Genomic DNA, 57406 nt, shown 5'->3' on the forward strand with positions numbered 1-57406 from the left:
GCCCGACGCCAAGGCCGGCTTCAGCTGGCTGATGACCACCATCGGTCGACACCGTCCCGGGCTTGCGCCGTGCTACACCCTTCGCGGCGAGCGGGTCGAAGAGGAACGCTGTATCGATGTGCCGGGCTACCGCAACAGCCAACCAGTGCGCGTGGGTAATGCGGCCTCTGGGCAGTTGCAGACCTGCGCCTACGGCGACGTATTGGAAATGGCCAGCCGGATGATCAAAGCCGGCCACATCCTCGACCCCACAACTGCCCGGCTCTTGTTCGAACTGGCTGACGAATGCGCCGACAACTGGATGCGCAAGGACAGCGGCTTCTGGGAACTGGGCGAGGCGCAGCACTACACGATGTCCAAGGTGGAATGCTGGATGGCGCTCCGCCGAGCCTGCGAACTCGCCGAGGCTGGCCACATCACCACTGCCCGTCTGCCGCGCTGGCAGCGCGAGAAAGAGCGCATCCTGGACTGGATCGACGAGCACTGCTGGGATAAAGCAAAGCAGAGCTACGTGATGCATGCCGGCAGCGACCGGCTGGACGCGAGCCTGATGCTCGCTTCGCGCTTCGGCTTGGGCGAACTGCGCCGGGAGCGTTTCATCGCTACTCGGGAGGCCATTCGGCGCGAACTGTCGGATGAAAGCGGCGATCTGCTGTGGCGCTACAGCGGCATGCAGGACTGCGAAGGCACGTTCATCAGTTGCGCGTTTTGGATGGTGGAAGCCTACGGCCTGCTGGGGGAGGCAGAAGAAGCGGATCGCTTGTTCGGATCGTTGCTGGCCCGCGTCCAGAACGACGTGGGCCTTATGCCAGAGATGTGGGATCCCCAAGCCGATGAAGGGCTGGGCAATACGCCGCAGGGCCTGAGTCACTTAGCCTTGGTGCACGCCGCTTATGCGATAGCTGGCGACTAAGGCGGACGGCGGACACATGCTGCCGTGTCCATCGGGCTCTGGTCATCGAAACCCGGTAACAGCCCACGGACGTCTTGGTCTTGACCTCGACGCCCGCCATCACATTCCGGAGCTGCCCTTGGACGTCGCGTTCTTGTCCCCGTCGGACGGCGCGTCTGGTTCTTCTTTCCCTGCGTGAGCATGCCCGCCGATCGGGTCCTCGATCTGGATGACCTTCCCCTTTTGCCACGCATCCGCCCCTGCATCGATGGGGGGCGCGGCGATATCGGCACGACGCTTCCGCTTGTCCTCACTACTGACCCCGAGCCGGGCGTCACGGGCAGCGACCATGGCTGGGTCCGCTTGGCCGTCTGCGGTGAACCCCATCATCAGCTGCGGCATGCCTCGGGGCAGGTCCTTGTCCAGGTCTGTGTGCCATGTCTTGCCATACGTGTGGATGAGCTTCTCCATCAGCGCATGCTCGGCCACCTCGGGAATCCCCGGCGCAATGAGCTGACCCGATTTCACCTCTTGAACATGGCTGTGCCACAGCGCTTTTTCCTGCTCAGGAAGGCCTGCAAACAGCTTCTCACTGATGATGTATTCCACCCCCATCAGCTTGGCGTCTTTCACATTGCCGTCGTAGATCGTGCACTGGATGACATCCTCGTTGAGGATGGAGCAATAGTGATGGGCTTCCATCTGGACCTTCATCTGGCCGTTGTAGAAATGGAACCCGTCCAGATAGGCGTTGATGGCGTCGACCGGAGGCCGGTCCTGCAGCACGGCCGCCCCGGTCTCCAGCACTTTGGTCTTCGCACTTTCTTCGGCCCCGGGCGCTTGGACGCTGGACTCTGTGTTCCCACCGCCGCACGCAGACAGAACAAGCGCGACGGCGGCGCAAACGATGGATCGACGCATGGTGATTCCTCCTGAAAAGCAACGGCAGCTGGTAAGTGGGATCAGTCGTCCTGTGCCCACCGTGCCAAGTTCTGTTGGATTGATTCGATACCTTCCCAAGGATCCTTGCGCCTGCGTTTGAGCTTGGCGGGAACGTCTTTCATGGTGAAGCTATCGGCCCGGGTGAGCTTCGACAGCTCGCTCCACGCGATGGGCATTGCCACCGGCGCGCCGGGCCTGCCTCGCAGGGAATAGGACGCCACGGCGGTAGCCCCTCGGCCGTTGCGCAGGTAGTCGACGAAGATGCGTTTGTTGCGCAGGCTTTTGGTCGACGTTGCCAAGAATCGCTCCGGCTCGGACTGTGCCAAAGCGTCTGCGAATCCATGGGCAAACCGCTTGGTCAGATCCCAATCGCATCCCGGATTCAACGGCACCACCACGTGCAAGCCTTTGCCTCCGGAAACGCGCAGGAAGGACTCCAGCTCCAACTGCTGAAGGAGCTTCCGAATGTCGGTTGCAGCATTCTTGACCTCGGAGAACGGCACGTCTGGGCCCGGGTCAAGATCGAACACCACACGGTCGGCGCGGTCGGGCGAATCGGCGTGGCTGCCCCAAGGGTGGAACTCCAAGGCGTTGAACTGCACAAGCTCCAAGAGACTGGCGGCGTCTTCGACCACCAGGTAGTAGGCATTGACCCCACTGTCTTCCTTGAGCTTCACCGAACTGACCAACTCCAAACCCGCAGTGTGGTGTTTCTGGAAGAAGCACGGCCGGCCGGTGCCAGCTGGGCAGCGGATGATCGACAGTGGTCGCCCAACGATCTCAGGCAGCAGATGGTCCATAACCGCGCTGTAGTAGTCCCACACATCCTGCTTGGTGGCGTTGATGTCGGGGAAGATGACCTTGGACGGGCTTGAGAGCTTTGGGGGAACCCGCTCTCCAGCATCCGCCCTGCCCTTGCCGCCGGAATCGTTGCTCCGATCTGAGTCCTTCAGATCGGCCACGTCTTTGTCGGGCCGCACCGCTTTCAGCGACGCTTGGCGCAGCAATTGTTGCCCGCCAATGCCTCGGTAAAAGACCTCGACGACAAACCGGGGCGCAAACCAGGTGGCGGCCCGCAAGTCGGTCTCTGTCGTTGGGACATGTGCGGTGGGCTTCTTCCCGCCGGCGGTGCCGATCAGCGCCGTCAGCTCCCCGATCAGGGTGTCCGAAAACCCCGAGCCGACGCGCCCCACGTAAAGCCACCCATGCTCGGGGTCGGGCTTGGCCAGTAGCAACGATCCGAAACCAGTGCGGCTTCCTTTGGGTGCCGTGTAGCCGACCACAGCAAATTCGTCGCTGGCCAACTGCTTGGTCTTCCTCCAATCCTCGCCTCGGCCGCCGTGGTAGCCGCGATCGGCGCGCTTGGAGATGATGCCCTCGAAATGCTGCTCGCCCGCCAAACGGTAGGCCGCCTCCCCGTCGCCGGCGATGTGCGAGCTCAAGGCCAAATGGGGCGGGGCTCCCTTCAGGACGTCCTCCAACAGCGCCTTTCTTTCCAGCAGCGGCGCATCCGCGATGTCCACGCCGTTGATATGCAGAAGGTCAAAGAGCGCATACGACAGTGCCCCCTGACGTTCACCAGATAGGGTCGCTTGAAGCAGGTTGAAGTCTTCCTTCGTCCCGCGCCCTGCAATCAGCTCCCCGTCCAGCGCCGCGGACTTCAACCCCAAGGCAGCAATGGCGTCACGGATCTCCGGGATCTTGCTGGTCCATTCCAGCGCGTTGCGCGACCACAAGCGAACCTCGCCTTCCGCCACCGTGGCCAGGATCCGGTAGCCGTCCCATTTGATCTCATGAACCCACTGATCGCCCTTGGGTGGCGATTCGCCCAGCTTGGCCAACTGGGGTTCGAACGGGCCTTGGGGGGCCTCGGCCCTTTTACCACCAGTCAGCGCCAACGCCCTCTTGGCCCAATCCACGCGTCGAGCGGGTTTTGCGAGGGGGATCGCCTTGAGTCGCTTCTTGTCGGGCTTCCCACTGCCGGCCCGTTTGAGGTCTGCGGCAGGTGGCGCGGCGACATCCCCCAACAAATCATCGGCCTCGACCTGGCTGGCGTAGGCATCGTCCTCCTTGAAGAGAAGCCACTGCGGCTGGCGCGCCGGCTTGCCCGAGCGGACCAGGTGCCACCCGCCTTTAAGCTTGGATCCGAACAGCTCGAAGCGCAGGTGCCCTTTGGCGAGTTGAGCCTCGGGATCCCCTTCGGTGGCCCAGACCCCGTGGTCAAACTGGGCGACGTGTCCCCCGCCATATTCGCCCTTGGGGATTTCGCCTTCGAAGCTGGCGTAGTCGACGGGATGATCTTCCACCTCAACCGCCATCCGCTTGACCTTCGGGTCGTAGCTTGGCCCTTTGGGCACGGCCCAACTCTTCAGCGCGTCGCCGACCTGGAGCCGGAAGTCGTAATGGCGACGGCTGGCATGATGCAATTGAACGACAAAGATGGCTCGCTGCCCGGCAGGAAGCACCTTGCCGGGTTCGGGCTCTTTGGTCTTGCTGAACGTGCGCTTGCGGCGGTATTCGGTGAGGGACATGCCCCGCGCCCGTCACTTGCCCAGGTGCTTGCGAACAGCCGCCGAGGTGGGGCCTACGGCCTTGACCGCCTCCTTCAGCTGGGCAGCGCTGACCCCCAATGCCTTGGTCCAGTACTGGACCTCATAATCTTCATTGACATTGATTCGGTCGCGATCTGGGGAAGCGGTCTTGTTCTTGTCGTCACTCATGGGATCTACTCCGGGACAGGTAGCCTGTTTCTAATCCGGCCACCGTAGGATTGCCGTGAACTGGATTGCACGTCCCTTCACGCAGCTTTGAAGCCCCGCTGGGCCACCCAGACCACGGGCTTTTCATCTGTTTGAAGTCGTCGCGGGTGTGTAGCAGCCCTTCACAGATTTGCGCACCGACCTAACGAGAGGGCGCTTAGCGTCAGCGCTCCACCCACCACCCACCCGGAGAATCGACATGGCGATCAAGACCGCTGAAGACCTGTTCGTCCACGAACTGTCGGACATTTACAGCGCGGAAAAGCAGCTGACCAAGGCGCTGCCGCGCCTCGCGCGCGCCGCCTCCAATCCGGACCTGGCCGCCGCCTTCGAAACCCACCTGGAAGAGACCCAGGGTCAGATAGAACGCATCGACCAGGTTGTCGAGCTGCTGGGCATCCGCCTCAAGCGCATCAAGTGCGCCGCCATGGAGGGGTTGGTTGAGGAGGGTAAGGAAGCCATCGACAGCATCGAGGAAGGCCCGGTGCGGGATGCCGCTCTTATTGGCGGTGCCCAGAAGGTCGAGCACTACGAAATCGCTTCCTACGGCACCATCGCGGCCCTTGCCAAGCAGTTGGGTTACAAGGACGCGCTCCCGCTCCTGCTGGAAACCCTGGAAGAAGAAAAGGCAACCGACGAGAAGTTGACCATCCTGGCCAAGTCCGGTGGCAACGCCAAGGCCGCGAAGGCCGCTTGAGGCGGATGCCTATGAGCGGAGACGACTGGAAGAGACGTTCTGCGGAGGGGCTGAACCGAGGAGCGGCGTAGATCGCCGCTCCTTCACTGCAATTCGCTAGTGGAAAGACTACTGTCAAAACGTTCGTTCAACTGTAGGCCGTGTTGGCATGTGGAAGAGAAACGGTTTATCGATCGTGCTTCTGGCTTTACTCCTGGTCTTCCTGGGAGGCCAGATATGGACTGGCTTTTTGACCCACAACGAGGAACTTGCTCAAACGCACCGCGCTGCACTGAGCCTGTTTGACTACCTGCATAGCGGCCATTTCGTCAGCGCAACCTTCGAGAACTGGGAAAGCGAGTTCCTTCAGATGGGCATGTATGTCCTGCTGACCGTCAGCCTCCGCCAGAAGGGTTCAGCCGAATCGCGCCCACTGGATGACGCGCAGGAACAAGAGCGGATTGAGCCGGGTCCAACGCCTTGGGCCGTCCGGAGAGGCGGGATCTGGAAAATGCTCTACGGTCACTCCTTGGCGATCGCGTTCACGACATTGTTTCTGTTGAGCTTCTCGCTGCATCTTGCGGGCAGCTGGCGTGCGGAGGTCGAGGAGCAGCTTGCGAAAGGACTGCCCGCCCCCACCTGCTGGCAACACCTGTGGAGCAGCGGCTTCTGGTTCGAATCCTTCCAGAACTGGCAGAGTGAGTTCCTGGCCGTGTTTGCCCTCGTGATTCTGACTATATTTCTTCGTCAGAAGGACTCGCCCCAATCCAAACCACTGGCGGCGCCTCACAGCCAAACGGGCGATTGAGGGGCAAGAGCAGCTATGAATAATTCCGGCCCAGCGCTCCTGATCATTGACATGTTCACCTTGTTCGACTTCCCGGATGCCGGCCAGGTGAAGCCGAAGGCGCTGGAAGCCGCTCGGCACATCTCGACGCTCGCCCAGCGCTTCCGGGCGCTCGGCCATCCGGTCATCTACGCCAACGACAACTTCGCCAACTGGCAGATGGATTTCAAGGGGTTGGTGAGGCTCTGCTTGGGCACCGAGGGTGAGTCCTCGGCGATCGCGAAGATCCTGGAACCGGAGCACGGTGACTATTTCGTGCTCAAACCCAAGCACTCCGCATTTCTCGCCACCCCGCTGGCCGTGCTGCTTGCCAAGCTTGGTGTAAGGGAGCTCGTCGTTGCTGGAATGACGGCGGAGTCGTGTATCACTGCCACATGTTTCGATGGCAACGCCAGGGAATATGACATGATCGTGGTGCAGGACGCGGTCGCCGGCATCGGCTCTCGAAAGACCACGGCACTCCGATTGCTGGAAGGGTCCAAGGCAGCAACCGTTCTCAAGCTTGCGAGCTACCTGCGCCGACTGGGGACTGGATGAATCATTCCCGCAAGCGTCGCACCTGGTCCTTCAGGCACCGCTGATTACGCGGGCAGCCAGGTCGGGTTTGATGGGGTTGGAAGGCGTGTTGTAGCCATCTCCGTCTCCGGGGAATCACCACTGCCGGGTACCCGCCTTTCGTGGACTGCGGCAAGCAGGCGGCTGACTTGGCGGACAGCGCCTCCGATACCTGGTTCCAGTCCCAGGACGTAGACAAAGCAACCGTCGAACTTGGCAGACGCAGACTCAAGCCCTTCCGTGTTGGCCATTTCGCGCTTGAGCGCCTCAAGCCAACGCTTGGGCGGCTCAGACGCCAGCTCCACCACCACCGCAGCTTCGCCGAAGTCCAGCTGCATCACCTCGAGCCTCAGGACCTTCGGAATCGACAAAATGTGTGATGACTTGCCCACTCCCGTTCTCCTCAAGAGCAATGGGCGCAAAGTATCCTCAGCGCGTGCCAAGGCTGCGTCAAAATTCGAGGCCAGTTGCCACCTACCTGTAAGTCCCCTCATGACACCAGCCCTGCAGCAGACACAGCGTGCTGGCAGGCGGGCTCTCTGGTCCACATTCAACGAAATTCGGCGCTACGACCCAGCTAGCGCGATCTGCATCGCTGCCAGCCGCCGGATGTGGACGAGACTTGCTCCCATCCGTCAGGAAGCTTCCGCATCCCCTGCCCGCCTACGCAGGCGCGCCCTGATCGCGCTGCCTCATCAGATCCCAGTGCAGGTAGAGAAATGACATCGTCGGACGGTCCGGGGCGACCTGCACGCCGGGCTTCATCCTGCAGGGTTCGAGCTTCGATCAGGTCGCAGTAGGGAGCTGCACCACAAGTAAGTGGCTACGACCGACCACGTCGATGCAGCCGGGTCGTAGTCCATGACGACCGGAATAAGGTCCGATCGCCAGACCGGCGGCTTGGCAGCCCCATCCACCTGCCCCATTCGCACAGTGGTCTCGCTGGGTATCCAGCCGGTTGCACGCATTGCCATATCGCGCGTGATACGCCCTTTCGCGGTGCGTTTGACCACGATCAGCCGGCCGTCGGACAACCGTACTTCCTCTTTCCATGACTCACTCATGGGACTGCAGCAGACCAGCGTTCCCCGCCATGGCAGCTGATCGGAGCTTGGCGTGAGCTTGCCGTCGGTCTGCCGGTTGTAGCCGCGAGAATACTGGTCGAGAAGCCTGGCGATATCAACCTGGATACATAGGCATCTTGCATAGGGCAGCTTGCGCAAGTAACCCATTGCGGCGACGATACCCGCAGCCGCCTTTCTGCGGCCTGCCTGACGGGGGGACGGACATGGAACTGTTGACGCTGGAACACTTCGCCGGGTGCGTGAACGAGACATTCGCTGCCGAATACGACGGCATGGCGATGGAATTCGTGCTGGTGGAGGCCCGTCCCCTGCCCGCCTCCCATCCGGGTGCAACGCGTGCACCGTTCTCGCTGCTGTTCCGCAATACCGCACCGATTGTATTCCCGCAGAAGATCTACCCCCTGCGCCACGGTCGCGTGGGTGAAGTCGGCATCTTCCTGGTCCCCATCGCGCAGGAGCGCGCCGGTTTCCTCTACCAGGCCGTCTTCAACTAGGCTGCCACCGCAGCGGCAGGTAAACCCCATCTTCCGAGGCACCACTTCCTACGAAGCCCAGCCGCGCATACAGGCGTCGGGCTCCGATGTTGTGCACCATCACATGCAGCGCAAGCCCGCGTCCGCGTGCGGCCGATGACTGCTGCTGGCGCTCGATCAGCGCGGCACCGATGCCTTGCCCCCGCCACGCTGGGAACAGGCTGATGTCGACCAAGCGGTCGTCCGCGCCGGTCTCATCCAGGTAAAAGCGCCCCACCGTTTCCCCTTCGCACTCGACGGCCAGGTAATGCGCCTGAGGGTAGTGGGCCAGGTAGTGCTGGTGCTGCGCGACGAACTGCTGCGCAAGAAACTGCTGTTTGGCATCGGCGGGCCATGGCACCGCCTGCAGTTCCTGCTCACGCGTGCTGGCGTACAGCGCCGGCAACCACGTCAGGTCGTGGTCACCCAGCGGACGACAGCGCCAGCGCAAGCCCGAGGTGGCCGCCAGCGCGGTCGAGCGCGGCGGTGGAAACGATGCCAAGGGCGGCAAGCCCATCACGGGAAGACGGGATAGTCGCCAGTCAGTGCGATGCAGAAGTTCACCGCTAGGTAGGGCTGCTGGTTGGCATGCGGCTGGGCAGCGCCTGACGTGGGCTTGAGCATGGTCGGCGACATCGGCGTGGTCGGCGGGCTGGTGCTGAAGGGCTTCACCGCATTGGACCCCGGCTGCGAGAGACCGCCGCCTGCCACAGGCGCGCTGCTGCGCTTGGCAGGGTCACTTTGCTGGAAGGCGGTGAGCACGTGTTGATGCGACGGCATCTGCTGTTCGGTCAGGGTAACCGCGGTGACCCCGAAGGTATCGCCGGCCCTGCGCGGGGTCAGGCCCGGCCCGGCGCCTTGGGCACAGGCCGCACGCGTCACCAGGTTGGGAAGCTGGAACGTGCTGCTGCCGTTGCCGCCGTAAGTGATGCCCAGCAACGAGTACAGAACACTGTTCTGCGTCACGGGCAGCGTGGCGCCATTGCAGAACGCCCAGCCGTAGGGGTTGTAGTCGAAGCCGAACATCTGGATCTCACCGACAAAGGGTGTGGTCATGGTCGTCTCTCTGTGCGGGGGCGTGGGTCAGGACTGCGTAGGGAAGATGCCGGCGGACGCAATGCAGTACTGCACGGTCAGCGTGGGCATGCAGTTTTCGTGCGGCTGGTTGCCGCCGGCGTTCGACACGGCAGTGGGTTCCATCTGCACGGCGGTCGCGTTAGCCACGTCACTGACGTAGAAGGTTTCACCGCTGACTACACCCGGCAGTGCCGTTGCACCGGGGGTGTCCAGGGAGGCGGCGACGCTGCTGGCAACCAGCCCGTGGGTGTGGCTGGGCATCTGCGGGAGGGTCAGCGTGACCGTCTCGCTGCCGCTGCGCTGGCCAAGCGGGCGCAACGTCAGTCCGGGGCCCTGGCCCTGGTGAAGGGGCACGGCGCCGCGCAGGTCGGGGATGCCAAAGGTGGTCACCCCGTCGCCGCCGTACGTGGTGCCGAGCAGGGTGTACAGGACATCGTTTTCGGCAATGGAAAGCAGCGAACCGTCGCAGGCAAACCATCCCGTGGGTACCCGCGAAAACCCGAACATGCGAATCTCGCCGACGTAGGGAACACTCATGTGGTTGTACTCCTTGTGTGGGGCCGGGGCTCAGCTGCGGGACGGGTAGATGCCGCTGAGGGCAACGCAGAAGTTCAGCGCGGTGTACGGCTGCATGTTCGGATGTGGCGAATTGGCGCCTGCGGGAGCCACAGAAGTGGGTGCCTGCATGACTTCCGCACCGCCCTGCGCTGCATAGAACTTCACCCCGCCATTGGTTCCGGCAAAGGTGCGGCTGCTCGGATTGCGATTGTCGCCGGCGGTGGCCACGCCGCTGACCTGGTGGCCATGCGGGGGCAGCTGATTGCTCAGCAGCGTCACCGTTTCGGTACCGGCACTCTGCCCCGGCTGCACCGGCGGTGGCTGCCAATTCGGGTCTGCGGACGGCCCGGAGCCAACCGGGGCGCGACCGCGCAGATCCGGCAGTGCGAAGTTCTGGCTGCCATTACCGCCGTAACGGGTGCCGAGCAACGAAAAAAGCGCCTGGTTCTGCTGGATCGGCAGGATCTGCCCATTGCATTGCGCCCAATCCTTGGGCGCGAAGTTGAAACCGGTCATCATGATCTGACCGACGAAAAATTCGCTCATCTGATCCCCCTTGGATGCTGAGCGGCGGCGCCGGAGTGACGCGCACTTACTCTGAACGCCATTCAGGCTGTTCACAAGCCCCATAGGACGGGCACTTCCTTCGGCCCTCGGACTCTGTTCCAATTGCGGCCAGGGGGGAGGCGTGGATGCCTGCCGCTGGCAACGTCAAGGAACGACGGGAGCGAGAAACGCTCTCGGGGCAGCCAGCAAAGGACGCGCACCTCGATGTTGTTCTGCATCCAGGTGAAATCTTTCCAAGGGGGAAAGGTCATGGCGTACCTTAATGACCGCGCGCGCTTCGCGCGTTTGTTCGCGATCTCGATGTTTCTATCCTTCGCCGCACTGTGCTGGCCCGGTGCCGCGCGGGCGGCGCACACCTCACCGGTGTGCGCGGAAAAGTTCGCCACCGTAGCCAACGGCGGCACCGTCACGATAGAGATCACAGACTGCTCGCAGGGGGCGGAGAACTTCGGCTATGGCCAGGTCGATGGCCCTGCGTTCCCCCAGAACGGCACGGCGAACCTTCGCGTCGACGGCAGCCGCTGGTTCGTCGACTACGGCCATGACGGCAGCAACACCACCTCCGACGCCTTCGAGTTTACCGACGGCGAAGCGCAAGGTAATGGCGGCGCAGTGCGGGTCAACATCACCGTCACCCCTGCCAATTCCGCCATCGTGGTCGCGCCGGCTACGCTTCCCACGCTGCGCGCCGGTGCGGCATTCACGCAGACCCTGAGCGCCACCGGCGGCACGGATCCCTACACCTACAGCCTTGTGGGCGGCACCCTGCCCCTCGGCGTCTCGCTTGCCGGCGACACCCTCAGCGGCACGCCCACGCAGCGCGGCGCGTATTCCTTCAGCGTGCGCGCCACCGATGGCACGTCTGCATCGGTCGACAAGAGCTACAGCGGCACGGTACAGAATCCCAGCATTGCCATGGCGCCGGCCTCGGCCACCGCGATCCAGGGCGTGCCCTTCAACCAAGCGCTTTCTGCTACGGGCGGCGTTGCACCGCTTACCTACCAGCTGGAAACGGGCGCCCTGCCGATCGGCCTGGTGCTGGCCGGCAACGGGGTGATCAGTGGCAACGCGTCCTCGGCCCCGGGCAACTACCCGGTCACCATCCGCGTTACCGACAGCAGCACCGGTCCGGGTACGTATTTCGAGGTTGAGAATTTCACCCTCACTGTCAGTCCTCCGCCCAGCGTGTCCATTGCGGTGGCGCCGGCCAGCGTCTCTGAAGATGGCGGGACGAATCTGGTCTACACGGTAACCCGCAGCCTGAATCTGTCTTCGGCCACCGTCGTCAACCTCACCACCAGTGGCACGGCGGACAGCGCCATCGATTACACCGGCGCGGTCGCAACGGTGACCATTCCCGCCGGTGCGACCACCGCCACCGTGGTCATCAATCCCACTGCAGACAACGTGGTTGAGGCGAACGAGACTGTCATCCTCACGGTGGCCGGCGGCAGCGGCTACACCGTGGGCGCGCCCGCCAGCGCCACCGGCACGATCCTCAATGACGACGTGCCTGCGGCGTCCATTTCGGTAGCGCCTGCCACGGTGAACGAGGACAGCGGCACCCCGCTGGTCTATACCGTCACGCTGGATCAGCCTGCGTTGACGCCGCTCTCGATCAGCTTCGGTCTGTCGGGGACTGCCACTGCCGGAACCGACTATGCAGCGCCAACTGCGCCGCTGACGATCGCCGCCGGCGCCACCACCGGCACCATCACCATCACGCCTGTGGCGGACGCCAGCCCTGAAGCCAATGAAACGGTCCAGCTCACCCTGAGCGCCGGTTCCGGCTACACCCTCGCCGCGCCGAGCTCGGCGACGGGTACGATCATCGACGACGACGCACCCGCGCTGTCCATCAACGACGTCAGCATCAACGAGGGCAACACCGGCACCACCGCCATGACCTTCACGGTTTCGCTCAGCGGGCCGGCAGGCCCGGGTGGAGTCGCGTTCGACATTGCCACCGCCGATGGCACCGCCACCGCCGGCAGTGACTACACTGCCGCCTCGCTGAGTGGGCAGGTCATTCCTGCAGGGAGCAGCAGCGCCACCTTCACTGTGCTGGTGCTCGGCGATACGTTGAACGAGCCCAATGAAACCTTCTTCGTCAACGTGAGCAACGTCAGCGGTGCCACCGTCTCCGACGGCCAGGCGCTGGGCACCATTGTCAATGACGATGCCGTGCCGACGCTTTCGATCAACGATATCTCCTTGACCGAGGGCAATTCCGGTACGTCGTCCGCCACGCTCACGGTGGTGCTGTCCGCGGCCAGCGGCCAGGCAGTCACCGTCAATTACGCGACTTCGGACACCACCGCGGTATCGCCCACGGACTATGTGAGCAGCAGCGGTACCCTGTCGTTCGCGCCGGGCGTCCTCTCCCGCGACATCGTGGTCCAGGTCAACGGAGACACCACCCCGGAACCGAACGAGACCTTCGCCGTCACCTTGTCCGGTGCCAGCAGTGCCATCATCGGCAAGGCCTCCGGCACGGTCACCATCGTCAACGATGACCAGCCGGTGACCGTAGCACCCGCGACGCTGCCGTCCCCTGTCGTCGGTGTGGCATACAACCAGGCCATCACCGCCACGGGGGGTAGTGGCAGCTACACCTTTGCAGTGACAGCCGGTGCGCTGCCGCCTGGCCTTCTTCTGAGTGCGACGGGCGCGCTGATCGGCACGCCCACGGCCGGCGGCTCGTACGCTTTCACCATCACCGCCACCGATACCAGTGCCGCCCCTGGCCCGTACACGGGCAGCCAGGCCTACACGATGACGTTGGGGGCGCCTGTCCTCCAGCTGCCGGGCGGACCGCTGCCGGATGCAACGCGATCGGAGGCGTATACCGCCACGATCGACCCGGCCAGTGGTGGTACCGCGCCGTATACCTATGCGGTCACCGCCGGTGCCCTGCCCCAGGGATTGAGCATGAACGGTGCCGGCGCCATCACCGGCACCCCGGCCGCGTTGGGAACGTTCACCTTCACCGTCACTGCCACCGACAGCTCGGGCGGTTCCGGCCCGTACAGCGTCGGCTCAACCCGTTCGATCACCGTGGCCGACAGCCTGCCGGTGGCGGGCAATGTCAGCGCCACGTTCGCTTACGGGGCGCCCGCTGCTCCGGTAACGCTTGCGCTGTCCGGCGGCGCCGCCACCTCCGTTGAGGTGGGTAGCGCGCCTTCGCACGGCACCGCAACGGTGACCGGGGCGACGACGATCAGCTATCAGCCGGCTGCTGGATTTGCAGGCAGCGACAGCTTTACCTACCTCGCCCGAAACGGCAGCGGCGCCTCCGCACCGGCGACGGTCAGCATCACCGTGGGCATGCCCAGCATCACCGTGAGCACTGCGGGCGCGCTCTCGGCGGTGGCCGGATCGACCTACAGCCAGACCTTCAGCTGGGCCGGTGGTACGGCCCCGTACACCGGCTACCAGGTGACCCACCTGCCCGCTGGCGTTGCCATCGTTAGTAGCACGGCGGACAGTGTCACCATCAGCGGTTCGCCGACCCAGGCTGGCAGCTTCATGCTGGAGGTGACGGCCACCGACAGCAGCACCGGCGCCGGGCCCTTCACCAGCGGCCAGACGTTCACCCTCGCCGTGGCCAGTCCCACGCTGATGGTAACCCCGCCCACCCTGGCACCCGCCACTGCGGGCACGGCCTACCAGCAGGTGGTCACCACCGCCGGCGGCGTAGCCCCGTACAGCTATGCGTTGAGCGGTGCACTGCCCAGCGGCGTGGTCTTCGATGGCGGCACCGGCGTGCTGTCCGGCACGCCGACCCAGGCCGGCAGTTTTGCGCTGACGATTACCGCCACCGACAGCACCGGTGGCGCCGCGGGCAGCGTGGTGCAGAACTACACGCTGGAAGTGGCGCGCCCGGCCTTGAGCCTGACCCCGGTCGCCGGTGCCTTGCCCGCTACCACGGCAGGCAGCGCGTACCAGGTGGACTTCAGCGCTGGAAACGGCGTGGCGCCGTACACCTTTGCCAGCAGCGCAGGCAGCCTGCCTGCGGGCCTGGTACTGGATGCGGCGAGCGGCCGGCTGGCGGGCACGCCGACCGCGGCCGGCACCTACAGCTTCAGCGTCACCGCTACGGACAGCACCACCGGCACCGCGGGCACCCTCACCCAGGCCTACACGCTGACCGTGGCCGCACCGGTGCTCACGCTTACGCCGGAAACGCTGCCGGCTGGCCTGTTCGCCAATGGCTACCAGCAGCAGCTGTCCACCACGGGTGGCACCGCACCGTACCGTTATGCTGTCACGGGCGGCGCGCTGCCGGGCGGTCTGTCGCTGGCCAGTTCCGGTGCGCTTACGGGCACCCCGACCGCTTCAGGTGGGTTTGCCTTCACCATCACCTCCACGGATGCACTGGGCTTCACCGGCACACGGGATTACACGTTGCAGGTCACCCAGCGTCCTGATCCGACCCGTGACCCCGAAGTGCGTGGACTGCTGTCGGCCCAGGCCGATACCGCGCGCCGGTTTGCCACCTCGCAGATCGAGAACATCCAGCAACGCATGCAGCGCCTGCACGGGGCCGGCGGCAACAACGGCTTCAGCAACAACGTGAGCCTGGGCTACGGCGCGCAGCGGTGCGAGCCGGCGGTGGGCACCCTGCCCGGCACCGGCTGCGATGCACAGCGGCGCCAGCCGTTCGACCGCGAACCCGGCCTGGATGCGCCGGCCACCACTGCAAACGAGTCCCAGGCCCCGCTCGGGCTGTGGGTGGGCGGCAGCGTGCGCAGCGGACGCAGCAATGGGCGTGGCAGCGCGGGCGGTGACTTCAACACGGACGGCGTGACGCTGGGCAGCGACCTGCAGGTCGGGCGCGACCTCGCATTGGGCGTGGCATTGGGCTACGGCCGCGACCGCACCGACGTGGGCGAGAACGGCAGCCGCAGCGATGGCCAGGCGTACACGTTGGCTCTGTATGCCAGCTACACCCCCGGTGAGCATCTGTTCGTGGATGCCTTGGTGGGCCACCAGCTGCTGGACTACGACCTGCGGCGCTATGTCACCAGCGACGGCAGCTTCGTGCATGCCCTGCGCGACGGCAGCCAGTGGTTCGGATCGCTTTCGCTGGGTGCCGACGTGGTGCGCGGCAACTGGATGCTGACGCCGTACGCACGGCTGGATGCTTCGCAGGGCACCCTCGACCCGTATGCGGAAAGCGGTAGCGAGCTCTTCGCACTGCGCTACGGTGATCAGGATGTGGATACCAGCACCGGCAACGCGGGCTTCCGCATGGAATTCCGTAACACGGCGGTGTGGGGAGCGTGGACGCCGCAGCTGCGGGTGGAGTATCAGCACGACTTCAAGGGCAGCGGTGTGGCGACCATGCAATACGCCGATCTGGTGGGCGTACCGTTCTACCGCACCTCGCTGGACGGCTTCGACCGCAACCGCTGGATGTTCGGCGCCGGCTTGATGTTCGACTTCCGGCGCAACTGGGGCCTGCGGGTTGACTACCGTGGCCTGGTAGGCAGCGGCGAGGACCGCGACCACGGCGTGCAGATCAGCCTGGACAAGCAGTTGTAACGGTGCTCTTGGTGTCGCCGGGGGCGGCAAAGCACTTCCTTGGACGCCTCCCCGGTCCGGCCCGATTCGCTTGCGCTGGCCCGTGGAGAAGTCCCGGGCCACGCAGATGTCCACGTCGCCTCACAGGGGGTGCCGTCGATGGCGACCTACCGAGCTCTGATGTGGAAAACATGAGTCGACCGGCAGAATAGCCGGCAACCTGCGGACACTATGCACGCAACTGGCATCCAAATTGCCTGGCAATGCAGCTACATGGCGTTGAATTTCCACTCGTGTGCCGTGTAGTGCCAGCGGAGGCACTCTTCCGAAGGCCAGTGGCGACGGTCCTTGGGCATGAAGGCGCTTTTGCCATGGAGCGCCGTAGAGACCTGGCTGTCCGCGCTGGAGTACGCCCCATCCCTACCCTTCGGATCGACGTAATACACGGTGTAATCTGGCGCGACGGTAATGTAACCGCAATCGAACAGGCGATGGTGGGTTGCGCAAAGCAACAGACCGTTGTGAATAGCCATCCTCTGCGCGGCGCTGCAGGAGTTCCATTCGATCAGGTGGGCCGCCTGAAGGGCATCCTCGAAAGTCAGTCCACAGATTGCGCACCGACCCTGGTACGCGAGCAGCAGCGCCTTTCGGAAGATCGATTGCGCCGTACCGCGCACCTTTACTTGCGCATAGATGTCGGCAGCCTTTCCGGGGTCGGAATCCAGCTCCGCGGCCAGCACTCGTTGAGTTTCGCCTTGGGCTGCATACAGAAACGGATTCTCGTCCTCGTTCCATGCGTACTTACGGACCTTGCGCAGCCCTTCGGGCAGGTCTTCTACATCCCACGCGATGAACCCTGAGCTTGGCGCGCCATTCTGCGCATTTACGACCAGGATCGTTAGAGGCGGAAGCTTCTGGTCGAGGCAGTATGCCTGAATGACCCCCAGCACATAACGAACCGCGCGTGGGTGGACACCGATTTCCTTGGCCAACTCTCCGTAGGTGATCAGTCCATTGGAGTTCGATGCCACAGTTGCAAGTATCTTCCACGCCCGATATGCACGCTCTTCCTGATTAACCGCCATCCACTCCCCCTCGCAGAGCCTTGATGAGACCGTTCGTACATGGCAGCTAAAGAATGGCCAGTTATTCTTGCGGCCCTCGCTTTTGCATTCTTCTGACAGAGACGTCTTCCGGCCCACGCGCCAACAAACGCAGCACGACACATGCGATCTGCGCAACGTGGACGATCGTCTCCCCGATTGACAGGAGTCCGACACCTGCCCGGGGGACGAAATGCCGTTGGCGGGCACCGCATCATACAACGCTAGACGCCATTCAACGGCGTCTTCGACCAGATTGGGAGGTGCTGCTCACAACTCCATTCTTTGGCCGGCCGACAGGCCCAGACGGCCGCGTAGGTTCCCGGTCTGGAGCAAGCACCTTCGGCTGTGCACTTGCCCGAAATGACAGCAGAGCCGCCCGCCACAAGCTTTGTGTCGTGCACCATCAGCACCATTCCCTCCGGCGACTCCAGGAACGGCTCCGGGTCTGGTGAGCGAATGGTGTCGAATGCCACCTATGGATTCAGATGCAGGATCGACCGCTTCGTCTCGTTGCGCAGCTCCAAGACGTAGTCACCTGTAGCGTTATCGTACGAGCGAAGCGAAACCGTGACGCCGTCGGTGAGCGGCGGCATCGTGGTGCAGCCGGCCAGCAGACACACTGCCGCGAAGATCAGATACTCCTTCATGGCGCTCATCCTGCTAACGGGGACGCTCTGGATTGCTCTTGGTTGCCTTGGATTCGCCGTGGTCGCGAACGCCTGGCGCCCGGTCAGGCATCTTTGCGTCTTCAGCGCCCCGATACGCCAATGCTACAAATGCCAGGCCCGTGGCTGCAGATACGGCCAACGGTATCATGTAGATACTCGAGTCGGGCCAGTCGCTGAACCATATGTACAGCCCAGGTAGCATGGAGGTTGCGAACGCTGTCGCCGGCCCGGCGAGGCGGACTTTCAGGGCCAGCCAGAGTGCAGGAAGTCCATACACCAGAAGCAGCGGCACCATGACTATGTAACCGAGTAATGAGAATTGCACAGCACTGGCGATCAGCGCCAATGTCCGCGAAAGTGAGGCGTACTCGAACAGGTCGATCAGGACGATTGGAAGTGACCCCATGAGATATCCGGCGGGGACACCAACCAATGCCGCGACGAACAGGTTGCGATAAGGGCGATTCGGCGGACGGGATAACAGGTTCATCGGGCTTCCATGCGTCGATTGGGCGGATCCCCGCGGTCGACTATAGCCATCTGTGCCGGGGTCGGCCAGCGGTGGGGTTGTATCCCGATCAACCGCCCGGCTGGTGATCATTTCTTTGGGGCATGACCTTGAACGCAAGCAGCGAGTTTCTATAGTTGATTCATGCAACGTCCCCTATGGGCCGGGTTCGGGCCACTGCAGCCACGTGCCCGGTTCCATTATCTGCAAAGCGACATCCCGCTTGCTTGCGCCCTTGCGGGTCCGGGGCGACGCTTCCGCCGCCCCGCCTCGACGCTCACCTATCCAACCGGCCCCAGCTTCCAGCTGCCACCCGTCTTCTCAAACCGCACCATCGCCTTGGACAGCGCTTCTGGCGACGGGTCTTTCGCGAGGACAAACAGATCACGCCCGATGCCCAGGTACATCCGTGTTCCGGGCTCGACGCCCAGTCCACGCATCCATAGCCCCCGCGCCTTCAGACAGGGAATCGTCGGGCAGCCGGGATAGGTTTCGAGCCCGTCGTGATGAAGCGCATTGATCATTACGCTCTTCGGCGCGCGCCAGAAGCCCCTGAGAAGGGCGCGTTGCTCGGGGGTCAAGTTCGTCCAGTCGTCGTGCATGATGGTTCTCCTCTGTGTTCTCCCTCGCCGGGATGGCGAGGGAGTCGGGAGGTTCAGAACCGCGAACGAGCTAGAACGGTGCGACGTATTTCCGCGAGGGTGTTGTATTCGGCCACCCTCCCGACACAGGTCGTGCAACTTGCAATGCTCGCTACGGGTTCTGACACCCAAGGCACACCATGCGACAGACTTGAGAGTACTGGAACTCGATGTCGTCCGGTCGCGGTTAACGGCATCAATGGAACCGCGAAACGGCATGTGGCGGGCAAATCATTTCGTGCGATTCCGTGCGCAGTCACGCATTTACCAAGGCACCAGGTCGCACTTCCGGACTTGCTGGCGCTAGCAAATATGTTCGCCGAACAACCTCCAACCCTGTCGCTCCCAACCCACACCGCGCACCCACAGCAAGATCCCGCAAACGCCCTCCCGCGCCCTGCGCTACGCTGCCACCCAGTCACTGGCACGGAGCAGGCGTCATGGGAGCGGCACGCAAGGCCTTGTGGTACATCGAGAGCCACTTTGCCGAGAATCCGTCGCTGGGCCAGATCGCCGAGGCGGTCGAGCTCTCGCCGTTCCACCTCTCTCGCCTGTTCCAGGTCAGCACCGGCACCTCGATGGCGCGCTACCTCCGCGCGCGCCGCCTGACCGAGGCGGCTCGCACCCTGGCTGCTGGCAACGTACCCATCCTGGATGTCGCCCTGGCTGCCGGCTATGCCTCGCATGCCGCCTTCACCCATGCCTTTACGGAGCAGTTCAAGCAGGCGCCGGAGCAGGTGCGGCGGGAAGGTCTGCAGGGACTGGCGTTGGTAGAGGCCATCAAGCTCGACGCCCCACCCCTGCCCTGCGAGGTGGAGCCGGAATGCCGGCGGCTTGGCCCGCTACGCGTGGCCGGCATCCGCGCCCGTCATACCGCCGCCACCGTGGCGTCCATTCCCTCGCAGTGGCAGCAGCTGGCGTTGACCCGGGAGCTGGGCAAGGATGTCGCCTTCGGGGTCTGTTGCAACCGCGATGGCGAGGGCGCCTTCGACTACATCGCCGGCATGGAGATCGGTGCGAGCGCCGCCGTGCCGTCGGCCTGGCAGGCCGTTTCCATCCCGGCCGGGGACTATCTGGTGGCGTGGCATGCGGGCCACATCTCTACGATCCGCTCCACCTGGTTCTGGCTGTTGAACGACCACCTGCCCGGCTCCGGCCTGACCTTGGCAGACGCACCTGATTTCGAACGCTATGACGCCCGCTTCGACGACCGCACCGGACACGGTGGCGTTGAGATCTGGCTGCCGCTGTCCAACCCGGGTTGACCCAAGGAGATTCTTCCGTGCGAGTACTGCCACACGCCTTCGTCCTGTTGTCTTGTCTGTTCGCGCCAGTGGCATGGTCGGCTCAGCCCTCCCCTGCTGTTGGGGAAGCCCATGGCGTAGCGCACACAGCCAGTGCAGCGGTGCGCGATGCCGGCCACAGCGACCGCGTGCGCTATACGGTGTGGTACCCGGCCCAGCCAGGTGCGAAGGAGCAGCCACTCACGATTGGGCCGCCGGGCGCGCCGCTGTTCGAGGAGGGAGCTTCTGCCGTGGATGCCCCGGTTGCGCCGGGCCGCTGGCCGCTGCTGCTGGTGTCGCACGGCAATGGCGGCAGTGCCCGCATGATGGGCTGGTTTGGTACTGCCTTGGCGCGCGCGGGGTATGTGGTGGTGGCGGTGGACCATCCCGGGAACAACGGCGTGGACCCGATGACGGACGCGGGCAGCATTCTGATGTGGAACCGGGCAGACGACCTTGCGGCCGCGCTGGCTGCGGTGCAGGCCGATCCCGTGCTGTCTCCGCATGTGGATGCGGACCGGTTGGGCCTGGTGGGGTATTCGGCTGGTGGGTTCACGGCGCTGGTGGCTGCCGGTGCGCGTCCTGAGATGGGCAGGCTGGTCGCCTTCTGCAAGGCGTCGCCGAAGGATGGGGTCTGCATGCCGCAGGCCGAGAATCCGGAGATGGCCTTTGAACGGCGGATGGCAGCGGTTACTACGCCGGAACTGGCACCCTGGGTCGCCAAGTCAGCGGAGGATCGCAGCATTCCCAACGTTCGCGCGGTATTCCTGATGGCGCCGGCGATTGTCCAGGCGTTCGAGCCGGGTGAGCTGGGGCGGTTGGAGGTCCCGGTGTCGGTGGTTGTGGGTGAGGCCGATGGCATCGCCTCGCCCGCTACCAACAGCAAGGTCATTGCTGGTGCGAATGGCGAGGCGCGCCTGCAGGTGTTGCCTTCTGTGCGCCACTACGACTTCCTGGCCGATTGCACGGCGCTGGGCCGTGAGCGGGTGGGCAAGCTGTGCGAGGTCGGAGCTGACAAGGGCTCTACGCATCAGGCGGCTATCCGGCAGGCCAAGGAGCTGTTCGATTCCGCGCTTCGGTAGGCGCAGAAATGCCAAGGCACCGTTACGTGACACCTCTCGGTTGAGCTCGTGCTTGTTCGGGGTCATGCGTTAGCGGGTGTTGATGGGTTCCGGGCGGTCGTCTGGCGACCGACCCTACCCGGCCGCGCTGCGGTTGGCCTTAGCCGCAAGGCTAGCTCCGAGCTTTCGTTGCCTTGGGCCGGCGGGCCTGCCCGCTGGCGATGCCGCGGCATGCGTCAGCCAGCGCGCAGTGCGGCCCTCTTGCTCAGAAGCCGCGCGAGAAACCCACGAACACGGAGGCGCTGCCGTTCGTGTCCCGCTCGATGAGCGGGCTGTCGGTGATCTTGTCCGGCAGCAGCTTGTATTGGGCAAAGCCCAGCAGCATCCACTTCTCACCCAGGGGCCGGAAGTAGCCAACGCCTACGTGTGGGATGGTCACCGCGCCGGGTTTGTAATCCACCACGCCGCGCGCCACTTCTTCCTTCAGGGTGCCGTAGTAATAGTTGGCCATGTTTTTGGACTGCCACGTGACCCCGACGTTGGGAGTGATACGGCCCATTCCCACGTCGAACCCATAGCCGTACTGCAGTGAGAATTCCTGGCCGCCACTGGTGTCGGTGGCGTCGGCGAGCAGTTCAACTTCCAGTTCGCTGTTGCCGTTGCTCCATTTGAACTTCGTCCCCAGGTCCAGACCCATGTCACGGTCTTCAAGCAGGCGGTAATCCACGCCGTTTCCTGCCAGCTCGGAGCGCCCGAGGTCCTTTACATCGAACCCGTCCATGCGCCCTTTGGCGACCGCGGCCAGCTCGAAGGAGTCGCCTTTTGCAACCACCCAGCCGGCGCTCAGCCCTTCCAGGTAGAACCGCTCGCCGTGGTAGGTGACCAGTGGAATGGGCAGTACCTTGGTGCCTTCGCCGGCGTAGGGGCTCTCGCTCACCATGGCCGCGATCCCCAGCCCCCATCGCGGCGGACCCTGCTCACCCGGATCACCGCCAGGCCCCTCCTGCGCCAAGGCAGTGGACGACAAACCGCAAGCCAGCAAAGGCCAAATGAACTTGAACATAAGACGACAGACCTCATCGGGAAGGAGACCCGCGCGGTGCGGGTCGGTTCCAGGTGAGGATGAAGTGGCGATGTCGGCGGAATGTCGTGGGTGGGCTGTTACGGAACGTCCACTACGCTGGCTGAGACATCCAGCGTTGCGCGGGTGCCGTGGGTGCCGGAGTCGATGTCGAGCGTCCAGCGGAAGCGGTCGCAGATGCGGCCGATCAGGAACAGTCCCAGCCCCTGCCCGCGCGCGGGCACGGACTGACGCAGGCTGTCGCGGTAGCGCCGCGCTGCCTCTACCGGGTTGAAGCCACTGCCTGAATCGGTGACGGTCACCCTGCCCTGCGCCAAGGTGATCTCCACCAAGCCCACCTCGGTATTCTCGACTGCGTTGCGGACCAGGTTGCTCACCGCAATGCGGACCATCGCCTCCGGTGCGGCGATGAACGTGGGTTCCAGCGCGCCGCAGTGCAGCCTTGCGTCCTTGCCGCGCAGCAGGTGTTCGTGGTCGCGTGCCACGTGGGGCAGGAAGTCATGCAGGGCGGTAACATCCGTGACCTCGTCATCCGGTGGCGCTTCGCGTGCCAGGTACAGCAGCGCCACCATTGTTTCGGAAAGGTCTTCCACGGCGTGTTCGATCCGCGCCAGCGCCGGCTGCGAGGCATCCGGCAGCGGCAATTGGCGCAGCACGTCCGCGGCGCCGGCAATCACGGCGATGGGCGTGCGGAATTCGTGACTGGCCTGGTCCAGCAGGCTGCGCTCGCGCTGGATGAACTGCGCTACCCGGTCCAGGTGCGCGTTGCTGGCCTGCGCGATGACCTGGATTTCTTCGCGCTGGTAGTCGGTCGGCAGGCGCGCGTCGGTGTCGCTGGGGTCGATGGCCTGCATGCGCGCGGCCAGGTCACGTACCGGTCGCACCAGGTTGGCGTGCAGCCAGGCGATGAAACCGCCAATCACCGCGGCGAAGCACACTATCCAGAGCAGGCTCAGGCGTGCGTAGCGGTTCTGCTGCTGTTCCAGGGGCTCGATGTCCACCAGCGTCACCAGCCTGCCCCGGGGAAGATCCGCTACTACCGCGTGATAGGTCGTGCCCGCTTCAAGGTTCACCGCGTCATCCAGCAACGAGGCCTCGGAGCTGTAGTTGCCCGGTGGCAGGTTGGCCAGTGGACGCGGCAGGTCCGGTGGCGTCACGCCGCCCGGCAGGTACCAGGAGCGGACCAGCCCTTCGCGTGGCAGTTCCCCAGCGCGGCCTTGGCGCACCCGTTCGGCGTGGTCGTTGGAGATTGCTCGCGTGAGGTCGGCCCAATAGCGGCCTTCCATCAGCAACTGGCCGCTGAAGCTCTGCACTGCGATGGCCAACAGCACCAGCAGACCGATCAGGATCAGGGCCACGCTGGTCCACCAGTGCACGCCGCGCCGGCGCAGCGCCCTATCCACTTGCGCTCAGCCGATAGCCGGAACCGGCCACGGTATGCAGCAGCGGCGTTTCCGTGTCCTGTTCAAGGGCCCGGCGCAACACGTACATGTGCGAGCGCAGCAGGTCGGTTCCCGGGGAGGCTTCGCCCCACGCCACGCGTTCCAGTTTGGCCCGGGTCACCACCTGCGGGCTTTCGCGCATGAGTAGTTCCAGCAGGCGGCGACCGGTACGGGTGAGGGTGATCGCCCTGCCCGCCCGCTGTGCCTTCAAGGTACCCAGGTCGAAGGCCAGGTCGCCCACCCGAAGAATGTTGTCGGCGGCGCCGGCGTTGCGGCGGCGAGCCACCAGTGAGCGCAGCCGCACTTCGATTTCGGGCAGCGCAACGGGCTTGACCAGGTAGTCGTCGAGCCCGGCTTCAAAACCATCGATCTTGTCGGCCACCTGGTCACGCGCGGTCAGCATGATGACCGGCACCTGCTTCTTTGCTTCGCCGCGCAGCCGCCGCAGCACGGTCAGGCCATCCAGCCGCGGGAGGTTCCAGTCCAGCACGATCGCGTCGTAATCCTTCGACGAAGCCAGGTGCAGGCCGGAAAGCCCGTCCGGTGCGGCGTCCAGGGTATGCCCGCAGGCCTCGAGGAAGTCGTACAGGTTGGCGGCCAGCTGCGCGTTGTCTTCGATGATCAGGATCGAAAGCGCTCCCCTGCTCATGGCATCCCCACCTGGTTGAATAGCCGCGAGAGAAACTCTAGCACGCCACCCACAGCCGCAAGAACCAGCAACAGCAGGCTGGTGTTGAGCAGGACCTTCAGCCCCGTGTACACCGGGCGATGCGTGCGCTTCAGCCGCAACCCACGTTCGCGCAGCGGTGCGAGGCGTGCGAACAGCCAGCTGATGGGGCCCTGCCGGTCCTCTGCCGTGTTAGGTACGGTCATGGCCCAGGCCAACCCGGCGTACATGCGATTGAACGTGCGCCCCAGCAGGTTCATCGGCCGCTCCACATCGCACATCAGGATCACCCGGAGGGCGTCGCTGTCGTTGCGGGCGTAGTGCGGGTAGGTTTCGTCGAACACGAAATCCTCGCCGTTGCGCCATGTAACCGCCTGGCCATCGACGCAGATATAGCAGTCTGCCGTTCCTGGTGTGTCCAGCCCGAGGTGATAGCGCAGCGAGCAGGCCAATGGGTCCGAATGCAGGCTCAGCTCGCTGCCGGGCGGCAGTACCGAGAACATGGCGGCGCGCACCCCCGGGATGCCGTCCAGCAGGCGAACGGTGGTTGGGCACAGGCGCTGCGCCGAACGGTGCGGGCCGGCGTACCACATCAGGTAGAACTTGCGCCAACCGCGTTTGTAGAAGGTTCGGAAGCCGACATCGTGGTGGCCGGCCGAACCAGGCGCGGATGCGGCCTCGAAGGCGCCCGAGGCGTGCAGCTGCATGGCCTCGTCACGGATCCGTCGCCAGTTGCGGCGCAGGCGGTGGATGCCCTCGATGTAATGCGGCTCCAGCACCGGCTGCCGCGCCGCGCGTGCGGTGGTCAGGTAGAGCAGGCAGTTCAGCGGCGCGAATACGGGCCAGCTCTTGCGCAGGTACTGGGAGAAGCTGGCGTAGCGTTGGCGACCACGGAACCGGTAGACGTACACGATGCTGGCGGCCACATAGGCCAGCAGCGCAGCCATTGAGAGCGTGACCAGGTTCATGCGTTTGCCTCCCGGGATGCAGGCACGCTGTCGCGCGGGCGAGCAAACCAGCGCCGTTGCAGGGCCTGCACCAGGTCGTCCATCACGCTGTAGGCCACGGGTATGACCAGCAGGCACAGCACGGTGGAGGTCACCAGGCCGCCGATCACCACGATGGCCATCGGTGCACGGAAGCTGGGGTCTGCGCCCAGCCCCAACGCAACCGGCAACATCCCGGCTCCCATCGCGATGGTGGTCATCACGATGGGTCGCGCGCGTTTGCGGCAGGCATCCACCACGGCGCGGTGACGATTCATGCCGAGCTCGCGCCGGGCGATGACGATGTAGTCCACCAGCAGGATCGCGTTCTTGGTGGTGATGCCCATCAGCATGATCAGCCCGATCATCGAGGGCATCGACAGGCTCTGGCCGGCTACGAGCAGCGCCAGGAATGCACCCGGTATGGACAGGCACAGCGCCAACAGCACCGTCAGCGGCTGCGCGAAATCCTTCAGCAGCAGCACCAGCACCATGTACACGCACAGCACGCCGGCGCCCATCGCCAGCCCGAACCCCAATACAAGTTCGCCCATGGCCTCGGCGTCGCCGGCGGGGGCGACGCTGATGCCTTTCGGCAGCGTTGCCAAGCTGGGCAGGCGCATCGCAGCGCTTTCCACCTGCCCAAGCGGCAGGCCATTGAGTGCCACCTTCAGGCTGATGTTGCGTTGCCGGTCATGCCGCGTCAGCTCTGCGGGACCGGTCGCCAGGGACAGGTCGGCCACGCTCTCCAGCGGCACCGGGCCGCGTGCCCCGGGCACCGGCAGGCGCCGTAGCGTGTCCAGGTCGCTGCGACCGCTGTCGGCCAGGCGCACTACAACGGGGACCTGGCGCTCGCTCAGGTTCAATTTCGCCAGGCGTTGGACGTAGTCGCCCAACGTGGCGATGCGCAGGGTGTCGGCGATGGCGCTGGAGGTAACCCCGAGGTCGGCAGCGCGGGCGAAGTCGGGGCGGACGACCAGTTCGGGCCGCACCAGGGCGGCGGATGACACCACCGCGCCGATGCCCGGAATGCTGCGCAGCTCTTGTTCCACCCGGCGCGCATGGCTGGCCAGGCGGTCGCCATCGTCCCCGCCCAGCACCAGCTCCAGACCTTCGCTGTCGCTGCCCACGCTGACCCGCGCGCCCGCCACCTGGTGAAGCTGCGTGCGCAGCTGCCCTTCGATGGTGGACCGGCTGAAGCCGCTGCGCTCGCCTCGCGCCACCAGGTTGGCGGTCAGCACGGCGGTGCCCACGCTGGCCGACGGTGCGGCCTCATCAGGGTCGCCTGACCCACCGCCTGCAGCGCCCACCGCGGTATGGATCGACGCAACGAACGGACTGCGCGCAACAATGGCGCGGGCGGACTCTGCCAGCTCAAGCGTCTCGGCAAGCGTGCCGCCAGGCGGTAGGGTAAGGCTCACTTGCACCTGGTTGCCGTCATCGGGCGGCATGAATTCGCCGGGCAGCTGCGCGGCTGTCAGTACGCCCAGGGCCACCAGCGCTGACGCAACAGACAGCGTCAGCAGCGGGCGCTGGATGCACGCGCGCACCGCCTGCAGGTAGCGCAGCACCCACCGCGGCGCTTTGTGCCGCCGGGTGGGTGCCTTCAACAGGTAGGCCGCCATGGTCGGAGTCAGCATGCGCGCCACCAGCAGGGAGAAGAGCACGGCGATGGCTGCGGTCCAGCCAAACTGTACGAAGTACTGCCCTACCACGCCGCCCATGAGGGAGGTGGGCAGGAACACCGCAACCAGCGTGAGGGTGGTGGCAATCACCGCCAGGCCAATCTCGCTGGCTGCCTCGTCGGCGGCGCGGAACGGCGTCTTCCCCATCAGCAGATGGCGTTCGATGTTCTCGATCTCGACGATGGCATCGTCGACCAGCACGCCAACAATCAGCGACAGCGAAAGCAGCGAGACCGTGTTGAGCGAGAAGCCCATCAGGTGCATCACCGCAAAAGTGGGAATGGCCGAGAGTGGCAACGCAACAGCGGCGATGAGGGTCGCCCGCCAGTCGCGCAGGAAGCAGAAGACCACGATCACTGCCAGCACTGCCCCTTCCAGCAGCAGCATCATGGAGCCGTGGTAGTTCTCCGCAACCGGGGCTACGTAGTCCACCGCCCGTTCGAACTGGATCTGTGGGAATTCGTGGCGCAGCCCTTCGACCACGGCCTCTGCGGCGTTGGCGACTTCCAGCTCGCTGGCGCCGCGCGCACGCAGCACATCGAACGACACCACCGGCCAGCCGTCCATTCGCGCTGCGGTCCGCGGTTCGGCGGTGGTGTCGGACACCTCCGCTACGTCAGCCAGCCGGACGCGGCGGCCATCGGCAAGCACGACGTCCATGTCGGCGATGCGCTCGGCCGACTCCACTGTTGCCAGGGTGCGTACCGACTGTTCCGCGTTCCCAAGCGCCACGCGCCCGCCCGAGGCTTCCAACTGCAGTTGGCGCAATTGCTCTGAGATCTCCGCAGCGGTAGCGTTCAACGCCAGCAGCCGGTCCGGGTCCAGCGCCACCCGCACTTCCCTGTCCTCCCCGCCCACCCGCGACACTGCACCCACGCCGCTCTCGCCCAGCAAGCGCCGGCTTCCCTGATTGTCCACGAACCAGGACAGCGCTTCCATGTCCAGCGTATTGGAGCTCAGTGCATAGGTCACCACCGGCTGACTGGCCAGTTCCACCTTCTGCACCACCGGGTCCTGCATGTCGGCGGGCAGGTCCGCGCGCACGCTTGCCACTGCGTCGCGCACATCGTCCATTGCTTCCTGGACAGGCTTGCCGATATGGAACTCGGCGCTGATGGTCGCCACGCTGTCGCTCAGCGTTGTCGTGATGTGCTTGATGCCCTGGCGGTTTGCCAGCGCATCCTCGATCCTGCGCGCGACATCATTTTCCAGTTGTGCGGGTGATGCGCCGGGCAGTGTCGCGGTGACGGTGATGATGGGAAAGTCGATATCCGGGAAGTTCTGCACCTTCATTGCCGCGAAGCCGAACGCGCCGGCCAGTGCCAGCGTGACGAACAACAGCGTCACCGCTACCGGGTTGCGGATGGACCACCCCGACACGTTGAGGTTCATGGGCGACCTGCCTTGGCGGCTGCCGCCACGCTGATCACCTGCACCTGGTCGCCGTCGTCGAGGAAGCCGAGGCCAGACGCCACCACGGCATCGTCAGCGCCCAGGCCAGCCACGACTTCCACCCGGTCATCGCTGCGCCGGCCCACCTCTACCCGGCGGGTACGCACCTTGCCGTCCTGGCCGACCTGCATTACATGGTGGAAGCCGTCGCGAAGCAGCACCGCGCTCTGTGGCAGGGTCGGCATGCTTACGCTGCCTACGGCAACGTGGCCCTGTACGAAGGCACCTGCACGCAGCGGTACCCCGGCGGGCAGGTCGACGTAGACCAGCCCGCTGCGCGTGGCGGCATCAATCACCGGACCCAGCATGCGTACGCGCCCCTCCACAGGACCAGCTCCCGGCATGTTGATGACGGCCATCTGGCCAGGCTGCAGGGCGCGCAGGTCAGTGGATGCCACCACCGCGCGCCACTCCAGCCTTCCATCGCGGATCAGCCGGAACAGCTCCTGGCCTGCCGGCACCACCGCGCCGACGGTGGCCGTGCGCGCACTGATCACCCCGTCGCTGGGCGCCCGCACCTGGGTCTGCACCAGCCGCAGCCGCGCCTTGTTGGCCGCTGCCTGGGCCGAATCCAGGCGCGCCCGGGTGGTCAGTGCCACGGCTTGGTACTGGTTGAACTGTTGCCGCGCGATCGCGCCCGACGCCTCCAGCACCTGGGCGCGCTGCAGGTTGGCGGCGGCTTCTTTCGCTTCGGCGTCCGCCAGTGCTACTGCGGCAGTGGCCTCGGCCAACTCGGCCTGGATGAGCTCCGGGGTGAAGCGCGCCAACACTTGGCCGCGCTGTACCTGGTCGCCCACGTTGACCTGCACGGCGGTCAGGCGCAGGCCGTCGGCTTCGGCGCCGATGCTGGCTTCCTCCCAGGCGGCAACGCTGCCCGTGGCCGGCACGCGCAGCGGCAGCCGGGTGACCAGCGGCCGCACCAGTCGCACGGACATCACCGGCGTCGGCGGCGCAACGGGCGCCGCGTCGTCCTCGTCACTGCCCACCCAGGCGGCGCCGATCAGTACAGCGGCCAAGGAGAAGCCCCCCGCAAGGGCAATCCGATTTCGTTTCATTGCTGGAGCGATCCTCGATGCGTCTGCGGCGAGGATGGCGGGGGGGTGTCGTGGAAATGTCGCGGGGCATTGCGGCGGAGACTAGTAAGCTCGTTCTCGCCGTTGTGGGTCAGGTCAGGCGCTACAGGGTGTTCACGGTTCCAACGCCAGCCAGTTGCCCATCCGCCAGGGGCAACTGAATCAAGGTCATTCAGCGACTCGGGCGCGGTTCAATTGATTCATTGATGTCCCGCAAGCGGCCCGCAATCGGATCCTTCTTCTCGGGGGCCCAGGAGGACGCGCAGAAGATTCGAGGAGGAGATTGCCTCCCCTTTCTCGACCTGTCCAATCGTCGATTCTGCGGCGGCCCGGGCGAAGCAGCCGAGGTCTATGGTTGACACGCTGCCGATGTGCGGAGATTACTCGATTTAGGAGAATCGCCATGACCACTGCTGCCATTCGTCTCGCCCTGCGCCTGAGTCCTTCGGACAAGGCACTTGTTACCCACGCCGCGAAGTTGCAAGGCGTACCCGTTTCTGTGTTCATGCGCAATGCTGTGCTGCGTGAGGCCGAACGCGTCATCGCTGCCCTACAGGTCGTGCCGAACGGAAGTGCGCGACGCTAGGGCAGAGAGCCTCAATATTCCGCAGTCAACGAACGGCGTGCCGAGGCAATGGTCGTCGTCTCCCGGGCTCACCCGACCACTACGCTCCGGATCACCGCGACGGTCCTGTCAATCGCTTCTCGATCGATCTGCCAATGTGTCACCAATCGCACCTTGCCGCCGTACGCACCGTTGGCTCGTATGCTTGCTGCTTCAAGGGCTTGCATCAGGCGAGGCACATCTACCCCATCGGGTAGCGCGAACCACACCATGTTGATATGGACGTCTTCCATGTCGACCGCGATGCCCGGCACTTCGGCCAACTGCTGCGGCAGGTACGTTGCATTGTCATGGTCCACATCCAGCCGCTGCGTCATCTCGGTGAGCGCGAGAATGCCCGGCGCTGTGATGACCCCCGCTTGCCGCCACCCTCCTCCCAGCAGCTTGCGGTTGTAGCGGGCGCGCTTGATGAAGGCCGCCGGCCCCGCGAGGATCGAGCCGACCGGAGCAGCCAGTCCCTTGGAGAGGCAGCACCGGGCGGTCGTCTGGCGACCGACCCTACCCGGCTGCGCTGCGTGTTCCTTATATGTAACAATTTGGATTACATATTAAGCGACCACTCGGGCTGAGTATTCATGTCGACGTTCAAGGACCCCTCCGCAGTCAGCAGCTATCAGCAGACCGCCCAGGCCAAGGTGCCTGGTATGGCGGCCCTCCACCGCATGACCCACATCCTGCTGGCGGAATCCGTTCCGCCCACGGGCGAGGTGCTGGTGCTGGGTGCCGGCGGCGGGTTGGAGCTCGATGCCTTTGCCAAGGCGCAGCCAGGCTGGCGATTTGTCGGTGTAGACCCCTCACTTCCGATGCTCGAGCTTGCACGGGAGACCCTGGGTGCGAACGACTCGCGCGCATTGCTGGTGGAGGGCCTCATCGAGGATGCGCCGGTGCGGGAGTTCGATGGCGCCGCTTGCCTCCTGACGCTTCACTTCCTTGACCCTGATACGCGGCTGCAGACCCTGCGTGGGCTGTTCCAGCGCCTTCGGCCTGGCGGCGTGCTCGTGGTAGCCCATCACAGCTACGCCCCTGAAGCCCGCATGCGCTGGTTGCGGCGCTCAGCCGCGTTCGCGTCGATAGAAGGTGTTCTGGACGAGCGCGACGAAGCGTCGGTTGCGGTCATGGCGGACAAGCTCCCGGCCATTTCCGAAGCGGATGAGGTTGCGCTGATGGAAGCGGCCGGGTTCGCAGACGTGGAGCTGTTCTACGCCGCGCTCAGCTTCCGGGGCTGGGTGGCGCGCCGGCCGTACTCCAAAGCGAGATAGGCGTCCCTTGTCTCCAGCTCGATGGCGCTACGAAGGTAGTTCAAGAGCGTTTGTTAGACCGCGATGCCAGCGTACTTTTTATCATCGAATGCCTGGAAGAATTGGACGCTGCCCCATGTGGCAAGTGCAGTGGCAAGAATAGCTAGCGGGATAGATAGCCAGTACACCATGACCGATTGGCTTTCAGGCACTTGAACGAAGTATGGGAGCGCCCTCATAAGGGTAGCGGCTACCGCAAATACAGTTGAGATTGCCAAAGTAACGAAGAACTGCTTCCTGTGCCTGCGATAGCCACGAACCTGCATGTAAAAAATTACAAATGCACATAGCGCTCCCACGAAAATCTCAATCTGAAAAGCAAAGACTAAAGAGTTCACTGAGCAATCCTTAGCGGTCCAACTACCTGGTAGACGGACCCGTGGGTCCGGGTGCACGACTTATCCACAAAGCACCGTATGGCGGGCTTTTCCCCTGATACAGCTCGATCTTAGGGTGGCTGGGTCCGGCAAACAAGCCAGGTTATACCCGGACCCAGCGGTAGGCTCGGCTGCCGCACCAATAGCCGCTATGGGTATGGGCATGGACCTGTTGGTGCGCACCTCGGGTGTTGCCCGCGAAAGCATCTACCGCTGCTTCGCGACCAAGGCCGACGTCGCCGCTGCGGCGGTGAGCGAACGTGACGTGCGCCTACCCAGGTAAGAAGCGGTGGAAGTTCGTGAGCTTCTTTGTACGTCTTCGCTTCGAGGTCATGCGTCACCGGGTGTTGTAGGTTTCAGGGCGGTCGTCTTGCGACCGACCCTACCGGGTCCTTGCCAGTCCGTACCTGCGAGCTGCTGGATCACCCAGCCACTACGCTCCGGATCACCGCGACGGTCCTGTCGATCGCTTCTCGATCGATCTGCCAATGGGTCACCAGTCGCATCTTGCCGCCGTAGGCACCGTTGGCTCGTATGCCTGCAGCTTCAAAGGCCTGCATCAGGCGAGGCATATCCACCCCATCCGGTAGCGCGAACCACACCATGTTGATGTGGACATCTTCCATGTCGACCTCGATGCCCGGCACTTCGGCCAACTGCTGCGCCAGGTACGTGGCATTTTCGTGATCCACATCCAGTCGCTGCGTCATCTCGTTGAGCGCGAGAATGCCCGGCGCGGCAATGACCCCCGCTTGCCGCCACCCTCCTCCCAGCAGCTTGCGGTTGTAACGGGCGCGCTTGATGAAAGCCGCGGGCCCCGCGAGGATCGAGCCGACGGGGGCGGCCAGGCCCTTGGAGAGGCAGCACATCACCGTATCCACATGCTGGGTGATGGCCTTCACGTCACACCCCAGGTAGGTGGCGGCATTGAACACGCGTGCACCGTCCAAGTGAATGGGAACGCCGTGCTTCCGGGCGATGCCGGCGGTGGCTTCCATCGTGGCCAGCGGGATCACGCGACCGTTGCCGTGGGCGTTCTCCAGGCAGATCAGCCCGGTCCGGGGAATGTGGATGTCCTCCCCCACCCGGATACGTGACGCGATCTCGCTGGGCTCCAGCAGGCCCTGCCTGCTGGCAATCGTGCGCAGCTGGACGCCACTGATCACCGCGGCGGCGCCGTTTTCGTGCCAGACCAGGTGCGAGTCGTCGCCGGCGATCACTTCATCGCCGCGGCGGCAATGGGTGAATACGGCCAGCTGGTTGCCGAACACCCCCGTTGGCACGAACAGCGCGTCTTCCTTGCCCAGCATGTCGGCGGCGAGGCGCTCGAGCTGGATGACGGTGGGGTCGTCCTGATAAACGTCATCCCCTACTTCGGCGGTGGCCATGGCCTGGCGCATGGCGGGGGTTGGATGGGTGACGGTGTCGCTGCGCAGGTCAATCCACGGCATTCCGGAACTCGCTGAGGTGGAGGCTTGCGCCCATTCTAGAACGTTGTGAAAGCGCCGTGAGTGCCTGACTGAACGTGTTTGCTTTCGAGGCGTTCTGCAAAGGCCAGGGACTGCATCCGAACGCCGTCCCGCTGCGTAGGTATAGAGGCACAACGTTGTGCGCCAAGATCAGAGGACCTACCCATGTACAACTCCATTCGGCGTCTCGCTATCGCTTCGTGCATCGCAGCAGTTTTCGCAACCGCCAGCGTATCGGCTGCCAACAACCCGATGGTGGGTGGCGCGGCCATGTACCCCACCAAGACGATTGTCGAAAATGCGTCGGCTGCAAAGAATCTCTCCACGCTGGTTGCGGCCGTCAAGGCGGCTGGGCTGGTCGATACCTTGTCCGGGACGGGGCCGTTCACCGTCTTCGCGCCGACCAACGACGCGTTCGCGAAGCTGCCCAAAGGCACGGTTGATACGCTGCTGAAGCCGGAGAACAAGGCCAAGTTGACCCAGATCCTGACGTATCACGTGGTTCCCGGCACTCACACCGCGGCGCAGCTCACAGCAGCGGCCAAGAAAGGCGGTGACTCCAGCATGCTGACTACTGTTGAAGGCGAGAAGCTTACGGTGAAGCTTGCCGACGGCAAGGTGTGGGTCGTGGATGCCAAGGGCGGTAAGGCGGCTGTGACGACTGCGGACGTGGGGCAGTCCAACGGCGTGGTGCACGTGATTGATGGCGTGTTGATGCCCAAATAAGCGTGGGCGGGTGCTGCCGGCCGTCCGGTTGACGGCCGGCTCGCGTCCCAACCACCACGAAAGCATTTCAAAACTCTAATGGCTACCTGACCACCGCCTAATTCAGCCTTGATCCAGGCCGGCCTGCATGCCTGCCATGTCCTGGACCCCCACGTCGATTCGAACATGGCGCGGAGGGCGGCGGATCAGGCTTGTCCATCGTCCATGAGACAATGGAAGCACACGACGGAACGATCACGCTTGGCACTTCGCAATGCCTTAACGGGCTCAAGGTGACGGTTGAACTGCCCTCCCGGGCCCAGCCGCCAAGCTGGCAGGCATCCTCATCGCGAGCGATTCAACCTCCCGCCACCCCTGAACGGATACGTGATGATGCACAGAGAACTTCACCGAAGCCAGCGCGGCGGATGGCTGCGCGCCGGCGTTCTGGGAGCGAATGACGGGCTTCTTTCGACCAGCAGCCTGATCGTCGCGATGGTCGGGGCCGGGGCGGCAACGCACACCGTTCTCATCACTGGACTGTCGGGACTCCTTGCCGGCGCGCTTTCAATGGCTGCTGGCGAATATGTCTCCGTCAGCTCTCAGGCAGACGCGGAGACCGCAGATACCGAGAAAGAGCGTGGCGAGCTGACCAACCAGCCCGATGCAGAGTTGCTTGAACTGACCACCATCTACGAAAAGCGAGGGCTCAGCCCCCAATTGGCCGCACAGGTGGCGCGCGAGCTCACTACACATGATCCCCTGTCCGCCCACCTGCGGGATGAGCTTGGGATACATGAGCTCACCAAGGCCCGGCCTCTGCAAGCCGCGGCCGCCTCTGCGGCTTCATTCGTGCTCGGAGCGCTCCCGCCTGTTCTTTTGATCGCACTTCTGAACGACAGCGGTTTGGCTGCTGCGGTTGTGATCATGACATTGCTCATCTTGGGCATCTTGGGCGCACTTGCAGCAAAGCTTGGCGGAGCATCACAGCTGCGCGGGACCGTACGCATGATGATCTGGGGCGCCATTGCAATGGGAAGCACGTATGCGATTGGCATGTGGTTCGAATCGCTGGCCGCAGGCTGATTCACGCGACGGAAGTCCCTAGGTATCCGAGCGCGCCTGAAGATTGACCCAGGTCAATGTTTCACTGTCGCGGTGGCGGAGGATGTGGACGACGCCACCTTCTGTGTCCAGTAGCCAAGATGGATATTGTCGTTCCCATGACGCAGCGGTCAGAGGTCCTCATGACCGCTCGCGAGCGCGAGTGGCGCTGCACGGCGAGGACATCGCCATGTTGAAGGATATCCTCGTGCCATTGTCAGACGCACCTGCAGATGAGGCGGCCATACGCTTCGCCGTCGAGCTTGGCACGGCGCAGGGGGCGCGGGTGCGCATCATCGAAACGGTCGACCTGCCGCCGCCCGCCATCGGGACGGCGGATGCGACGCCTCGCCCATCGTTCCTGGCTGCCCAGGACGCACGTCGCCGCGAGGCCGCGGAAAGGGCCTCACGGATCGAGGTCAAAATCGGTGGGCAGGCCGGCGTCTCCGTGGAAGTTCATGAGGCAGGAGTCGAATCGCCTGCGGAGCTTGCCGCTCGACTGGCCTTCTCGACGGACCTGGCCATTATCGGGGGCTGGTCCGGATCCGCCGAGCCAGACCCGGTTGGCATGGCCCTGTTCAATGCGCTGCTGTTCGAGGCGGGAAGGCCCGTCGTGGTGGTACCGCCGCACTGGAGGCCGCGTGACCACTCGTGTGCGATCGTGGGCTGGAAGAACACCCCCAACGCATGCCGCGCCGTGCACAGCGCCATTCCATTGCTCCAGCAGGCCCAGGCAGTCGTTCTGGTGGAAATCTGCCGCCATTCGGACGAGATGGATGGCGCCGGTACAGGCGGAGTCGCGGCATCGCTCGTCGAACACCTCCGCAGCTGGAACATTGCGGCATCGACCACCCGCCTGCTGTCCAGGCACCACCGTTCCAGTGAGGTTCTGCTTGATCACGCCCGCGCGACCAAGGCCACGTTGATCGTCGTGGGCGGATACGGACACTCCCGCCTCCGCGAGTGGACGATCGGAGGGATGACCCTGGAGCTGTTGCGGGGGGCAACCGTTCCGGTCCTGTATGCCCACTGACACCCTCAAGCAGAATGACGGGCCGACCCGGGACCATCACCGTTTTCATCGCAAAGGCGTCAATCCGGCAGCGCATCCAGAAACTGGTGCGCGACCTCCGGGTCTCCGAGGAACGGCATGCTGCTTGTGTGTGCCTGCGGATTCCTGGATGCGTCGTAGACGACGTCGCCCTCCTTGATGGTGAACATCACCTTGAGATCGGACAACGTTTCCGGATCCACCGCTGTCGGGTCCGCCGAAAGAACAACCAGGTCAGCCACCTTCCCGACTTCGATGGACCCCTTCGTGGCTTCCTCGAAATGCTGCCAGGCCGGCCACAGGGTCATGGCCTTCAATGCGGTGTTGACATCAACACGTTGGTCGGGTCCCAGGATCCGGCCCGACCTGGTGCGCCGCGTGACCGTAGCGGAAAGCACCCGCATGCTGTCCGGGAAGGCGACCGGCGCGTCATGGTGCGTGCCAAACGTCATGTGGCGCTGCGCCAGCCAGCCGGTGGGCGAGATGTTCTGCGCAGCCACCGGCCCGACCGTGTGCTCGTAGTGCCAGTCGCCCCAATAATAGGTATGCATGGGGAAAAGCGAAGGAAAAATCCCCAGGGCCTTGATGCTGTCGACCTGATCCTCGCGGAGGAACTGACCATGGATGAGGACCGGTCGGTTTCCGGGGTCACCATACTGCGCACGGGCATTCCTGATCGCGGTGATCAGCATGTCCGAGGCCCCCTCGCCATTGGCGTGGGTGATGATCTGGAGGTCATGCTGGAAGCAGAAGTCGACAACGCGCTGCACCTCCGCCTGGGGAAGCCTTGGATACCCCGCATAGTCCTTCGGGTAGTCTCCGACCGGCGCGTAGTACGGCCGGTCCCGGAACGCCGTGAAACCCTGCGGCGAGCCGTCGATGGACAGCTTCGCCCCGCCCACGCGCACCCGGTGGATGTACTGCCGGGACACGGATCGTGCGATGTAGTCGGCCTGCTCAAGTACGTTCGGGTAGGCGACGATGTCGATCGGGAGCTTCTGCTTCTCGTCCATTTCGCGCGCCAGCGTGACAATGGTTTCGGAGGAAAGACCATCCTGCGCGGTCGTGTAGCCATAGCTTGCCCAGAGCTCGGCGCCGCCACGGATGACTGCCCGCAAGCCGTCAAGCCCCAGGCTTTTCATGACGCCATTCTGGGCGCTGAAGAAGGCTGTCTCCTCAAGCAGGCCGTTAGGTTCGCCATTGCTGTCATGCTGGATGACGCCGCCTGGTGGGTTGGGGGTTCTGGCATCGATCTTGAGAAGTTCAAGCGCCTTGGAGTTGACCACGCCGAGATGCCCCGACTGGTGCATGATCACGACCGGGATGTCGTTGGACACTTCATCGAGTTCCCAGCGCGTCGGATGCCGCAGCTCGGCCAGCTGGGAATTGTCGTATCCGAATCCGAAGATGATCTTCCTTCCGGCGACAATCTGCGCGTTCTTCTTTGCCCATTCCCTCAACGTCGACTGCAGCGCCGCAATGTTCGTTACGCCTCCATCGGGAGGCGCGAGCAGATTTGCCGAGTACGCCTGCATGCCCCCCAATGCGACATGTCCATGGCTGTCAACGAAGCCTGGAAGCAACGCCCGGCCACCAAGATCGAACTCGACCGTCGAACTTCCCCGATACCCGTCGATGGTTGCCATGTCCCCGACCGCCACGATGCGGCCGTTCTTCACCGCCACGGCCTCGGCCTTGGGTTGGGCGTCGTTGATGGTCAGGATCGGGCCGCCGGAGTAGATCGTGTCGGCAGCGTCCTGTGCGCAGACAGACAGGGGCAAGCCGAGGATTACCGTAATCAGCGGGTAGATCAAGAATGTGGGTTTCATGACGTCTCCGTTCTGTCGACGGTGCCCAGCCGATGATCTGTGACATGCCCGGGCGGGCGTACGGCCGGTACATTCTGTAGGGCGACCTATTCTTGGGCTTCCGGCAGATATGTCTGTTGATCTCGATCAACATCCAGAGGCGCAACCTCTCCCGGACGTCCGCGGTGCTATCCGAATTCCGTCAACGAAGCACGAATGTCGATGTGCGTTGGGCGTGTGGTGCCGGGGCACCGTTCGTCTGAATGCGCGCCGGTGCCGCTTGTAAATCCAGTGGACGCCCACGATCATGAAACAGGGTGGACGGCGGCTACGGCCGCCCTGCCCTGAATCCCTGCCCGAACGAACGCCAGGACGCCATGATGCGTATGCCAGCGCGGGATCACGCCTCAACCCAACAGCCTCGCATCCTCCTGGTAGAGGACGATGCGTCGGTGGCAAGCCTGACCGCGCGCTTCCTGGGGAACCACGGCCTGGAATGCGAGGTCGCTGCGCGGGTTTCGGAGGCGGAAGCGTGCCTGCGGCGTGGTGGGGTTGACCTGATCCTGCTGGATCTTGGGCTGCCGGATGGGGACGGGCTGACGATGCTGCGGGCGCAGGCGTCGAAGACGCCGGTCATCATTGTCACCGGCCGTGGCGAATCGGTGGACCGTATCGTCGGACTTGAGCTTGGCGCCGACGACTATGTGGCCAAGCCGTTCGAGTATCGCGAGTTGCTGGCACGCATACACTCGGTCCTTCGGCGCACGCGCGCGCCTGTTGCGGTTGACGATGTTTTCCGCTTCGACGGCATGCTCCTTGACCGATCACGGCGCTTGGTCACGGACCGCAACGGAAGTCCAGTCCATCTGACGTCGGCGGAGTTCGATCTTCTGCTCCGGCTTGTGCAGGCCGGTGGCAAGGTGGTCAGCCGGGATCAGCTGATGACCGCATTGCACGGGCGCAACGCCGGTCCATTCGATCGAACCATCGACGTGCATGTGGGGCGGCTGAGAAGGAAGCTGGCGCGGGATCCCGCGCAGCCTCCGCTCATCCAGGCGGCGCGGGGGGTCGGCTACCGATTGGCTGCCGTCGTGTCGTCGTGACCGAGGTGATGCTGCCACAGCTGTTTGACATCGTCCCGGACGCCCTGCTGCTGGTGGATGCAGGTGGCTGGGTGATCCGCGCCAATGCAAATGCCGAGTCCCTTTTCAGGTATCCCGCAGGCACGCTGGCCGGCATCCGGGTGGAAGCCCTGATGCCGCCAACCGCGCGGGCACGGCATGTGCAGCATCGCCAGGCGTACATGTCCGCGCCGCGCATCCGCCCCATGGGGCACATGGACCAGGTGCTGGTTGGGCAGAAGGCCGACGGTCAGCAGTTTCCGGTCGAGATAGCGCTGAGCCCCATCCAGACCGGACAGGGGTGCTACTACCTGGCGTCTGTTCGTGACATTTCCGAAACCCAGCGCGTACGGCAGTCATTGGTCCGCGCGAAGTATGACAAGTTCATGGCGCGCGTGGGCCAGATGGCCCTGGATACGGACAGCGAGCAGCAGGTGGTGTCATTACTTCCGGGAATGCTGCTCGCCGAAATCCAGGCCTCCGTAGTCGCGCTGGTGTTTCCCGAAACAGAGGGCCACGCGATGGATCTCCGCCTGGCCGGCACCGTCGACGTTGAGGCCTTCCGCCAGGCCATGTCATCGCACTGGATGCTGCTTGAGGGAGCATTGCCACTGGACAAGGCGACGATGCTCGATGCCCAGCAGTTGATGCTTCTTGCGCAGCCGGGAGCCACACTTTCCTGTGGCGCTGCAACGCTTCTCCGCGAACGGGGACAACCCAGCGGCATGCTGCTGGTTCTGTATGAGGATGCCGGCCCGTTGCAGCATGACATCCTTCACCTGATCCATGGCATTGCGGTACTGGTCGCTTCGATCATGCAGCGGCACAGGACGGCCGAGCAGTTGGCACATGCGCAACGACTGGATTCCATCGGGCAACTGACGGGGGGGATAGCGCATGACTTCAACAATCTCCTCACCATCATATCGGGCAGCCTGCAGCTGCTGGATGACGAGTACGCAGGAAATGCCGGCGCACAGGAGCTGATCAGCGGCGCGCTGCATTCCGTGGCGCGGGGCGCGTCGCTGACGTCCAAGCTGCTGGCCTTCGCGCGGCGGCAGCCGCTGGCGCCCCGATCCGTCGACCTGCATCGACTGATCTACGACCTGGGGACCCTGCTGCAACGGACCCTTGGAGAGTCATTCACACTGACAATAGAGTGCCAGCGCGCACTACCGCCCGCCCATGTAGACCCCTGCCAGCTTGAAACCGCGCTGGTCAACGTGGTTCTCAACGCGCGGGATGCGCTGCCGGGGAGCGGCGACATCACCTTGTCGGTTGCCGAACAATGGATCAAACCGCAGGAGATGGAGGAGCTGCCCCCCGGGCACTACCTGCTTGTCCGCGTCAGGGACCGCGGCATGGGAATGTCTGCATGCACCGCTCGTCGCGCAGTAGAGCCCTTCTTCACCACCAAGCCAATGGGACAAGGCAGTGGGCTTGGTTTGAGCATGGTGTATGGCTTCGTCAAACAAAGCCGCGGCATGCTGCGAATAGACACAACGAAGGGACAGGGCACCACGGTGAGCATGTACCTGCCTGTCTCCAGCGCCGTGCCGGAGTCCCCCTCGACCGCCCCCCATCGCGAAGCGGGCATGCAAAGCACGGTTCTGGTGGTAGAGGACGATCCAGGCGTCAGGCGGGTGGCGGTATCATTTCTCAAGGCCGCGGGCTACGCGACGCTGGAGGCAGGCAGTGCAGCCGAAGCGCTTGCCCTGGCCGGGAATCATCCGGAGATCGCACTCGTGTTCAGCGATGTCATGCTCGGTGCCGGGCTGAACGGCCACGCACTTGCAAGGGCGCTGCAGGAGCAGATGCCTGGCCTCGCCGTATTGTTGACCACCGGCCACGACGATGTATCGAACCCTGCTGGGGAGCAGGAGTCGCATCCCGCTTTGCTGCGCAAGCCCTACCTGCGTGAGGAGCTCCTGCTCGCCGTCCATAGGCTGGTTTCAGGATGACACTTCCCGTCAGTTCCATCTGTGGGTGTGTGCACGGAGCCGCGACAGATCCAGGATGCGTATCCGGGAGCGCTGCACCTCGATGAGACCAAGGTCCTGCAGTCGATGCAGGGCCCGGACCACGGTCTCATTCTGCATGGCGAGGAAGCTGCCCAGATCGGCACGGGTCATGCGCAGCAGCAGCTGGGTTGCACTGAGTCCACGCTCGGCAAGCCGCGCGGAGAAGTCAACCAGAAAGGCAGTCACGCGCTGCTCCGCATTGAGACTGGCCAGTTCCAGCATCCAGCGCCAATCGCTCCTGATCTCCAAAGCCATGCTGCGGGAAAGCTTGTCCTGGAAGCCTGGAATGGACGCCCCCAGCCGTGCCGGGTGAAGCTCCCACACCTCTCCCGCATCCAGTGCGATGGCATCACAGGGGTAGGTGGCAAGGTCGATGGCCTCCTGACCGAGCAGGTCACCCCGCAATCTGAACGAGGTCACTCGCTCGCGTCCATCCGTGCTGCCGAGCCGCGTCTTGAAAATGCCTGATTGCACAAGGAACAGTGCGCGCATCGGCTGGCCGGCACGAAACACATACTGCTTCCTGCGTACACGGCGACGCACCAGCGGTACGCCCTGAAGCAGCAACTCCCAGTCCCCCGCGGCGCTGGCGTCAATCGGCCGTTGCAGGCCGGGATACGAATCCGGGAAGAAGGTGGCAGGGGATGTGTGATCGAGGATATCCAGCACGTCGGCAGCTCCAACTGACCCATGTCCAGCGTAGTCCCGAAGCTTGGGCTACCGATGTATGAACGGCATCGAATTGTGAAGATTTGTAACGCATGCGTCGTGCTTCTGGAGCTGACGCAGATCAATGCGCCCGGGTTCGGAGCGCTGTCTACTTTTGACCAGGTCATCGAGCTACATCACTCCCAACATTGCCCTGCAGAGAAGCGCAACCATGAACCGATTGAAAGGGAAAGTCTGCATCATCACGGGCGCCTCAGCGGGTATCGGGCGCGCCTGCGCGATCCGCATGGCCGACGAAGGCGCAGCGGTAGCGCTGTTCGACATCCATGATGGGGAGGGCAACGCGCTCGTCAACCAGCTGGCTGGCGCGGGCAGCCCAGCCATCTACTGGCATGTGGATGTGAGGCACGAAGCCAACGTACAGGACGCCATTGACGCAGTGGTCGATCGCTTCGGTCGGCTTGACGTCCTGGTCAACAACGCCGGCATCGCCGGCGCAAACCGTCCAACGCATGAGTTGAGCGAGGAGGACTGGGATCAGGTGCAGGCAATCAACGTGAAGGGCGTTTTCTTCTGCACCAAACATGCCCTGCCCCACATGTGCAGGCAACGTGCCGGAAGCATCATCAACCTGTCCTCCATCTATGGACTGGTAGGGGCGGCGGACCTGCCGGCCTATCACGCTTCCAAGGGAGCGGTGACCTTGATGACCAAGACAGATGCCATGCTCTACGCCTGCGATGGAATACGCGTCAATTCGGTGCACCCGGGCTTCATCTGGACGCCGCTGGTGGAGCAGCATCTGCGCGACAGTGGCCAGGCTGATCTCGTGGCCGGGAGGCACGCGCTCGATCAGCTGCATCCATTGGGGCACGTTGGCGCCCCGGATGACGTTGCCTGGGGTGTCGTCTACCTAGCCTCGGATGAGGCGCGATTTGTAACGGGTTCCTCGCTCGTCATCGACGGGGGATATACAGCGCACTGACCGCGCTGCATCCCAGGGAAGCTGATCTGCGTCAGTTTCGTTGGCGCACTTGCGGACTAGCCTGTACCCGCCCCTCCCACTCGTGGCCAACATGAACACTCAATACCACTCGCCTGCCCTGAGCACTGACCTCTTCCCGCGCTGGGTGGAGTCGCTGCGCGACCAAACCAAGGTGCTGATCCGTCCCATCACGGCTGCCGACCGCGACATGGAGCGCGGGTTCATCGAGGCCCTGTCGCCCGAGTCACGCCGCTTCCGCTTCCTCGGGCAGATGCGTTCGCCGAGCGAAGCACTCTTGACCCAGCTGACTGTCCTGGACCCTGTCCACCAGGTGGCCTTCGCCGCTGTCGTTGCCGGCGCCGGCGGTGAGACCCTGATTGGTGTAAGCCGCTTCAGTACCGACGCTACCGGCGGTATCTGCGAGTGCGCCGTGACGGTAGCCGAGGACTGGCAGTGCCGGGGCGTGGGAACCCTGCTCATGAACCACCTCATTGCAATCGCACGATCAAGGGGGATCAAGTACATGTATTCGATCGACGACGCACGCAACACGAAGATGCACGAACTGGCCAGGCACCTCGGCTTCACCAGCCGGGTGGATACACTCGATACGCGCCAGGTCATCCATGAGCTCCATCTCGTTGCAGGAGGATGATGGTTGCAAGCCCCATCAACGCCGCATCATGGACCCCCGCAGGCATTCCGCGCAGGTGCCTGCGCCCTGGCCGGAACGGAGGGGGATGGGAAACAGGGCCGGCAGCACTTCGCTTTCAGTCGGGATGGAATAATCGAGATAGTTCGCAGCTACAGCGCCTGCTGAGCCCGTCGCGGCAAGGTAGGCGCACTCATCGGCCAGCGATGAAATGCGCTGCAGGGTGGTTGTCACGGCGACCGTCGCGGCGTATACCACGCGTGCGGGGTGGTAGTCGCGCACCAGCCGCAGGGCACTCTCGGTGACCGCGGGTGGCGTCGTGCCATCATCCAGCACGATCACGATGCGTCGTGCAATCCCCGCAGCGCTGCACGTTCCGCAGCGTTCCCTGCGCTGCTCCGCCAAGGCCAGAAGCGCCTGCATCGTGCCTGGCGTGGAGACGTTGGAATGCACGCCAACCAGCCGAAGTTCCGCCCCCAGCATGTCGGCCACGATTCGACCTGTCGGCAGCGTCGCGCAGTCAACACACAGCACGCAGGCGCGCTTCATCCTGTAGGTGAGGAGCGCGGCACCAAGTGCAATTGCTGCCTCGATGCGGTCACGAAAGACAATGGAAGCCACGACGCATCTCCCTGGAAAGACCGATACGTTGCGGCGCATCGTCTGCTGCAGATGACCGATGTATCGGCATCTTCAGCGTGCGCGGCTGCCGCGTCGACGGAGCCGTCAGCGTGCACTCGATCGCGTCACGGAGGTTGATCAATGTCAATGAATCCGCGGACTTTGGTGATTGCAGTGCTTGTGCTGGCTGTCCTTTTGGGAATGGCAGCGGTTCCGCTGGTCCGCAAGATGTGGGCCCAGCTGACCCGTCGGGACCTGCGCGACATCGCAACGGTGCTGGCCTTGGGCGTCCTGCTTCTGCCCCTGCTGCCAGACCGCACGGTCGATCCCTTGGAGGCGATCAATCCACGACGGCTGGGAACACTTGCCGTTGCGTTGATGGCCGTGAGTGTGGGCGCCAACCTGGGCCTGCGACACCTGGGGCCCATGTCGGCGTTGGCATTGACTGGATTTGCTGGCGGCTTCGTCTCCAGCACCGCCACGGTGGCGGCCCTGGCCGACAGGGCGCGGGAGGCTACGGCGTCTGCGCTGTGCCTGTCCGGCGCGGCCCTGCTCTCCAACGTAGCCATGATCCTGCAGCTCGGCCTGGTGATGTGGATGCTGTCGCCCGCACTGCTTTCCTACTGCCTGGTGCCGCTGATCTGCGCTGCCACGGTAGCGACGGGGGCGGCACTGGCACTTGGCTGGCGGTCGCTGCGCGCTGCTTCCGGGCTGGACAGGCTGGGCGTCGCCCGGCCAGTGAATCTCAAGGCCGTGCTGGTCTTTGTCGCGCTTATCGTCATCCTGCTGCTGGCCGCGAACCTGGCGGGACGCTGGCTTGGTGAGGGCAGCCTGCCCTGGGTTCTTGGGTTATCCGGTATCGGCGATGTGCACGCCGCGACCGCGTCCGCAGCGCAGATGGTCGCTGGCGACCGGATCAGCACGGGAGTGGCGATGCAGGCGATCACCATCGCACTGGCGGCAAACTCGATGTTGAAGTGCGTGATCGCTGGCGTGCGCGGTGGGTGGCGTTTTGCAACGCCGCTGCTGGCGGGGACGTTGCTCATGATCGGAGCGTTTGCCATTGCCGCCGGAACGCTCGGATGATGGCCACCCCGCCGGTGCAGCAGCATGGCCAGCGCCTTCCCGACTGGCGTTGCATTGCAACGCTATCGTGCCACTCCCGCCGCCCGTCCCAGCGGCGGGTCCAGCACCGGCCTGCCCGCCTTGTCCCAGCGCACGGGCTGCACCCGGGGCGAGCGTTTTGCCGTGCAGCCCATGTCGGGGCCCGGGTTGGCGTGGTAGATGATCCACGGTGTGCCATCGGCCATGCGGAAGAAGCCGTTGTGGCCGGGGGCGTACACGTTGCCGGCCGGGTTTTTGGCCAGGATGGGTTGCTTTGCTTTTGACCAGGCGTTGGCATCCAGCGGGTTGGCGCCTGCCGGGGCGCGCAGCAGGCCAATGGCGTAACCGTCTGACCAGCAGGCGCTGCCGGAGTAGGTCAGGAACAGGTCGCCCTTGGGACCCTGCAGGAATTCCGGGCCTTCCAGGATCTGGCGGCCGCCCTGCCGCTCCCAGGCCTGGTCGGGGCGCGCGATGATCGTTTCATTGCCGACCAGTGTCCAAGGGTCGGACATTTCCACGATGGCCAGCACGCTGTCCGGGCCGACATACGGCGAGTACACGAAATAGCGCTTGCCCTGGCTGGTGAAGGTGGTGCCATCGATGCCGGGGTGCGCGGTGGCCAGTCGTCCACGGTCGTGCCATGTGCCCCGGGTGGGGTCGGCGCTGCTGTTTTCCAGCACGAACACGCCGCGATGCGCGTCCTCCTGCCCTTCGGCGGCGTCGCTGGCCGCAGCGGTGTAGTAGATGTACCACTTGCCGTCGATGCGATGCAGTTCCGGCGCCCAGATCGATCTGGCATTCGGCCCCGTTGCCGGCGGACGCCACACGGTGACTTCCTTTGCCTCGGCCAGTTTCGACAGATCGCGGGTGGCGCGGATCGCGAGGCGATCGCCGTGCGTGCCCATGTAGTAGAACACCTGCCCTTCCTTGGTGATCCAGGGATCGGGGCCGGAGTCCAGCAGCGGATTGTCGTGGGCAGGATCGAGCGCGGACGCGCCTGTCGATGCCTGCAGGAGCGCCGCCACCACCAGCGCACGCAGTGTGCCGTTCACCATGTTCCCCTCCCGTGGAATGCCGCGCTGGCGGGCTTGCCAGTGCCGCGCAACCAAAACATATAATCGGACAATAGGCAACCGCCACCTCTTCCGCCCAAGGAACCGCCATGCACCCGCACGACACCGACAGCATCATTGGCATCAACTGGGGCAGTTCGAATCTGCGCGCGTACCTGATCGGCACGGATGGGCGGATGCTCGATTCGCACGAAGCGCCTGCGGGCGTGGCGACGCTGCAGCGCGAGGGCATGGTGGCGGCGGCAAATGCGATCCGGGCGCGCTGGCCCGAGGCTGGCCACGCATATGCCGCCGGCATGATCGGTTCCAACGTGGGGTGGGTGGATGCCGGCTATGTGGACTGCCCTGCAGGCGCGGAAACGGTGGCGCAGCATCTGGTGCCCACGCGCATTGGCGAGCTTGCGCTGCACATCGTGCCGGGCATGGCCTGCGTGCGCGCGGTCGACGGTGCGCCGGATGTGATGCGTGGCGAGGAAACCGAACTGCTGGGCCTGCTGGCGGCCGGAAACGTGGACCCCGATGCCATCGTCGCCCTGCCCGGCACCCACACCAAGTGGATCCAGCTGCGCCAGGGACACGTTGAAAGTTTCATGACCTCCATGTCGGGTGAACTGTTCGACCGCCTGGCCAGCGGTGGCCTGCTCGCTTCGGTGCTGGAGGGGCCGGGCGAGCCGGGCCCTGCGTTCGCCGAGGGTGTCCGTGACGCAGCCGAGGGAACGCTTGGGCTGGGGGCCCTGCTGTTCGGCGTACGTGCGCGCATGATCCGTGGCGCACTGCGCCGCGACCAGACCAGTTCATATCTACGCGGCCTGCTCGCGGGTGCCGAGATTGCCGATGCCGTGGCGCTGTTCCCCGCGCTGGGGGACGCGTCGTTGCCCTTGGTGGGCTCCGGTCCGGTCACCCGCCTCTACCAGGCTGCGCTGGCCGAGCGGGGCCTCGATGCTCACACGGTGGCGTCCGCAGACGCGGTAATTCAAGGCTTTTCCGCCATCCACGCCCTCGCCGGTTCGTCGCGCTGAGCCCCTCTCCCGACGGGCTTGCTGCGTCGCAACGTGCCTATTGTCTGATTATATGTTTTTGTACGCTCCACGACATCGAGAGGGGTCTTGAGCAATGCGTGCTGGCAAGGGGAAGACGGCGGGATTGATCGGCGCGTTGGCGCTGTCCGTGGTGGGGGCCGCAGGCGCCCAGGAGCGCACCGTGGTGGGCAGGACCGCCGACGGCACGCAGGTGGAATCGATCCTGCTGCGCGACGGCAGCGGCATGCAGGCGCGGGTGCTGACACTCGGCGCCGCACTGCACTCGCTGGAAGTGCCCGACCGCGACGGTACGTTCGCCGACGTGTTGCTGGGCGACAAGGACCTGCAGGCCACGCTGGACAAGCCGCAGTACTTCGGCACCATCGTGGGGCGCTTCGCCAACCGTATCGCCAAGGGCCGCTTCACGCTGGACGGCAAGACCTACCAGGTGCCGGTCAACAACGGCGCCAACAGCCTGCACGGTGGCACCCGCGGCTTCGACAAGGTGGTCTGGAAGATCGTGGAAGCCACCGCCGACCACGCCACGCTGCAACACGTGAGCCCCGATGGCGACATGGGGTTCCCCGGCACGCTGACCGTGACCGCCACCTATGCGCTGAAGGGCAATGGCCGACTCGAGATCGACTACCGCGCCACCACCGACGCGCCGACCATCGTCAACCTGAGCAACCACGCGTACTGGAACCTCTCCGGTGAGGGCTCCGGTTCGGCGATGGAGCATGAGCTGACCATTCCGGCCAGCGCGTACACGCCGGTCGACGCGACCCTGATTCCCACCGGTGTACTGCAGCCGGTGGAAGGCACGGTGTTCGATTTTCGCAAGGCCAAGCCGATCGGCCGCGACCTGCGCCGTGGCGATGAGCCGCAGCTGCTGCACGGCCAGGGCTACGACCACAACTGGGTGATCAGCAAGGCGCCGGTGCGCGAGCTGCGCGAAGTGGCGCGCGTGCACGACCCGCGCTCGGGCCGGGTGATGACGCTGCTGTCCACCCAGCCGGGCCTGCAGTTCTATTCGGGCAACTTCCTGGATGGCAGCACGGTGGGCAAGAGTGGCCGCGTGTACCGCCAGGGCGATGCCATCGCGCTGGAGCCGCAGCTGTTCCCGGACACGCCCAACCAGCCGGCGTTCGGCTCGGCGCGGTTGGCACCGGGTGAGACCTACTTGAACCGGATCGTCTACGACTTCTCCACGGACCGCGGCGCCCCACCGCGCCGCTGATCCCGCGCCCTGCGCACCTGCCGGTCACCGCACCGGCACCGCTACCACCACGTACCGCCCGCCTCCCGGTTCACGCCAGGACGGGCAGCTCATGACTGAAGGAGTTGCATCCCATGCGAAAGTGGCTTTCCCCCTTGCTGGCGACCCTGCTCGCCGTGGCGCCGATGGCGCATGCCGATGATGCTGCGCGCTGGACGCCGGCCCAGGCCGATGCCTGGTATGCGAAGCAGCAGTGGCTGGTGGGCGCGAACTACACCACCTCCAATGCGATCAACCAGCTGGAGATGTTCCAGGCCGAGACCTTCGACCCGGAAGCGATCGACCGTGAGCTGCGCTGGGCGCACGAACAGTTCGGCATGAACACCATGCGCGTGTACCTGCACGACCTGCTGTGGCAGCAGGACCCGCAGGGCTTCCTGAAGCGCGTGGACACCTTCCTGAGCATTGCGGAAAAGAACGGCATCCGCCCGATGCTGGTGCTGTTCGACAGCTGCTGGGACCCGGATCCGAAGCTGGGCCCGCAGCACCGCCCCATTCCGGGCGTGCACAACTCCGGCTGGGTGCAGAGCCCGAGCCACCACATGCTGGTGGACCCGGCCAACGACAAGCACTTCCGTGACTACGTGGAAGGCGTGGTGGGCGCATTCGCCAACGACAAGCGCGTGCTGGCCTGGGACCTGTGGAACGAGCCGGACAACCCCGGTGGCGGCAACTACATGGACAAGCAGCTGAAGGGCGAGCAGGAACGCATCGCCGAACTGCTGCCGCAGATCTTCGATTGGGCGCGCGCGAAGAAGCCGACCCAGCCGCTCACCAGCGGTGTGTGGATCGGCGACGACTGGTCGCCCGGCGCGGCCTCGCTCACCGCGATCCAGCGCACCCAGCTGGAGCGCTCGGACGTGATCACCTTCCACAACTACGAGCAGCCCGAAGCTTTCGTTTCGCGGGTGGCACAGCTGAAGAAGTATGGCCGCCCGCTGATCTGCACCGAGTGGCTGGCGCGCGGCGCAGGCTCCAACGTGGACACCATCCTGCCCATCGCCCGCCGCGAGAACATCGGCATGATCAACTGGGGCTTCGTTGACGGTGCCATCCAGACCCGCTTCCCGTGGGACAGCTGGCAGCGCCCCTACACGATGGAGCCGCCGACCGTGTGGTTCCACGACCTGGTCAAGGCCGATGGCACCCCGTACCGGCCGCGCGAGGCCGAGCTGTTCCGCCGCCTTGCCAAGACCCCGCGCACCGCTGTTCCCGCGTTCTGACACCCATCCGCCCGCCATCGCCTGATGGCGGGCCACCCACCGCGCTCGCTTTCCGGAATCCGGAGATACCGCCATGAACCGTCATTTTTCCCGCACCCTGCTTTCCCTGGCCATCCTGTCCGCCCTTGCCCTGCCCGCCCTGGCGCAGGCGCAGGATGCCGGTGCGGCCACCCCCGACCCGGCGGCGCAACCGACCGCCGTCGATCTCGATACGGTCACCGTGACCGCCCTGCGCCAGAGCCTGCAGACCGCACAGACGATCAAGCAGGAAGCGGCGATGGTGGTGGATTCGGTGGTGGCCGAAGACATCGGCAAGCTGCCCGACAACAGCGTGGCCGATGCGCTGCAGCGCGTGACCGGTGTGCAGATCGCCCAGGGCAACCAGGGTGAAACAACCGGCGTGGTGATCCGCGGCCTGCCCAACGTGATCAGCACGCTCAACGGCCGCGAGATCTTCAGCAGCTCCGGCCGCGGCTATGCCTTCCAGAACCTGCCGGCCACCGCGATCAAGAGCCTGAACGTGTACAAGAGCAGCGAGGCCAGCCTGCCGCTGGGCGGCATCGCCGGCCTGGTGGACATCCAGCTGCGCCGCCCGCTGGACTTCGACGGCGCCGAGATTGCCGGCACCGTGACCGGCACGCACAGCAAGTACACCGGCGACATCGACCCCAACGCCAGCCTGCTGTTGAGCAACCGCTGGGATACCGATGCCGGTGAGATCGGTGCGATGGTCAACTTCGGCTACATCGGCAAGCGCTACGCCTACGATGCCGTGTGGGGCGATTTCCCGAAGGTGCTCGAAAACCCGGACGGCACGCCGATGCGCACCGACGACGGCAACCTGATCGCCGCGCCGAACGGCTGGGGCACCAACTACAACCACGGCGACCGCAAGCGCAGTTCGTTCAACTATGCGCTGCAGTGGAAGCCCACCGAGAACACCGAGGTCTACGTCGAAGGGCTGTACGACTACGTGCGCGACGACTACGACCAGGCCTTCCTCTTCAGCTTCCCGGTCGGGGTGGTCCCGCCCACGGGGCTGCAGGTGGGCAACAACTGCTACGCCAACCAGCTGGAAGGCCCGCTGGCCGGGCAGACCATCTGCGATGCCACCAGCGGCTCCTGGACCGGCGATACCTATGCCGCCAGCAGCACCCAGGCGCACAAGCAGCGCGGCCAGGACATCCAGAACGCGCTGGGCTTCAAGTGGAACGGCGACCAGCTGCACCTCTCCACCGAAGTGACCCGCACCTCCGGCTACTATCGGGATGAGAACTTCATCATCGATACCTTCATGAACGGGCCGATCACCACCGTGTGGGATGGCACGGCGGGCAAGCACCAGAACTGGTACCTGGCCGGCAACCCGGCCATGGATCCGTCGCGCTTCTATCTCAATGGCCTGTTCCAGACCTGGGGCGAATCGCGCGGTGAAGAAAACAGCTGGCGCGGCGATGGCAAGTTCGATTTCCTCGATGGCCCCATCGCCTTCCTGCAGTTCGGGCTGCGCTACGCCGACCGAACCGCCAGCGCCAAGGGCAGCGTGGAAATCAGCACCCCGCCGCCGGGCGGCGCGGGCACCGGCAACATCACCGCAAACCCGAACCCGGACAACCAGGTGGTGGGGCTGTTCCCGGCCAGCAGCTTCTTCTGCAGCAAGCGCGGCAATTCGGCGCTCAGCCAGTCCTTCCTGACCCCGTGCTACGACTACCTGATCGGCAATGCCGACGCGCTGCGCAACTTCTACGGCCTGCCCGATGGGCTGGCGGCGGAGAACCCCGGCCGCTTCTTCGACATCGAAGAACGCAAGTCGGCCGGCTACCTGCAGGCCAAGTACGATTTCGATGTGTTCGGCCTGCGCGTGGATGGCCTGGTGGGCGTGCGTGCGGAGAAGATCAAGCGTGAGCTCAATGCCTTCTCCTTCGATGCCAGCACCGGGGTGTACAGCGCCATCACCCGCAACACGCAGGACACCAACACCCTGCCCAATGCGAGCATGAACCTGCACTTCAACGACGAGTGGCAGCTGCGCCTGCTGGCGGCCAAGACGTTGAGCTACCCGGACTTCGGCGCGTTGAACCCGTCGATCTCTTTGAACCCGGGCACGGTGAACCGTGCCGGCGTCGCCAGCAGCGGCAACCCGGACCTGAGCCCGATCGAGTCGACCAACTACGACCTGTCGCTGGAGTGGTACTTCTCGCCGGTGGGCTACGCCAGCGCCGGTGTGTTCTACCGCGATATCGACGGCTACATCCAGAACTACATCACCAACGTGGTCATCGCCGGCGAAGACTACGAGCTGTCCTCCCCGCAGAGCGCCGGCAGCGGCCACCTGCAGGGCGTGGAGCTGGCCTACCAGCAGACCTTCGATTTCCTGCCGGGTGCGTGGGGCGGCCTTGGCGCGCAGTTGAACTACACCTACATCGACGGCGACACGAAATCGCCGGAGTTCATCGGCGGCCCGGTCATTTCCCGACCGCTGCAGAACGTGTCGAAGAACAACTACAACGCCGTGCTGTTCTACGAGAACTTCGGCCTGTCCGCGCGCCTGGCCTATGGCTACCGCAGCCGCTACATCGACTTCTTCACCCAGCCCACCGTGGCCGGTACCGAAGACCAGGTGGAACCGGCCAGCTCGCTGGACTTCTCGATCAGCTACGACGTGACCCCGCGTGCCACGGTGGTGTTCTCGGCCACCAACCTGCTGGGCAACAACCTGCACCAGTTCTGGGGCAGCGGCGATACCCGCCCGCGCGACATCCGCTACCAGGACAAGACCGTGGGCATGGGCTTCCGGTTCAAGCTCTGATGATGACCTCCCCCATGTCGATGCACGCCCCCTTTATGCCACCCTTTTGTCGGATAATAGGAGTGACCGCAGTCTGCGGAGCACCAAGCCAAAGGGGCGCCTGTGAAACGGATCGAGGTACGCAACCTCCACGACCAAGTCACCCAGGAGATCGGCCAGCGCATCATCAGCGGCACGATCAAGCCGGGCGAGTACCTGCCCAAGGAAGAGCTGTTGGCGCAGACCTTGTCGGTAAGCCGCTCGGCGCTTCGCGAGGGGCTGAAGGTGCTCGGCTCCAAGGGGCTGATCGAAACCAAGCAGAAAACCGGGTCGCGGGTGCGCGAACCGCGGTTCTGGAAGCAGCTGGACAGCGACATCCTGGCCTGGCGCTGCGCGCTGATGCCCACCCAGGACTTCGTGGACAAGCTGGTGGAAATGCGCGAAGTGATCGAGCCTGCGGCGGCCGCCTCGGCCGCGCAGCGGCGTTCGCCCGCGCAGCTTGCGAAGATCAAGGCCGCGTACCAGGCGATGGCCGACGCGACCGACCAGGACGCGTGGGCCAAGGCGGATCTGAGCTTCCACGAAAGTGTGCTGGAGGCCACCAACAACGAGCTGCTGGGCTCGTTGTTCTCGGTGATCGACGCCGCACTGGGCACGTTCTTCCTGCTCTCGGCGCAGACCGCCAAGGACTTCAAGTATTCGCTGCCGCGCCATTTCGACGTGTACGACGCGATCCGGCTGAAGCAGCCGGACGCGGCGCGCGCGGCCATGCTGGACATGATTGCCGATTCCCGGGCCAACCTGAAGGGAATCCGCACCCCACGCAAACCCCCTCGCTGAAGGATTCCGCATGAGCACCGCCTGGATGCAACCCCTCCCCTTGGTTGCCATCCTGCGCGGGCTCACCCCGCAGGAGGCCCCCGCCGTCGGTGCCGCACTGGCCGATGCCGGATTCCATATCCTGGAAGTACCGCTGAACTCGCCACAGCCACTGGAGAGCATCGCGCTGCTGGCCAAACAACTCGGCGACCGCTGCCTGATCGGCGCGGGCACCGTGCTCACCACCGCCCAGGTGGATGAGGTGGCCAATGCCGGCGGCCGCATCATCGTGATGCCGCACGCGGATGTGGAGGTCATCGCCGCCGCGCACGCCAAAGGCCTGCGCTGCACGCCCGGCGTGGCCACGCCCACCGAGGCATTCGCCGCACTGCGTGCGGGTGCCGATGCATTGAAGCTGTTCCCCGCCGAGCAGCTGCCGCCACAGGTGTTGAAAGCCTGGTCCAGCGTGCTGCCCGCCGGCACCGCGCTGCTGCCCGTAGGCGGCATCACCCCCGAACGCATGGCGGCCTACCGCAGCGCGGGCGCGGCCGGGTTCGGCATCGGTTCGGCCCTGTACGCACCCAAGACCCCACCCGCAGAAGTGGCGCGCCGCGCGCGCGCGTTCATCGACGCCTGGAACAGCACCAACACGGACCCCCACGCATGAAGATCACTGCCATCACCACCTACCTGGTGCCCCCGCGCTGGCTGTTTGTCCGCATCGAGACCGACGCAGGCATCGTCGGCTGGGGCGAGCCCATCGTGGAGGGCCGCGCGCATACCGTGGCCGCCGCAGTGGAAGAGCTTTCCGATTACCTGATCGGCAAGGATCCGCGGCACATCGAGGACCACTGGAACGTGCTCTATCGCGGCGGTTTCTACCGTGGCGGCCCGATCCTGATGAGCGCGCTGGCCGGCATCGACCAGGCACTGTGGGACATCCACGGCAAGGCGCTGGGCGTGCCCGTGCATGCGCTGCTGGGCGGCCCGGTACGTGACCGCATCCGCGTGTATTCGTGGATCGGCGGTGACCGCCCGGCCGATACCGCACGTGCGGCCAGCGAAGCGGTGGCACGCGGTTTTACGGCGGTGAAGATGAATGGCACCGAAGAAATGCAGATCGTGGACACCCACGACAAGGTCACGCGGGTGCTGGAAAACGTGCAGGCGGTGCGCGATGCGGTGGGTCCGGATATCGGCCTGGCCGTGGACTTCCACGGCCGCGTGCACAAGCCGATGGCGAAGGTGTTGATGCGTGAATTGACCCCGTTCGGGTTGATGTTCATTGAAGAACCGGTGTTGTCCGAACACCTTGAAGCGATTCCGGAACTGGCGGCCCTCTCCCCCGCCCCGATCGCGCTGGGTGAACGCCTGTATTCCCGGTTCGATTTCAAGCGGGTCCTGCAGACAGGCGGTGTGGACATCCTGCAGCCCGATCCTTCGCACTCCGGCGGCATCACCGAAACCCGCAAGATCGCGGCCATGGCCGAGGCCTACGACGTGGCCATCGCCCTGCACTGCCCGCTGGGCCCGATTGCGTTGGCCGCCAACCTGCAGCTGGATGCGGTCTGCTACAACGCCTTCATCCAGGAACAAAGCCTGGGCATCCACTACAACGCCAGCAACGACCTGCTCGACTACCTGGTGGACCGATCGCCGTTCGACTACAAGGAAGGCTTCGTCAGGATTCCGGATGGTCCCGGGCTGGGCATCGAGATCAACCAGGCCTACGTGGACGAACGCGCTGCCGAAGGACACCGCTGGCGCAACCCCATCTGGCGCCATGCCGATGGCAGCGTGGCCGAGTGGTGATGCCGATGACCCGTTACCCCAGTCTGGAAGGTCGTGCGGTGCTGATCACCGGTGGCGCTACCGGTATCGGCGCCGCCTTCGTTGAGCACTTCGCCCGGCAAGGTGCGAAGGTGGTGTTCCTGGACATCGACGACAGTGGTGCGCAGGCATTGCTGGACAGCCTGCACGACGTTGAACCGTTGCCGCGCTATCTGCGCTGCGACATCACCGACATCGCCGCCTTCCAGGCGACCATCGTTGAAGCACGTGAAGTGGTCGGACCGTTCTCGGTGCTGGTCAACAACGCGGCCAACGATGCGCGCCACGCGCTGGCAGATACCGGCGTGCTCGATTTCGAACGCAGCGTGGCGGTGAACCTTCGCCACCAGTACTTCGCGATCCAGGCCGTGGCGCCGGACATGCGCGCGTTGGGCAGCGGCTCGATCATCTGCCTGGGCTCCACCGGCTGGATGATCAAGAACAGCGGCTACCCGTTGTATGCCATGGCCAAATCCGCAGTGCATGGGCTGGTCAACGGGCTGGCCCGCGAACTAGGCCACGACCGGATCCGCATCAATGCGCTGGTGCCCGGCTGGGTGATGACCGAGAAGCAGCAGCGGCTGTGGCTGGATGCCGAGGGCGAGGCGCAGCTGCGGCGGTCGCAATGCCTGCCGGGCTACCTGCGTGCGGACGACCTGGCCCGCGCGGCGCTGTTCCTGGCCGCCGATGACAGCCGCATGTGCACCGGCCAGGACTTCATCGTGGACGGGGGCTGGGTGTGACCGGCCCGGTACGCGTGGCGGTTCCGGCGGGCAATACACTGGGCGAAGGCGTGCTGTGGTGCGACCGCGAGCAGGTGGTGTACTGGACCGACATCCAGCAATCGCAGCTGTGGCGTTACCGCCCGCAGGATGGCGCGATTGCGCGCTGGCCGATGCCGGAGCGGTTGGCCGCGATGGCGCTGTGCGAGGCCGATGGCTGGCTGTTGTTGGCGCTGGCTTCCCGGCTGGCGTTCTTCCATCCCGAACGCAACGAATTCCGCGACCTCGCAGACACGGTAGCGCCGGCCGTTGGCCGGCCCTCAGGGTCTCCGGCAGCTCGCGGAGCCGGCCAACGGCCGGCGCTACCGGAGTTGCGGGGAAACGATGGCGCATGCGACCGCCAAGGGCGATTTGTATTTGGCCTGCTGCATGAACCTGCCGAGGGGCCCAAACAGGCAGTAGCGCCCTTCCTGCGCCTCAACGCAGATCTGACGCTGGAAATCCTGCCGTTACCCACCGTCGCCATTTCCAACAGCATCGCCTTCAGCCCTGCCGGCGACACGATGTACTTCTGTGACTCGCTGCAGAAGCAGATCCTGCGCTGCGACTACGGCGACACGCTCGGGCCTGCGCAATTGTTCGTTGACCTGCAGGCCGAACCCGGCGAGCCCGACGGCAGCGCGGTCGACGCGGACGGCGGCCTCTGGAACGCCCGCTGGGGCGATGCCCGGGTGGTGCGTTACCTGCCGGACGGCACCGAGGACCGCGCCATTGCCACGCCGGTCAGCCAGCCCACCCGCCCTGCGTTCGGCGGCCCTGCCTACCGCACGCTGTTCATCACCAGCGCGCATGACGGCATGGATGCCGCGGCCCGTGCACAAGACCCGCTTGCAGGCCACCTGCTTTCCCTCGATGACGCCGGGTTCGCCGGCCTACCCGAAGCCCGGTTCGCCGGCGACCCCAACAGCTTGCCGCCCCGCGCACCGCGTGGGACTTCCGCGGAGATTCCATGAGCCTTTCCACCCTTGATATCAGCATCGTGCTGGCCTACCTGGCGGGCATTTTCATTCTTGCGCAGTGGGTGTCGCGCGAGAAAGCCGGCCAGCAGAAATCGGCGCAGGATTACTTCCTGGCCAGCCGCAGCCTGCCGTGGTGGGCCATCGGCGCATCGCTGATCGCGGCCAACATTTCGGCCGAACAGATCATCGGCATGTCCGGCTCCGGCTATGCCATCGGCCTGGCCATCGCGTCGTATGAGTGGATGGCGGCGATCACGCTGCTGATCGTGGGCAAGTGGTTCCTGCCCATCTTCCTGCGCAACGGCATCACCACCATGCCGCAATTCCTGCAGGAGCGCTATGGCAACCGGATCCGCACGGTCATGGCGGTGTTCT

At 64.7% G+C, this 57406-nt stretch carries 53 protein-coding genes (2 of these 53 only partly in view); 28 read left to right on the forward strand and 25 right to left on the reverse strand.

Annotation, left to right across the window (positions count from 1 at the left end):
- A protein-coding gene (locus AC06E7_RS11320; protein ID WP_478064754.1) for a glycoside hydrolase family 15 protein crosses the window boundary here: on the forward strand, positions 1-913 show its 3' portion. The gene continues 911 nt to the left of window position 1, outside the view; only the last 913 of its 1824 coding nucleotides appear in the window; its start codon lies off the left edge, out of view; its stop codon occupies positions 911-913.
- 99 nt (positions 914-1012) lie between these two features.
- Here the strand turns inward: AC06E7_RS11320 and AC06E7_RS11325 are convergent, their stop codons facing one another.
- Genes AC06E7_RS11325 through AC06E7_RS11335 form a run of 3 tightly spaced genes read right to left on the reverse strand, consistent with a single transcriptional unit; the run spans position 1013 to position 4554 of the window.
- Entirely contained in the window at positions 1013-1813 is an 801-nt protein-coding gene (locus tag AC06E7_RS11325; RefSeq protein ID WP_478064756.1) for an OBAP family protein, read from the reverse strand.
- 41 nt (positions 1814-1854) lie between these two features.
- Entirely contained in the window at positions 1855-4365 is a 2511-nt protein-coding gene (gene ligD, locus AC06E7_RS11330; RefSeq protein WP_478064758.1) for a DNA ligase D, read from the reverse strand.
- 12 nt (positions 4366-4377) lie between these two features.
- Complete coding sequence (locus AC06E7_RS11335; RefSeq protein ID WP_184123555.1) at positions 4378-4554, reverse strand: DUF3606 domain-containing protein; 177 nt, start codon at positions 4552-4554, stop codon at positions 4378-4380.
- Between the two features lie 238 nt (positions 4555-4792).
- On the opposite strand from AC06E7_RS11335, the gene AC06E7_RS11340 reads away from it, so the two are divergent.
- The 3 genes from AC06E7_RS11340 (at position 4793) to AC06E7_RS11350 (ending at position 6653) form a co-directional block, all read left to right on the forward strand.
- A complete protein-coding gene (locus AC06E7_RS11340; RefSeq protein WP_449334591.1) occupies positions 4793-5290 on the forward strand; it encodes a YciE/YciF ferroxidase family protein in 498 nt (165 codons plus the stop codon).
- 148 nt (positions 5291-5438) lie between these two features.
- On the forward strand, positions 5439-6077 hold the full coding sequence (locus tag AC06E7_RS11345; RefSeq protein ID WP_478064759.1) for a DUF6766 family protein: 639 nt from the start codon (positions 5439-5441) through the stop codon (positions 6075-6077).
- Between the two features lie 15 nt (positions 6078-6092).
- The gene (locus AC06E7_RS11350) at positions 6093-6653 is read left to right on the forward strand and encodes a cysteine hydrolase family protein (RefSeq protein ID WP_478064760.1); all 561 of its coding nucleotides are present in this window, start codon (positions 6093-6095) and stop codon (positions 6651-6653) included.
- A 44-nt stretch (positions 6654-6697) separates the two neighbouring features.
- On the opposite strand, the gene AC06E7_RS11355 is transcribed toward AC06E7_RS11350, so the two are convergent.
- Entirely contained in the window at positions 6698-7063 is a 366-nt protein-coding gene (locus AC06E7_RS11355; protein WP_478064761.1) for a hypothetical protein, read from the reverse strand.
- A gap of 896 nt (positions 7064-7959) precedes the next feature.
- Between AC06E7_RS11355 and AC06E7_RS11360 the strand changes: the two genes are divergently transcribed.
- A complete protein-coding gene (locus AC06E7_RS11360) occupies positions 7960-8250 on the forward strand; it encodes a DUF6916 family protein (protein WP_478064762.1) in 291 nt (96 codons plus the stop codon).
- On the opposite strand, the gene AC06E7_RS11365 is transcribed toward AC06E7_RS11360, so the two are convergent.
- From AC06E7_RS11365 to AC06E7_RS11380, 4 genes are read right to left on the reverse strand one after another with little or no spacing between them, the layout of a single operon-like run.
- Entirely contained in the window at positions 8243-8770 is a 528-nt protein-coding gene (locus tag AC06E7_RS11365) for a GNAT family N-acetyltransferase (RefSeq protein ID WP_478064763.1), read from the reverse strand. The two genes, AC06E7_RS11360 and AC06E7_RS11365, sit on opposite strands and share 8 nt — an antisense overlap.
- Before the next feature lie 14 nt (positions 8771-8784).
- Complete coding sequence (locus tag AC06E7_RS11370) at positions 8785-9324, reverse strand: phage tail protein (protein ID WP_478064764.1); 540 nt, start codon at positions 9322-9324, stop codon at positions 8785-8787.
- Between the two features lie 27 nt (positions 9325-9351).
- Positions 9352-9882, reverse strand: coding sequence for a phage tail protein (locus tag AC06E7_RS11375; RefSeq protein WP_478064765.1), 531 nt, complete (start codon positions 9880-9882; stop codon positions 9352-9354).
- Positions 9883-9912: 30 nt separating this feature from the next.
- Positions 9913-10449: a phage tail protein gene (locus tag AC06E7_RS11380; protein ID WP_478064944.1), complete on the reverse strand. Its 537-nt coding sequence runs from the start codon at positions 10447-10449 to the stop codon at positions 9913-9915.
- Between the two features lie 270 nt (positions 10450-10719).
- Here AC06E7_RS11380 and AC06E7_RS11385 point away from each other — a divergent pair, with 270 nt between their 5' ends.
- Positions 10720-16017: a putative Ig domain-containing protein gene (locus AC06E7_RS11385; protein ID WP_478064766.1), complete on the forward strand. Its 5298-nt coding sequence runs from the start codon at positions 10720-10722 to the stop codon at positions 16015-16017.
- A 248-nt stretch (positions 16018-16265) separates the two neighbouring features.
- Here the strand turns inward: AC06E7_RS11385 and AC06E7_RS11390 are convergent, their stop codons facing one another.
- From AC06E7_RS11390 to AC06E7_RS11405, 4 genes are all read right to left on the reverse strand, one after another.
- Positions 16266-17081 carry an HNH endonuclease gene (locus tag AC06E7_RS11390; protein WP_478064767.1) on the reverse strand — a complete coding sequence of 272 codons (816 nt, stop codon included), beginning with the start codon at positions 17079-17081 and terminating at the stop codon, positions 16266-16268.
- Between the two features lie 494 nt (positions 17082-17575).
- Positions 17576-17749 carry a hypothetical protein gene (locus AC06E7_RS11395; RefSeq protein ID WP_478064768.1) on the reverse strand — a complete coding sequence of 58 codons (174 nt, stop codon included), beginning with the start codon at positions 17747-17749 and terminating at the stop codon, positions 17576-17578.
- 13 nt (positions 17750-17762) lie between these two features.
- Positions 17763-18260 carry a hypothetical protein gene (locus AC06E7_RS11400; protein ID WP_478064769.1) on the reverse strand — a complete coding sequence of 166 codons (498 nt, stop codon included), beginning with the start codon at positions 18258-18260 and terminating at the stop codon, positions 17763-17765.
- Positions 18261-18559: 299 nt separating this feature from the next.
- Positions 18560-18880: a hypothetical protein gene (locus AC06E7_RS11405; protein ID WP_217539377.1), complete on the reverse strand. Its 321-nt coding sequence runs from the start codon at positions 18878-18880 to the stop codon at positions 18560-18562.
- A 479-nt stretch (positions 18881-19359) separates the two neighbouring features.
- Here AC06E7_RS11405 and AC06E7_RS11410 point away from each other — a divergent pair, with 479 nt between their 5' ends.
- A complete protein-coding gene (locus AC06E7_RS11410; protein WP_478064770.1) occupies positions 19360-20184 on the forward strand; it encodes an AraC family transcriptional regulator in 825 nt (274 codons plus the stop codon).
- Between the two features lie 140 nt (positions 20185-20324).
- Positions 20325-21284 carry an alpha/beta hydrolase family protein gene (locus tag AC06E7_RS11415; RefSeq protein ID WP_478064771.1) on the forward strand — a complete coding sequence of 320 codons (960 nt, stop codon included), beginning with the start codon at positions 20325-20327 and terminating at the stop codon, positions 21282-21284.
- 244 nt (positions 21285-21528) lie between these two features.
- Here the strand turns inward: AC06E7_RS11415 and AC06E7_RS11420 are convergent, their stop codons facing one another.
- From AC06E7_RS11420 to AC06E7_RS11445, 6 genes are all read right to left on the reverse strand, one after another.
- The gene (locus AC06E7_RS11420; RefSeq protein WP_478064772.1) at positions 21529-22326 is read right to left on the reverse strand and encodes a MipA/OmpV family protein; all 798 of its coding nucleotides are present in this window, start codon (positions 22324-22326) and stop codon (positions 21529-21531) included.
- Positions 22327-22424: 98 nt separating this feature from the next.
- Positions 22425-23747 carry a sensor histidine kinase gene (locus tag AC06E7_RS11425; protein WP_478064773.1) on the reverse strand — a complete coding sequence of 441 codons (1323 nt, stop codon included), beginning with the start codon at positions 23745-23747 and terminating at the stop codon, positions 22425-22427.
- The gene (locus AC06E7_RS11430) at positions 23740-24435 is read right to left on the reverse strand and encodes a response regulator transcription factor (RefSeq protein ID WP_184123547.1); all 696 of its coding nucleotides are present in this window, start codon (positions 24433-24435) and stop codon (positions 23740-23742) included. Before AC06E7_RS11430 ends, AC06E7_RS11425 begins: the two co-directional genes overlap by 8 nt.
- Positions 24432-25421: an aspartyl/asparaginyl beta-hydroxylase domain-containing protein gene (locus tag AC06E7_RS11435; protein WP_478064774.1), complete on the reverse strand. Its 990-nt coding sequence runs from the start codon at positions 25419-25421 to the stop codon at positions 24432-24434. Before AC06E7_RS11435 ends, AC06E7_RS11430 begins: the two co-directional genes overlap by 4 nt.
- The gene (locus AC06E7_RS11440) at positions 25418-28516 is read right to left on the reverse strand and encodes an efflux RND transporter permease subunit (RefSeq protein ID WP_478064775.1); all 3099 of its coding nucleotides are present in this window, start codon (positions 28514-28516) and stop codon (positions 25418-25420) included. Before AC06E7_RS11440 ends, AC06E7_RS11435 begins: the two co-directional genes overlap by 4 nt.
- Complete coding sequence (locus AC06E7_RS11445) at positions 28513-29592, reverse strand: efflux RND transporter periplasmic adaptor subunit (RefSeq protein WP_478064776.1); 1080 nt, start codon at positions 29590-29592, stop codon at positions 28513-28515. Before AC06E7_RS11445 ends, AC06E7_RS11440 begins: the two co-directional genes overlap by 4 nt.
- A 460-nt stretch (positions 29593-30052) precedes the next feature.
- Between AC06E7_RS11445 and AC06E7_RS11450 the strand changes: the two genes are divergently transcribed.
- Positions 30053-30235, forward strand: coding sequence for a type II toxin -antitoxin system TacA 1-like antitoxin (locus tag AC06E7_RS11450; protein ID WP_184123543.1), 183 nt, complete (start codon positions 30053-30055; stop codon positions 30233-30235).
- Between the two features lie 68 nt (positions 30236-30303).
- Here AC06E7_RS11450 and AC06E7_RS11455 read toward each other — a convergent pair whose 3' ends face one another.
- Positions 30304-30816, reverse strand: coding sequence for a threonine aldolase family protein (locus AC06E7_RS11455; RefSeq protein ID WP_478064945.1), 513 nt, complete (start codon positions 30814-30816; stop codon positions 30304-30306).
- A 33-nt stretch (positions 30817-30849) separates the two neighbouring features.
- On the opposite strand from AC06E7_RS11455, the gene AC06E7_RS11460 reads away from it, so the two are divergent.
- Complete coding sequence (locus AC06E7_RS11460) at positions 30850-31533, forward strand: class I SAM-dependent methyltransferase (RefSeq protein WP_478064777.1); 684 nt, start codon at positions 30850-30852, stop codon at positions 31531-31533.
- Positions 31534-31586: 53 nt separating this feature from the next.
- Here the strand turns inward: AC06E7_RS11460 and AC06E7_RS11465 are convergent, their stop codons facing one another.
- Both AC06E7_RS11465 and ltaE read right to left on the reverse strand, forming a co-directional pair.
- Complete coding sequence (locus tag AC06E7_RS11465) at positions 31587-31910, reverse strand: hypothetical protein (RefSeq protein WP_478064778.1); 324 nt, start codon at positions 31908-31910, stop codon at positions 31587-31589.
- A gap of 461 nt (positions 31911-32371) precedes the next feature.
- Positions 32372-33400 (reverse strand): low-specificity L-threonine aldolase, encoded by a 1029-nt coding sequence (ltaE, locus tag AC06E7_RS11470; RefSeq protein WP_478064779.1) that lies wholly within the window; start codon positions 33398-33400, stop codon positions 32372-32374.
- A gap of 183 nt (positions 33401-33583) precedes the next feature.
- Here ltaE and AC06E7_RS11475 point away from each other — a divergent pair, with 183 nt between their 5' ends.
- The 3 genes from AC06E7_RS11475 (at position 33584) to AC06E7_RS11485 (ending at position 36260) form a co-directional block, all read left to right on the forward strand.
- Positions 33584-34144 (forward strand): fasciclin domain-containing protein, encoded by a 561-nt coding sequence (locus AC06E7_RS11475; protein WP_478064780.1) that lies wholly within the window; start codon positions 33584-33586, stop codon positions 34142-34144.
- A gap of 372 nt (positions 34145-34516) precedes the next feature.
- Positions 34517-35209, forward strand: a complete 693-nt coding sequence (locus tag AC06E7_RS11480) for a VIT1/CCC1 transporter family protein (protein ID WP_478064781.1) — start codon at positions 34517-34519, stop codon at positions 35207-35209.
- A gap of 208 nt (positions 35210-35417) precedes the next feature.
- Entirely contained in the window at positions 35418-36260 is an 843-nt protein-coding gene (locus tag AC06E7_RS11485; RefSeq protein WP_478064782.1) for a universal stress protein, read from the forward strand.
- Between the two features lie 59 nt (positions 36261-36319).
- Here the strand turns inward: AC06E7_RS11485 and AC06E7_RS11490 are convergent, their stop codons facing one another.
- On the reverse strand, positions 36320-38107 hold the full coding sequence (locus tag AC06E7_RS11490) for an amidohydrolase (RefSeq protein WP_478064783.1): 1788 nt from the start codon (positions 38105-38107) through the stop codon (positions 36320-36322).
- Positions 38108-38403: 296 nt separating this feature from the next.
- Here AC06E7_RS11490 and AC06E7_RS11495 point away from each other — a divergent pair, with 296 nt between their 5' ends.
- Both AC06E7_RS11495 and AC06E7_RS11500 read left to right on the forward strand, forming a co-directional pair.
- Positions 38404-39189 carry a response regulator transcription factor gene (locus AC06E7_RS11495; protein WP_478064784.1) on the forward strand — a complete coding sequence of 262 codons (786 nt, stop codon included), beginning with the start codon at positions 38404-38406 and terminating at the stop codon, positions 39187-39189.
- A complete protein-coding gene (locus tag AC06E7_RS11500) occupies positions 39186-41168 on the forward strand; it encodes an ATP-binding protein (RefSeq protein ID WP_478064785.1) in 1983 nt (660 codons plus the stop codon). The genes AC06E7_RS11495 and AC06E7_RS11500 overlap by 4 nt, the downstream gene beginning before the upstream one ends.
- A gap of 9 nt (positions 41169-41177) precedes the next feature.
- Here the strand turns inward: AC06E7_RS11500 and AC06E7_RS11505 are convergent, their stop codons facing one another.
- Complete coding sequence (locus tag AC06E7_RS11505; protein WP_478064786.1) at positions 41178-41897, reverse strand: helix-turn-helix domain-containing protein; 720 nt, start codon at positions 41895-41897, stop codon at positions 41178-41180.
- Positions 41898-42108: 211 nt separating this feature from the next.
- Here AC06E7_RS11505 and AC06E7_RS11510 point away from each other — a divergent pair, with 211 nt between their 5' ends.
- Together AC06E7_RS11510 and AC06E7_RS11515 are read left to right on the forward strand one after the other, a co-directional pair.
- Positions 42109-42882, forward strand: coding sequence for an SDR family NAD(P)-dependent oxidoreductase (locus AC06E7_RS11510; RefSeq protein ID WP_478064787.1), 774 nt, complete (start codon positions 42109-42111; stop codon positions 42880-42882).
- Between the two features lie 91 nt (positions 42883-42973).
- Entirely contained in the window at positions 42974-43537 is a 564-nt protein-coding gene (locus AC06E7_RS11515) for an N-acetyltransferase family protein (protein ID WP_478064788.1), read from the forward strand.
- A gap of 15 nt (positions 43538-43552) precedes the next feature.
- On the opposite strand, the gene AC06E7_RS11520 is transcribed toward AC06E7_RS11515, so the two are convergent.
- Positions 43553-44155 carry a hypothetical protein gene (locus tag AC06E7_RS11520; RefSeq protein ID WP_478064789.1) on the reverse strand — a complete coding sequence of 201 codons (603 nt, stop codon included), beginning with the start codon at positions 44153-44155 and terminating at the stop codon, positions 43553-43555.
- Positions 44156-44302: 147 nt separating this feature from the next.
- Between AC06E7_RS11520 and AC06E7_RS11525 the strand changes: the two genes are divergently transcribed.
- On the forward strand, positions 44303-45241 hold the full coding sequence (locus tag AC06E7_RS11525) for a DUF4010 domain-containing protein (protein ID WP_478064790.1): 939 nt from the start codon (positions 44303-44305) through the stop codon (positions 45239-45241).
- 62 nt (positions 45242-45303) lie between these two features.
- Here the strand turns inward: AC06E7_RS11525 and AC06E7_RS11530 are convergent, their stop codons facing one another.
- Positions 45304-46311, reverse strand: a complete 1008-nt coding sequence (locus AC06E7_RS11530; RefSeq protein WP_478064791.1) for a glycoside hydrolase family 43 protein — start codon at positions 46309-46311, stop codon at positions 45304-45306.
- Between the two features lie 110 nt (positions 46312-46421).
- Here AC06E7_RS11530 and AC06E7_RS11535 point away from each other — a divergent pair, with 110 nt between their 5' ends.
- The 10 genes from AC06E7_RS11535 to AC06E7_RS11580 all read left to right on the forward strand — a co-directional run.
- Positions 46422-47351 carry a 2-dehydro-3-deoxygalactonokinase gene (locus AC06E7_RS11535; protein WP_478064792.1) on the forward strand — a complete coding sequence of 310 codons (930 nt, stop codon included), beginning with the start codon at positions 46422-46424 and terminating at the stop codon, positions 47349-47351.
- 94 nt (positions 47352-47445) lie between these two features.
- The gene (locus tag AC06E7_RS11540; RefSeq protein WP_210132543.1) at positions 47446-48591 is read left to right on the forward strand and encodes an aldose epimerase family protein; all 1146 of its coding nucleotides are present in this window, start codon (positions 47446-47448) and stop codon (positions 48589-48591) included.
- A 113-nt stretch (positions 48592-48704) separates the two neighbouring features.
- Positions 48705-49853 carry a cellulase family glycosylhydrolase gene (locus tag AC06E7_RS11545; protein ID WP_478064793.1) on the forward strand — a complete coding sequence of 383 codons (1149 nt, stop codon included), beginning with the start codon at positions 48705-48707 and terminating at the stop codon, positions 49851-49853.
- A gap of 73 nt (positions 49854-49926) precedes the next feature.
- Positions 49927-52662: a TonB-dependent receptor gene (locus AC06E7_RS11550; protein ID WP_478064794.1), complete on the forward strand. Its 2736-nt coding sequence runs from the start codon at positions 49927-49929 to the stop codon at positions 52660-52662.
- 102 nt (positions 52663-52764) lie between these two features.
- Positions 52765-53481, forward strand: a complete 717-nt coding sequence (locus AC06E7_RS11555; protein ID WP_095364124.1) for a FadR/GntR family transcriptional regulator — start codon at positions 52765-52767, stop codon at positions 53479-53481.
- 10 nt (positions 53482-53491) lie between these two features.
- Complete coding sequence (locus tag AC06E7_RS11560) at positions 53492-54127, forward strand: 2-dehydro-3-deoxy-6-phosphogalactonate aldolase (protein ID WP_478064795.1); 636 nt, start codon at positions 53492-53494, stop codon at positions 54125-54127.
- A complete protein-coding gene (gene dgoD, locus AC06E7_RS11565; RefSeq protein WP_093536565.1) occupies positions 54124-55272 on the forward strand; it encodes a galactonate dehydratase in 1149 nt (382 codons plus the stop codon). The genes AC06E7_RS11560 and dgoD overlap by 4 nt, the downstream gene beginning before the upstream one ends.
- Positions 55273-55277: 5 nt before the next feature.
- Positions 55278-56033, forward strand: a complete 756-nt coding sequence (locus AC06E7_RS11570; RefSeq protein WP_478064796.1) for an SDR family NAD(P)-dependent oxidoreductase — start codon at positions 55278-55280, stop codon at positions 56031-56033.
- Positions 56030-57025 carry an SMP-30/gluconolactonase/LRE family protein gene (locus tag AC06E7_RS11575; protein WP_478064797.1) on the forward strand — a complete coding sequence of 332 codons (996 nt, stop codon included), beginning with the start codon at positions 56030-56032 and terminating at the stop codon, positions 57023-57025. The genes AC06E7_RS11570 and AC06E7_RS11575 overlap by 4 nt, the downstream gene beginning before the upstream one ends.
- Positions 57022-57406, forward strand: partial view of a sodium/sugar symporter gene (locus AC06E7_RS11580; protein WP_478064798.1) — the start only. The gene runs 1175 nt beyond the window's last position; only the first 385 of its 1560 coding nucleotides appear in the window; its start codon is at positions 57022-57024; its stop codon lies beyond the right edge, outside the window. Before AC06E7_RS11575 ends, AC06E7_RS11580 begins: the two co-directional genes overlap by 4 nt.

The organism is Stenotrophomonas sp. Steno-Z4, assembly GCF_056393145.1.

Excerpts from the sequence above, each read along its gene's own strand:
- dgoD (WP_093536565.1), top strand. The coding sequence starts at position 54,124 with ATGAAGATCACTGCCATCACCACCTACCTGGTGCCCCCGCGCTGGCTG.
- AC06E7_RS11560 (WP_478064795.1), top strand. The coding sequence starts at position 53,492 with ATGAGCACCGCCTGGATGCAACCCCTCCCCTTGGTTGCCATCCTGCGC.
- AC06E7_RS11485 (WP_478064782.1), top strand. The coding sequence starts at position 35,418 with ATGTTGAAGGATATCCTCGTGCCATTGTCAGACGCACCTGCAGATGAG.
- AC06E7_RS11325 (WP_478064756.1), bottom strand. The coding sequence starts at position 1,813 with ATGCGTCGATCCATCGTTTGCGCCGCCGTCGCGCTTGTTCTGTCTGCG.
- AC06E7_RS11370 (WP_478064764.1), bottom strand. The coding sequence starts at position 9,324 with ATGACCACACCCTTTGTCGGTGAGATCCAGATGTTCGGCTTCGACTAC.
- AC06E7_RS11475 (WP_478064780.1), top strand. The coding sequence starts at position 33,584 with ATGTACAACTCCATTCGGCGTCTCGCTATCGCTTCGTGCATCGCAGCA.
- ligD (WP_478064758.1), bottom strand. The coding sequence starts at position 4,365 with ATGTCCCTCACCGAATACCGCCGCAAGCGCACGTTCAGCAAGACCAAA.
- AC06E7_RS11450 (WP_184123543.1), top strand. The coding sequence starts at position 30,053 with ATGACCACTGCTGCCATTCGTCTCGCCCTGCGCCTGAGTCCTTCGGAC.
- AC06E7_RS11420 (WP_478064772.1), bottom strand. The coding sequence starts at position 22,326 with ATGTTCAAGTTCATTTGGCCTTTGCTGGCTTGCGGTTTGTCGTCCACT.
- AC06E7_RS11405 (WP_217539377.1), bottom strand. The coding sequence starts at position 18,880 with ATGCACGACGACTGGACGAACTTGACCCCCGAGCAACGCGCCCTTCTC.
- ltaE (WP_478064779.1), bottom strand. The coding sequence starts at position 33,400 with ATGCCGTGGATTGACCTGCGCAGCGACACCGTCACCCATCCAACCCCC.
- AC06E7_RS11375 (WP_478064765.1), bottom strand. The coding sequence starts at position 9,882 with ATGAGTGTTCCCTACGTCGGCGAGATTCGCATGTTCGGGTTTTCGCGG.
- AC06E7_RS11570 (WP_478064796.1), top strand. The coding sequence starts at position 55,278 with ATGACCCGTTACCCCAGTCTGGAAGGTCGTGCGGTGCTGATCACCGGT.
- AC06E7_RS11340 (WP_449334591.1), top strand. The coding sequence starts at position 4,793 with ATGGCGATCAAGACCGCTGAAGACCTGTTCGTCCACGAACTGTCGGAC.
- AC06E7_RS11510 (WP_478064787.1), top strand. The coding sequence starts at position 42,109 with ATGAACCGATTGAAAGGGAAAGTCTGCATCATCACGGGCGCCTCAGCG.
- AC06E7_RS11385 (WP_478064766.1), top strand. The coding sequence starts at position 10,720 with ATGGCGTACCTTAATGACCGCGCGCGCTTCGCGCGTTTGTTCGCGATC.
- AC06E7_RS11335 (WP_184123555.1), bottom strand. The coding sequence starts at position 4,554 with ATGAGTGACGACAAGAACAAGACCGCTTCCCCAGATCGCGACCGAATC.
- AC06E7_RS11345 (WP_478064759.1), top strand. The coding sequence starts at position 5,439 with ATGTGGAAGAGAAACGGTTTATCGATCGTGCTTCTGGCTTTACTCCTG.
- AC06E7_RS11550 (WP_478064794.1), top strand. The coding sequence starts at position 49,927 with ATGAACCGTCATTTTTCCCGCACCCTGCTTTCCCTGGCCATCCTGTCC.
- AC06E7_RS11460 (WP_478064777.1), top strand. The coding sequence starts at position 30,850 with ATGTCGACGTTCAAGGACCCCTCCGCAGTCAGCAGCTATCAGCAGACC.
- AC06E7_RS11360 (WP_478064762.1), top strand. The coding sequence starts at position 7,960 with ATGGAACTGTTGACGCTGGAACACTTCGCCGGGTGCGTGAACGAGACA.
- AC06E7_RS11435 (WP_478064774.1), bottom strand. The coding sequence starts at position 25,421 with ATGAACCTGGTCACGCTCTCAATGGCTGCGCTGCTGGCCTATGTGGCC.
- AC06E7_RS11395 (WP_478064768.1), bottom strand. The coding sequence starts at position 17,749 with ATGAAGGAGTATCTGATCTTCGCGGCAGTGTGTCTGCTGGCCGGCTGC.
- AC06E7_RS11350 (WP_478064760.1), top strand. The coding sequence starts at position 6,093 with ATGAATAATTCCGGCCCAGCGCTCCTGATCATTGACATGTTCACCTTG.
- AC06E7_RS11410 (WP_478064770.1), top strand. The coding sequence starts at position 19,360 with ATGGGAGCGGCACGCAAGGCCTTGTGGTACATCGAGAGCCACTTTGCC.
- AC06E7_RS11540 (WP_210132543.1), top strand. The coding sequence starts at position 47,446 with ATGCGTGCTGGCAAGGGGAAGACGGCGGGATTGATCGGCGCGTTGGCG.
- AC06E7_RS11535 (WP_478064792.1), top strand. The coding sequence starts at position 46,422 with ATGCACCCGCACGACACCGACAGCATCATTGGCATCAACTGGGGCAGT.
- AC06E7_RS11380 (WP_478064944.1), bottom strand. The coding sequence starts at position 10,449 with ATGAGCGAATTTTTCGTCGGTCAGATCATGATGACCGGTTTCAACTTC.
- AC06E7_RS11515 (WP_478064788.1), top strand. The coding sequence starts at position 42,974 with ATGAACACTCAATACCACTCGCCTGCCCTGAGCACTGACCTCTTCCCG.
- AC06E7_RS11525 (WP_478064790.1), top strand. The coding sequence starts at position 44,303 with ATGAATCCGCGGACTTTGGTGATTGCAGTGCTTGTGCTGGCTGTCCTT.
- AC06E7_RS11440 (WP_478064775.1), bottom strand. The coding sequence starts at position 28,516 with ATGAACCTCAACGTGTCGGGGTGGTCCATCCGCAACCCGGTAGCGGTG.
- AC06E7_RS11390 (WP_478064767.1), bottom strand. The coding sequence starts at position 17,081 with ATGGCGGTTAATCAGGAAGAGCGTGCATATCGGGCGTGGAAGATACTT.
- AC06E7_RS11430 (WP_184123547.1), bottom strand. The coding sequence starts at position 24,435 with ATGAGCAGGGGAGCGCTTTCGATCCTGATCATCGAAGACAACGCGCAG.
- AC06E7_RS11400 (WP_478064769.1), bottom strand. The coding sequence starts at position 18,260 with ATGAACCTGTTATCCCGTCCGCCGAATCGCCCTTATCGCAACCTGTTC.
- AC06E7_RS11480 (WP_478064781.1), top strand. The coding sequence starts at position 34,517 with ATGCACAGAGAACTTCACCGAAGCCAGCGCGGCGGATGGCTGCGCGCC.
- AC06E7_RS11545 (WP_478064793.1), top strand. The coding sequence starts at position 48,705 with ATGCGAAAGTGGCTTTCCCCCTTGCTGGCGACCCTGCTCGCCGTGGCG.
- AC06E7_RS11490 (WP_478064783.1), bottom strand. The coding sequence starts at position 38,107 with ATGAAACCCACATTCTTGATCTACCCGCTGATTACGGTAATCCTCGGC.